Here is a 57,133-nt window from a genome sequence, read left to right as displayed (position 1 = left end):
CGGTCGAGGTCAACAGCCGAAGGGTGGAAAGATCATGCGTGTTGGCCGGTACGAAGCCGCCCTTGCGCACGGCGTCGATGTATTTCGCCGAGGTGCCGAACACCGCGAACGTCTCGGCTGCGGCATAGTCGAAGAGCACGTTGCCGTCGGGATAGAAGGGCGAGCCGTCGAACAGGCAGAGGGTCGCGCCGACGGCCAATCCGGAAACCAGCCAGTTCCACATCATCCAGCCGCAGGTGGTGAAATAGAAGAGCTTTTCGCCGCGGCGAAGGCCGCAGTGGAAACGATGCTCCTTCAGATGCTGCAGCAGGGTGCCACCGGCCGAATGCACGATGCATTTGGGAACGCCCGTCGTGCCCGAGGAAAACAGCACGTAGAGCGGATGGCTGAAGGGCAAGCGTTCGAAGGTCAGGGTTGTTGCCGCAAACGGCGCGATGAAATCGGCAAGGGTTGCGCCACCCTCGATCGAGGCCGCCAGCGCTGCGCTGTCGCCGGCATAGGGAACGATCAGCGCCGGCACGCCAAGGGCCTTGGAGACCGCGCGAACCTTCACATCGACGTCCTGGCCCTTGCCGTTGTACCAATAGCCGTCGCAGGCAATGAACAGCTTCGGCGTGATCTGGCCGAAACGATCGAGGACGCCCTGCTCGCCGAAATCGGGAGAACAGGACGACCAGATCGCGCCGATCGAGGCGGTCGCCAGCATCAAGGCGATGGTTTCAGGCATGTTCGGCATCATCGCCGCAACGCGATCGCCGGGGCCGATACCCTGAGCCTTCAGCGCCTGCTGCAGGCGCGACACGAGCGCGCGAAGCTCGTCCCACGACAGGCGATACTCGACCTTGTCTTCACCGCGAAAGACGAGCGCGTCGCCGTCGCCGGTTTCGCGAAGAAGGTTCTCGGCAAAGTTCAGCTTCGCGTCGGGGAAGAAGCGGGCGTCGAGCATGCGGTCGCCGTTGACGAGGGCTGTTGCGCCGCGTTCTCCGATGACGCCGCAGTGCTCCCAAACCGCGGTCCAGAAGTCGCCGCGCTCGGCCACCGACCAGGCGTGGAAGGCATCGTAATCCGCAAAGGTTCTGCCGAAGCGTTTGCTGCTCCAGGCGATGAATTCGGCCATGGGGCTATGCGCAAGGATTTCCGGACCTGGAACCCACAACGGCTGCTCTGCGTGCATACTTTCCTCCACTCCTGCTCCATGCCCTCTATACCATGCTGCATCGCAAAATAAACAGCACCGGAAAGCGCCTCGTCATCGCGTGGACGACATTTACCTGTCTGTTGCCTGTCCGTCGCATTTGATTTCTGAGGACCGAAGGCCTATCCAAGCTCACGTGACCCAAGCGACGGCGACCAGGCGGACATGAGACGTAAATTTCTGCATATGATGCGCGACGTACGCCTGTTGTCGCAGCTGCGGCGCCGCCATTTCCTGTGGCCGGCCGCGATCGGCGTCGGGCTTGCAGCCGGCTACAACGCCGTCCTGCCTCTGGTGATTTCGACGACGAACGTGCGTCCGACCGTGGAGCATATGCTGGACGCCTGGTCCGGCGGAAAGAGCCGAATATCGGGCAATCCCGAGATCAGCTTCTGGCCGGAACCGACTTTGACGCTCCGCTCGGCGACGATCGAAACTACGGATGGATCGTCCCGCAAGCTCGCGCATATCGGCAGCATTACCGCGACGTTCAGCCTGTTTTCAGCGATCGACGGCACACCGGCGCTGGACGATATCCGGCTGATCGAGCCCGTCGTCACGCTCGAGCGGCACACGGACGGCACACTCAACTGGCAGCGGCCGCACTGGCTGAGTACCCCGGACACACAGGCTACCGAGAAGGATACGCCGTTCGGCGATGTCACCGTCGAAAACGGCCGCCTGCAGATCATCGACCTCGTCACCAACCAGACCCGGGAATTTTCCGGCATATCCGGAACCGTCTCCTGGCCTTCGTTCACCAAGCAGCTCAGCGCCCGGCTTTCGGGAAGCCTTGGCGGACAGACGGTGGCCTGGACGCTCGAATGCAACGAACCGCTGATGCTGCTGACCGGCCACGATGCGGCGCTCAAGACGTCGCTATCCTCGGCGGCGCTCAGTCTCTCGTTCGAAGGCAACGGCAATCTCTCCCCTGCACCGACTGCCGCGGGACGGCTGCAGGTTTCGACGGCCTCGCTGCAGGCCCTTGCCGCCTGGTACAAAGGCAAGGCGGCGGGCGCATTGCCGGACAGCGGCTTCAGCCTCAGCGCCAATGTCACCAGCGGTAAGGCCTCGCTGAAGCTCGACGAGCTTCAGCTGACGCTCGGCGGCGCCAACGCGAGCGGCATCCTCGACATCTCCACGCCGATCGACGATACCCACCGCGTCGAAGGCACGCTCGCCTTCGACCGCATCGATCTCAATGGGCTGCAGCCGTTCATCGACCCGCTGGAGCCGGACGAACTCACACAACAACTCGGCGACGCGTTCGCGCGCAGCTGGCGTGCCGATGTGCGGCTGTCGGCGCAGGAGGCGCTGGCAGGCCCGCTACGGCTCGAAGATCTCGCCGCCGGCGTCATCATCGATCACGGGCGCGCCTCCATCGACGTCGCCGACAGCACCTATGCCAATGGCCGGCTCAGCGGGCGGCTCGCCGCTTCGGAAGAGGGGCTGGCCGGCGGTGGCCGGCTGGAACTGGTGCTGAAGAATGCCGACCTTGCCGCCGCCCTTGCTGACTTCGGTTTCACCGGCCCGGTTCCGACCGGCCGGGGCAATGTCAATCTGGACCTTACGACGGAACACCCGTTCTGGCGCGCGCAGGTGGCCGAGGCTTCCGGCCGCATCAGGCTTTCGCTCGCCAACGGCAACCTCACCGGCTTCGACGCAAATGCCTTTGCGAACCTTGTCCGGGCCGGCGAATTCTTTTCGCTGGCGCAGGCGAACGACGGCAACTTCGCCTTCCAGACGGCGGATATCGAAGCCAGCTTCGGGGAAGGGTCGGCGCGGCTGAACCGAGCGCTCTTTGCCGGCCAGACCGGCAATCTCTCGGTCAACGGCGTCATTCCCTACCGCAGCGGCAGCCTGGCGCTCGCAGGCACCTACACCGACACATTGAATGCCGGGCAAAGGCTGCGTTTCTTCGTCGGCGGTTCCTGGCCGAATGCAGTGATCTCACCCCTGTCGGTTCTTGGCGAACCCAACTGAAAACGGCCGGCGTCAGAGACACCAGCCGTCGGTTCGTGGCGGACAAGCCGCGTCACGCTAGTCTCGAATTCGCACCGTTCAGGACTGGGCGAAGGCCGCCCGCTCGTCCCGTTCGCGCTGCGCCTCGCGCTGCTTAGTGACGATCGAGGCAACGACCACCCCGATGGCGACGACACCGATGAGGATGGTGCAGATCGCGTTGATTTCCGGCGTCACGCCCAGCCGCACCTGGCTGTAGATCTTCATCGGCAGCGTGGTGGCGCCCGGTCCCGTGGTGAAACTCGAGATCACCAGATCGTCCAGCGACAGCGTGAAGGCGAGAACCCAGCCGGAAAACACCGCGGGCGCGATGACCGGAAGGGTGATCGAGAAGAAGGTCGTGACCGGCGTGGCGCCGAGATCGAGGGCTGCCTCTTCGATCGACCGGTCGAAGCTGAGCAACCGCGACTGCACCACCACGGCAACGAAGCACATGGTGAAGGTGATGTGCGCCAGCGTGATCGTCCAGAAGCCGCGGTCGAGACCGATGGCAACGAACAACAACAGCAGCGACAGGCCGGTGATCACCTCGGGCATGACGAGCGGTGCATAGACCATGCCGGAAAACAGCATGCGGCCACGAAAGCGCGTGTAGCGGACGAGCGCCAAAGCCGCGAGCGTACCGAGCACGGTGGCGAAGGTCGCCGAGATCAGCGCGACGCGGATCGTCACCCAGGCAGCATCGAGCAGCGCCTGGTTATGCCAGAGCTGCGTGTACCACTTGGTCGAAAACCCCGCCCAGACGGTGACGAGCTTCGATTCGTTGAAGGAGAAGATCACCAGAAGCACGATCGGCAGGTAGAGAAAGCCGAAGCCGAGCACGATCGAGGCGATGTTGAAGCGTGACCAGTTGCCCATGTCCTACCTCCCCTCGCTGTCGGCTTTGGCCTGGGCGTTCTGGAAGTAGACGATCGGCAACACCAGGATCAGAAGCAGGATCGTCGCCACGGCCGAAGAGACCGGCCAGTCGCGGTTGGCGTTGAACTCGTTCCAGAGCGTCTTGCCGATCATCAGCGTTTCCGAACCGCCCAGCAGGTCGGGGATAACGAATTCGCCGACGGCTGGGATGAAGACCAGCAGGCAGCCGGCGACGACGCCCGCCAGCGACAGCGGGAATGTCACGCGCCAGAAGGCGGTAAACGGCGTGCAGCCGAGGTCGAGCGCGGCCTCCGTCAGGGTGTGATCCATCTTCTCAAGCGACGAATAGATCGGCAGCACCATGAAGGGCAGATAGGAATAGACGATGCCGATATAGATCGCCCAATTGGTGTTGAGGATGATCAGCGGCTGGTCGATGACGTTGATGCTCATCAGGAACTGGTTGAGCAGCCCCTCGGGTTTGAGGATCGCGATCCAGGCGTAGACGCGGATCAGGAAGCTCGTCCAGAAGGGCAGGATCACCAGCATCAGCAGCGTCGGGCGAATGGTCTTCGGCGCTTTCGCCATACCGTAGGCAACGGGATAGGCGATCAGCAGCGTCAGCACGGTCGAGACGCCCGCGATGATGACGCTCGACACATAGGCGTTGAAGTAGAGGACGTCTTCCGTCAGCCAGACGTAGTTGTCGAAGGAGAATTCCCGCGCCTTTTCAAGGATGCCGGACAGGCCGCCGAACAGATCGAAGACCGGCGTATAGGGCGGCATGGCCACCGCCGTCTGCGACAGCGAGATGCGGAAGACGATGAAGAAGGGGATCAGGAAGAAGAACAGCAGCCAGGCATAGGGGATGATGATGACGAGGCGGCTGAAGAGGGCGGATGCGACACGGGTCATGGCCTCAATCCTTCAGAACGACGCCGGCGTCTTCGCCGAAGGAAACCCAAACCTCCTGGTCGTAGCCGAGCGGATCCTCGACCGCGCGCACCGCGTTGAGCGACGAGGCCTTGATCACGCGTCCGTCCTTCAGGCGCACGTGGAAGACGGTCATGTCGCCGAGATAACCGATGTCCCAGATTTCGCCCTGAACGGTGTTGACGGGCGCGTGCGCCGGCGGCTGGCGGCTGACGCGGATCTTTTCCGGGCGGACGGCGACGGCGGACTTGCCGCCGGCAGCCGGCGTCTCGGGCGATGCCATGCGGATCGGGAAACCGTTGGTGCCCTCAAGGCGCACATAGCCGCCCTCGGCGCCGGAAACAGCGCCCTCGAAAATGTTGACGTCGCCGATGAAGTCCGCGACGAAACGGGAGTTCGGCGCCTCGTAGATTTCGGCAGGCGTCGCCACCTGAATGACCTTGCCGTGGCTCATCACCGCGATGCGGTCGGCCATGGTCATTGCCTCTTCCTGGTCGTGGGTGACGACGACGAAGGTGAGACCGAGTTCCTGCTGCAGATCCATCAGTTCGAACTGGGTCTCCTCGCGCAGCTTCTTGTCGAGCGCGCCGAGCGGTTCGTCGAGGAGCAGCACCTTCGGCCGCTTGGCAAGTGAGCGGGCAAGCGCGACACGCTGGCGCTGACCGCCCGAAAGCTGGTGCGGCTTGCGCTGGGAGAACTTTTCGAGCTTCACCAGCTTCAACATCTGGGCGACGCGCTCGGCAATATCCGCCTTCGGCATGCCATCCTGCTTCAGGCCGAAGGCGATGTTCTTCTCCACGTTCATATGCGGGAAGAGCGCGTAGGACTGGAACATCATGTTGACCGGACGCCTGTAGGGCGGAATGCCGGCCAGGCTCTGTCCGTCGAGAATGATCTCGCCCGACGTCGGCTGTTCGAAGCCGGCGAGCATGCGCAGAAGCGTCGACTTTCCGCAGCCGGACGCACCGAGCAGCGCAAAGAACTCGCGCGTGTAGATATCCAGCGAAAGGTCGTCGACGGCGGTGAAATCGCCGAACCGCTTGGTCACGTTCTTGAAGGAAATGAATGGCTTGGAAGCGGGATCCGCCCAAGGGGCAAAGGACCGCCGGATACTGCCGAGAGACTTCATCATCTATCCCCGAATGATACAGCCGATGGGCACTCTCGTTTTCCCCGGTGCCCCCTTAAGAAAATTGCCCGGATTTTGAGGTCCGGGCAATTCGTTTTCCGCTCTTACTGGCCGGTTACGACCTTTGTCCAGAGTCGGGTCAATACCCTCTGTTCTTTCGCCTCGAAGGGCGTCACCGTGAACAGTTTCTGCATCACCTCTTCCGTCGGGTAGATGGCGGTATCTTCCATGACGGCCTTGTCGAGGAACTGCTGCGAGGCCTTGTTGCCGTTGGCGTAGAAGACATAGTTCGATGCCTTGGCGACGACCTCGGGCTTCATCATGTAATTGAGGAAGGCGTGCGCCTCCTCGACGTGCGGTGCATCAGCCGGGATCGCAAGCATGTCGAACCACATCTGCGCGCCCTGGGACGGGATCGCGTAGTCGACGGTCACACCAGCCTTGGCTTCGGCCGCACGGTCGCGGGCCTGGAAGACGTCGCCGGAAAAGCCGATTGCAAGGCAGATGTCGCCGTTGGCGAGCGCGTTGATGTATTCCGAGGAATGGAACTTGCGCACATTGGGGCGGATGCTCGCCAGCAGCTCAGCCGCCTTTTCGAGATCGGCCGCCTCGTGGCTATCCGGGTTGAGGCCGAGATAGGCGAGCGCCGAAGGCATCACGTCGGTCGGGGAATCGAGGATGTGGATGCCGCAATCCTTGAACTTCGCCGCCAGTTCCGGCTTGAAGATGACGTCCCAGTTGGGCTTCTCGTCCGTGCCAAGGATCGCCTTCATCTTGTCGACATTGTAGCCGATGCCGGTGGTGCCCCACATGTAGTCGATGGCATAGTCGTTGCCCGGATCGTACTTGGCCGTACGCTCCATGATCACGTCCCACATATTGGAAAGGTTCGGCAGCTTCGACTTGTCGAGCTTCTGGAACACGCCCGCGGCGATCTGCCGCTGCAGGAAGGTTGCCGTCGGCACCACCACGTCGTAGCCGGAGCCACCTGCAAGCAGCTTCGTCTCCAGGATCTCGTTGGAATCGAAGACGTCGTAGACGACCTTGATACCGGTCTCCTTGGTGAAATCTTCCAGAATGCTGCTGTCGATATAGTCCGACCAGTTGTAGACGTTGACCACGCGCTCCTGCGCCGAGGCCAGCATGGTCGAGCCGGCCAGAACGGCTGCCGCCAGGGTTGTGACGATGAGCTTGGACATACAACTCCCCTCTTGGTTTTTTCGTATCGGGCCCGGCACGCCGGGACACCGTCCAATCCGCTTCGTTCAGGCCGGAGGTTAGGCATCTTTCTCGATAACCTCAAGCGCTTTCGTGCCGATAAGAAGCGCCGCCCTGTGAGCTCATCAGTTTCACAAGTCGAAGAAAAACGGGCACTTATGGCGCCTTGCTTCCAGCCTGTCGCCTTCGACCCGGCCGCGGCGGCACCGTTAACCATAGCTTTGCCGCCTCTGTACGGACCGCCATTTACGATTGATTAACCATGATCGCCATGCGATTTTCCCGACAGTTGCGGTTCAGGATCTCAGGTGTCGTCATGGGTGAGCAGATCGTCGGCGGGAAAAGCCGCAGGATCGATCCGAAGCAGTTGAAGCGCCTGTCGGTGCTCGAGCCGCAAAAGGCCCTTGCGGCAATCGCATTCGACTGGACGATGATCGCAGCAGCCATCGCCGTCAGCGAGTATTTCGGCAATGTCTTCGTCTACCTGATTGCCGTGGTGCTGATCGCCGGACGCATGCATGCGCTCGGCTGCATGATCCACGAGGCGGCGCACTATCGCATCATCCGCAACCGGAAACTCAGCGACTGGATGAGCGACCTGCTGCTCGCCTGGCCGGTGCTGGCCACGGTCGATGGCTACCGCCAGAACCATCTCGCCCACCATCAGCACGCCAATAGCGACGAGGATCCGGACTGGACAGCGAAGCTCGGCATGCCGCAATTCACCTTTCCGCAAAAGGTTGCGCGCGGCGTCACGCAATTGCTCGGTTACCTCGTCGCGGTCAATTCGCTGCGCGACATGCTGCATATGGCCAAACGCATGGGCAAGAACGACCGTTCAACGCTGCAGTACAAGCTGCTGCGCGTCGGCTTCTACGCCGCCGCCGCCGCGATCTTCACGCTCTTCGGCATCTGGCGGGAAGTGGCGCTCTACTGGGTGGTGCCGTTCCTCACCTTCTTCTGCCTGTTCCTTTATATACGCAGCGTCGCCGAGCATTTCGGCAGCATGGACTATAGCGACGAACTGACGAGCTCACGCACCGTCTATCCGCACGTCTGGGAGAAGCTGTTCTTCGCGCCCCACAACATCAACTACCACCTGGAGCACCATCTGTATCCCGGTGTGCCGTTCTACAATCTACCGGAACTGCACGCGATCCTGATGCGCAACAAGGCCTATGCGGACACGGCCCATATCACCCGCGGCTATACTACCGGGCTACCGGCGGAATGCTTTGCCGCGAATGCGCCGCTTCTGCCCAACCAGCACCCCGTCAGCTACTGAAAATCGAAAACGCTGAGCCCGGTCGCCATCTCATCAAGTCCGAGCGGCCGGGTAACGGGCGGCTCGGCACGCGCCAGGCAGCCCTGGCGCTCGCAGAGCCGACAGCCGGCACCGATTTCGACCGCCGGCAGCAGCACCGAACCGTAGACGGTCTCGTCGGCAACCGAAACTTCGCAGCCTAGAAGCAGGGCTGTGCGCCGGACGCGCTCGTGGAACGCCGCCTGCGGACCCTCCAGCGTGCGTGCGATGGTCAAGAACGCAGCGCCGTCGGGCATCTCGACACGATCGACCAGAAGCTGGCCCGGCACTGAGAAGGCGGCATGGATATTGAGCTTGGGACAGCCACCGCCGAACTTTGCCTGAGGGAAGCCCGATGCGCCCGCCCTCCGCAAGCGGTGGCCGGCATTGTCGATCTCCATCAGGAAGAATGGCAGCCCTTGGGCGCCCGGCCGTTGCAGCATGGTCAGCCGGTTGGCCGCCTGTTCGAAGGAGACCTGGAAACGGGCGCGCAGGACATCGATGTCGTACTTCGCCCGTTGTGCGGCGGCTAGGAACGCAGCATAGGGCATCATCAGCGCATGCGCGCCATAGCGCGCCAGCTCGAAGCGAGCGATACGGCGTGCCTCCGCGGTCGAAAGCCGTAACGCCCCAAGCTCGGCCGTGATCGCCTCGTGGCAGGCAATCGACACGGCCTCCATCGCGATCTCGCGCAACTGGTCGTAGGGCGACAGCCGCTCGGAAACGAAGAGACGCATGGAGTGCCTGTCGAAGCGACGGCGCAGGTTCGGCATGGCATGGACCGGCAGGCTGCGCACGACGAGGCCATGCTCCTTCTTCAGCCAGGCCTTGAGCGCGCCGATGAGATCATCACCCGGCGAGAGCGCCTCGTGGAAGGCTTCCGCCGCCGCCTCGATGCCGGCAAAATAATTCGGCCGCCCCTCGAAGGTCTCGCGTACCTCGTCCATCGGCAACCGTGTGCCCGAAAGCGCCTCCATGTGCCCCTGCCCCGCCAGGAGGTCAGCCAAGTCCTTGAGGCGCGCTGCCTGCTCGCGATAGGCGCGATAGAGTTTGACGACGCCGCCGGCAGCATTGGGGGCCGCTTCTGCCACCTCGATCAGCTCCTGCTCTCCCGGCAGCTCGGCCGACAGCAGTGGATCGGCGAAAACCTCGCGCAATTGCGTGAGGCTGCCGCCGGTTTCGCCCTGCAACTCGTCGAGGTCGACCTTGTAGACCGAGGCAAGCTTCAAAAGCAGTTGCACCGTCAGCGGCCGCTGGTTGCGCTCGATCAGATTGAGATAGGAGGGCGAGATACCGAGGGCCTCGGCCATGGCCGTCTGCGTCAGCGACAGGCCGTTACGAATGCGCCTGACCCGCGGGCCGGCAAAGATCTTGTTCTCGGCCATTTGTAACTACCTTTACAATCCGCTCAACGTAGTGCGCTTTACATTTTTTACAAATTTACTTCGCCGCCCTGTCAAAGGCAAGACAAGATAACCCTTTTGATCTCTGCAAACCACCGTTTCCAATAGCCGAATACTGCAGCGCAATGTAAAAACTGTCACATGAACTCGAAACACAAGTCGCCATACGACAAAAGTCGAATGGGTGTTTGATTTTGACAGGAGGAAGTAATGACTGATTTTTACAAGCTCGTTCCCAGCGCACCGCAAGGCCGCTTCGATGGCGTCGATCGCCCCTATACCGCAGAGACCGTGAAGCGGCTGCGCGGGTCGGTCGAGATCCGCTATTCGCTGGCCGAAATGGGCGCGAACCGCTTGTGGAAACTCATTCACGAAGACGACTTCGTCAACGCACTCGGCGCACTTTCGGGCAACCAGGCAATGCAGATGGTGCGCGCCGGCCTGAAGGCGATCTACCTCTCCGGCTGGCAGGTCGCAGCCGATGCCAACACCGCTTCGGCCATGTATCCGGACCAGTCGCTCTATCCGGCCAATGCCGCGCCTGAGCTTGCCAAGCGCATCAATCGCACGCTGCAGCGCGCCGACCAGATCGAGACCTCAGAAGGCAAGGGCCTTTCGGTCGACACCTGGTTCGCACCGATCGTCGCTGACGCCGAAGCCGGTTTCGGCGGTCCGCTCAACGCCTTCGAGATCATGAAGGCCTTCATCGAGGCGGGCGCTGCCGGCGTCCACTACGAGGACCAGCTTGCTTCGGAGAAGAAGTGCGGCCATCTCGGCGGCAAGGTGCTGATCCCGACGGCAGCCCATATCCGCAACCTGAACGCGGCACGGCTTGCCGCCGACGTCATGGGCACGCCGACGCTGGTCATCGCCCGCACCGATGCGGAAGCGGCAAAGTTGCTCACCTCCGACATCGACGAGCGCGATCGCCCCTTCGTCGACTACGATGCCGGCCGCACGGTCGAAGGCTTCTACCAGGTGAAGAACGGGCTTGAGCCCTGCATTGCCCGCGCCATCGCCTATGCGCCGCATTGCGACCTGATCTGGTGTGAGACCTCCAAGCCGGACCTGGAACAGGCCCGCAAGTTCGCCGAGGGCGTGCACAAGGCGCATCCGGGCAAGCTGCTCGCCTACAATTGCTCGCCGTCGTTCAACTGGAAAAAGAACCTCGACGACGCGACGATCGCCAAGTTCCAGCGAGAGCTGGGCGCGATGGGCTACAAGTTCCAGTTCATCACGCTTGCCGGCTTCCACCAGCTGAACTTCGGCATGTTCGAACTGGCGCGCGGCTACAAGGCACGGCAGATGGCCGCCTATTCGGAGCTGCAGGAGGCGGAATTCGCCGCCGAGGTCAACGGCTACACCGCGACCAAGCACCAACGCGAAGTCGGCACCGGCTACTTCGACGCCGTCTCGATGGCGATCACCGGCGGCCAGTCCTCGACAACAGCCATGAAGGAATCGACCGAGCACGATCAATTCCGCCCGGCCGCAGAGTGAAAGCCCGGCGGGAGCGTGGCAATCCCTGCCCGCTGCGCTCCTGCCGACCCCTCGTAAGTGAAATGGATGCGGGCGGAAAACCGCAAGCACCTCCAGCCTCGAACCTCAAGGAGAAGTCCAATGACAGTCCAGACACGCGTCAAGGAACGGGCCGAGGAACAGTCTTCGGCGATGACCCCGGACCAGCAGGCGGCAATCCGCATGGTCGCCAACGACCTGCACCGCCTCAACCAGTCCGTCATGAAGGCCGTCGATGCCGGCGTTTCGGTCGAGCTCGTGCGCTCCGCCCGCCACCACGGCGGCGAAGGCAACTGGGGCGACCTGCTGATCCCGGTTATCGTCACCCAGGGCCGGCCATGATGCTCGCCACAACGCTGTTCGCGACGATCCTGCTGTCGCCGCTAGCGCTCCGCCACACAGCTGTGGCCGCGAGCGTGAGAGCAACCACAAGTTGATTTCACCGAAACCGGTTGAAAGTGGGAGAAATTGGAATAGCCGGCTCTTTGCCGGCTATTCTGCGTTGTCAGGATGGCAGCGCACGCAACGAATGCTTGTCTCCGCTATTTCAGGTTGATCGAACCCGTGATGCCTGACTATATTAGGCATACCTGTCTTAGACAAAGGCACGCATGTATCGTTCGACGAAACCTGCAGATACCGCCGAACTGACGGAGCTGATCTACGGCGCCGCCTTTGGCGATTGCGGCTGGCAGGATTTTCTCGACCGGCTGACGACGACCATGCCCGATGGATGCTCTGCGCTCCACTATCATGACCTCACAGCGCCAGCGTCGTGCGTGCCCTATGTCTCCGGCTTTACCTCTGATGCCATCGACCAGTTCAACGATCACTTCGCGGCGATCAATCCCTGGATACCGAAATCGGTTCTCGTGCCGGTGGGCCGCGGTCTCTCCGGCGAGCATATCGTCTCGCGCTCGGAGCTGATGAAATCGGAATTCTACAATGACTGGCTGAAGCGCCAGACCGGCAGCGAGACCACCGTCGGCGTGACCATCGTGCGCAGCCCGACGCGGACCCTGCTCGTGTCGACCTGCACCTCGTCGACCGACGAGGAACTCAACCAGCAGGCGGCGGACCAGTACACGCTTCTTGCGCCCCACCTGAAGCGCGCCTTCGACTTCCTGCGGCGGCGCGACCTGATGATGGCCGAGCAGCATGAGGGCCGGACCCTGCTCGATACGATCGGCGTCGGCGTGATTTATGTGGGCGGCAATCTGCGCATCCGCTCGATGAACCACAACGCCGAGCGAATGGCGGCGAACGGCTCACCGTTCCGGGTCGCGGTCAACGGCCGCCTGTTCATGGACGAACCGGAAACCAATGCGGCGCTCGAGCTTCTGGCCTCGCCGGTCGGCGCACCGGCACAGCCGCAACTGCGTGTCGTCAGGACCGCGGAGCACGGCGCCTTCCGCATTACCTTGGTGCGGCGAAGTGCCAGCATCTTTACCGAACTTCTCGACGGACCGACTGTGGCGGTTCTGGTCGAGCCTGCGACGTCGCTGCTCGGCGATCTCAGGCACGACCATCTGAAGGACAATTATGGTCTGACCCCCGCCGAAATCCGCATCGCCTGCGGTATCGCCGCCGGCCTGACGCTGAAGGAAATGTCGCAGGCCAACGGCGTCAGCTATGAGACGATCCGGACGCAGCTCAAAAGCATCTACGCCAAGACCCGGGTCAACTCGCAGGCGGCACTCGTCAAGCTGCTGATGCGCTGACCCATATACAAAAAAGACCACGGCGGTAGCGTTCCCAGCAGCAGGGTTCAGTCCTTGCTCCGCCTCAGCTGCGGCGCGGTCGCTTTCCGGCAAAGATGTCCACGTGACTACGCAACAGCCTGGTCATGCGGTCGACGACCGTTCGTATTTCCTTGCGGTGGCGATCCTCATTGTTCATGACGATCCATTGCCGGTGCCGGAGCGCCAGGATCTCCTCGCCGGCGCGCTCCAGCATCGGATCGAGATCGCCGACGAAACAAGGAAGCACCGCACAGCCGGCGCCGGCGCGGGCGAGATCGAGCAGCGAGCGCGGCCGCGTGACCGTGGCGACGATCCGCCCCTCCCAGCCCCCCTTCATCTGCTCGTGCGGCCAGCGCAGATAGGCGGAGATCGCCTCCTCCTCGCCGACGGCCACCCATCGCGCGCTCGCGCCCGACGGCGCGTTCTTTTGACGATAGGCGGCATAGGCGACGTCGCCGACCGGACTTGCCGCCAGATAGGCCTCCTCGGGCTCGAAGGCGCGGATGCCGATATCGGTCTCGCGATAGGCGAGGCTGGCGCGTGTTTCGCCGACCGTGATCGCGAGGCTGAAGCCGTCCCTTTCGGTGCAGAGCGCCGGAAAGTTCTCCGCCAGCAGCCAGGCGATCCAGGTACCGACGGTGATGCGGACCGTTACGCCCTCGCCTTCCTGCCGCCAGCTCTCGACCCGGCGCGCCGCCGATTCCATTTCCTGAAGCTGCTCGAACAGCAGTTCACCATCGCCGGTAAGCTGGTAGCCGGTCTGGCTGCGCAGAAACAGCGCGCGGCCCGTGCGCTCCTCGAGTTCCAGCATCCGCCGGCCAACGGTCGCCGGGCTGGAGCCGAGCGCCTGCGCCGCTCCGGTGAGCCCACCAGCGCGCGCCACGCTCATGAAACAGCGATAGATATCCCAATCCATGTCTTTCATCGGTGAAAAACATAGAGCGATATCCGATGTATGTAAAACTAGTTTTGCTGCATAAAAGAAGTGATGCCCATCAACTAAGGAGCATCACGATGGAAATGATGGCAATGGTCTACATCGCCGACATGGCCCTGAAAACGCGCCGCTGGGACGAGGATTTCGATCCGAAACCGCCCGCCCTTCTACGTCGAACCTTCACAACACTCGCGGCCGCGGTCACCAAGCGACGCAAGAGCAGCCTCTACGCCGATAAAAAAAGCACCGCGAAGCCCTGCGGCCACGCGGTGCAATGTTAGCCCCTGCCCTTGTTATATCGCACGGCACCGGTTGCCGTGCTTTCGGCTGGCGGCGTTGCCTGCCGCCAGCGAAACCGTCTACCGCACGCCTCAGGCCGCCCGGTAGTTGTCGTAGTCTTCCGCCGCCGGCTCCAGCCGGAACTGCTCGACCAGCATCATCAGCGTGTCGGCCTGGTTTGAGAGCGCGCGGCTCGTCGCCGTCGCCTCTTCCACCATCGAGGCGTTCTGCTGCGTCATCTGGTCCATCTGGTTGACTGAGCCGTTGACCTCGTTGAGCGCCACGGCCTGGTCGCGGCTGGCAGTCGCGATCATCTCGACGTGCTGGCTGACCGTGACGATCTGGGCGCTGATCGAAGCCAGCACTTCGCCGGTTTCCTTGACCAGGTGCGAGCCGGCATTGACCTCGTTGGTCGACTTGTTGATCAAGCCCTTGATCTCGCGCGCAGCTTCTGCCGAGCGCTGGGCCAGTTCACGCACTTCCTGGGCGACGACGGCAAAGCCCTTTCCGGCTTCACCCGCCCGTGCCGCCTCGATGCCGGCGTTCAGCGCCAGGAGGTTGGTCTGGAAGGCGATGTCGTCGATCACTTCGATGATTTGCTCGATCTGGCGCGAGGCCTCCTCGATGCGTCCCATGGCGGCGATCGCGTTGGTGACGACGGTCGCCGAGCTATCGGCGCTGCGTTTCGTCTGGATCACCGCATGGTTGGCTTCGCCGGCACGCTCGGCCGAGGAACGGACGGTGACGGTGATCTGGTCGACGGCGGCCGCCGTCTCTTCGAGGGAGGCGGCCTGGGCCTCCGTGCGCTTCGACAGCGAATCTGCCGCATGGTGCATGCTGGAGCCGCTCTCCTGGATCGCCTGCGCATTGGCGCGGATCTGGGCGAGCGTGTCCTGCAGGCGGATCAGCGAACCGTTGAAGTCCTGGCGAAGCTGTTCGAGGCGACCATGGAACGGCACGTCGATCTGGCGCGACAGGTCGCCCTGGGCCAGGCGGCCGAGGCCAGCGGCAAGCTCGCTGACGGCAAGATCGATCTGGCGATCGAGCTCGCGCTTTTCCTGGTCGTTACGGCTACGCTCGATTTCGGCGCGGCTGCGCTGCTCCTCGCTTTCCGCTTCGATGCGGACCTTGGAGAGCGCGTTCTCCTTGAACACGCCGAGCGCACGGGCCATGTCGCCGATTTCGTCGCGACGACCGTCGCCATCGATCGTCGTGTCGAGGCGGCCATCGGCGAGACGACGCATCGCCGCGGTGATCTGACCGATCGGCTTCTTCAGCGTCAGCGTCAGCGCGATGCCGGCCAGAAGCGCGATGACGACGCCGGCAACGGTGGCGGCAACCGAGATCTGGTTCGCCTCGTTGCGCTCGGTCCCGGCGGCAACCTTCTGCTGTTCGGCAAATTCGGTGAGATCGGTCCAGATCTGGTTGATCGATTGTCCGGCGGCGTCGAAGTCTGCGGTGCGCTTGACCGTGATTTCGACGAGCGCTGCGGCATCCTTCTTCATCGCGGTCAGGATCGGCATCAGCGTGTCGGCGATCTTGTCGAAGGATGCGCCGTCGCTTGCGACACCGCGAAGCGTCGCCATGTTCTGCTGAACGGCGAGTGACTTGTCGAGCAGCTTCTGGCGATTGCCCTCGTTCGTCTGCCCCATGAAGGTGGCGGCGGAAATCTGGATATCGGTGATCGACGACGACAGCCTGCGGGTAGCGGTCAGAACCGATTCCGTCGTGACGATCTGTTCGTCGAGTTCGGCGAAAATCCGCGTGGCGTCGCGCATCTTGCCGACGGAAGCCGCTTCCAGGCGGAAGCTCGCAGTGCGGAAGCGGTCGACATATTTGGAAATGCCGGCAAGCGTTTCTGGTCCGGCGGGCGCCTTCAGGATCGAGCCGATCTCGCTCGAAGCCGAGGTGATGGTCTCGGTGAGCGACTTTTCGTCCTTCGGCAGCAGGCGGAAGATGTCACGCTCGGTGCGGCCGATCATCGGGAAGCGTTCCTTGACCGCCTTCAGCTTCTCCTCGACGGTGATCGCCTTGCTCACTTCGGTGCCGAACTCGTTGAAGAAGCGGCTTGCGCGCATCAGCTTTTCGGCTTCGCGCAGCATGGTCTTGGCGGCGTTCTCGCTCTTGCGAACGGCGTATTGCAGGCGGTTCGACTCTTCATTGATCTTGGCGCGCTCGATCAGCAAGGCGTCGAGGTTCGAGCTCATTGCCGTGCGCAAGTCCTGCTCGCCAACGTGCAGCGTCCAAAGGCCGCCAATGCGGGCCTCGATGTCGCTGGTCGCCGCGATCGCCGCCTTCAATTCTTCCTGGCCGTTCTGGCCGGCGACCTGTGCAGCGGTATCGGCGAGCACGTCCTTCTGCGCCGAGATCGTCGATTGCACGGCATCACGGGTTTCTTCGGTTGTCGAATGCAGGAAGGCGTTCATGCCCGCATAGACATCCTTGAAGCCGCTCAAGGTCTGCAACACGCTGTTGGAAATCTCCATGCGTCCCTGAAGCAGGCCGGATGCATAGAGGCCGGTTATACCGACGGCACAGATGCTGACGACGAAGGGCAGGATGAAAAACAGCACCTTCGTCTGGATCTTGAAGCGGGCAAGAATTCTATCGATGAACATGGAAAACACCTTGGCTCGCAGCTCGCATTCGCCTCCCCCGACGGCTCACTACGTCTTCGCACTCCACGACAAGGCGTGAATGTGCGAACGATCGAGAGCCACCCGATGCGCAAACAGGCTGATGTTTTTCGAAAAATCATGCGGCGCACACCGCCAGTCCGTCGGCAATCATTGCGGATCCACGGCGCCACTCCTCGGCAACGTGAACCTGACGAAACTCACATCGTCACACTATCTGTTTTGAACGATTAAAATTTGTATAAGCGCGTTCCGCCCGCGACAGAAAATCCGTAGGCGTGCGCGGACGCGTCAAATGCGCCCGAGAGACGGCCGCTCAGGGCCGATCCCCTGAACTCAGAACCAAAGAGCCGGGAGGGCTGCGAGGGCAGCAACGGCAAAGAATGCAATCAAGGCGAGGCGCGTGAGCACGGCCTTCTGCTGACGGCTTTCATCGGTGCGGGCGATCGCGATGGCGCGGGGACGGCGGCGGATTTGGTTCATGGCATCCTGTCCTTGTCACATTGACCGGCAACGTTCGGTCCGGATGACCCCGCATTGCCTGTCACAGTTATATTGCAGCCATGCCGTGGCGGAAGAAAGTCAAAAAATTAGAAACAGTGTTATTTCCGTTTACGCGACAATCCGATCCACCAACTGCCGGCTGTGCCGACAAGGATAAAGGTTCGGCGAGATACATTAACAATCACTGAAGCTCGATCCGCCAAAAGCGGGGAGATCAGGCGTCCTGGCCGGCCGCAAAGCCCGATGCCCAGGCCCATTGGAAATTGTAGCCGCCGAGCCATCCGGTCACATCGACGCACTCACCGATAAAATAGAGCCCCGGCACCGCCTTGGCCTGCATCGTCTTGGAGTCGAGCCCGTTGGTATCGACGCCGCCAAGCGTAACTTCGGCCGTCCGGTAGCCTTCCGAACCGGCTGGCTTGATGGTCCAGGCCTGGATCGAGGTAGCAAGCTGATTGATGGCTTTATCCGAGAGGTCGGCAAGCTGGCGCCCGGTCAGCTTTGCGCCGTCGGCGAAAAACTGTGCGAGCCGCCGCGGCAGGATATCGCCGAGCGCCGTCTGCACCGCCTGTTTGCCGTGGGTGCGGCGGATTTCTTTCAGGATCGCGGCAATGTCGATGTCGGGCATCAGCCTGAGCACGATCTCCTGCCCTTCGCGCCAATAGGAGGATATCTGCAGGATCGCAGGGCCGCTCAGGCCGCGATGGGTGATCAGCACCGCCTCGCGGAACGCCGTCTTGCCGGACCGCGCTTCCGCATCTGCGGCAACGCCGGCCAGTTCCCCGATCGCTTCGAGCTGCGCCGGGTCGAGCGTCAGCGGCACGAGACCGGGCCGCGTTTCAATGAGCCCGAGACCGAACTGCTCGGCGATCCGGTAGGCAAGCCCGGTCGCCCCCATCTTCGGGATCGACTTGCCGCCGCTGGCAACGACCAGCGACTGCGCATCGATCGGCCCCTCGCCCGTCATCACGCGAAAACCGGCACCATGGCGCTCGACACTCTCGATCGTCGTTTCGAGGCGAAGATCGGCATGCACGTCACGCATTTCGGAAAGCAGCACCTTGATGATGTCTTTCGCCGAATGGTCGCAGAAGAGTTGACCGAGGGTCTTTTCGTGCCAGGCTATGCCATGCTTTTCGACAAGGGCCAGGAAATCGCGCGGGGTGTAGCGCGCCAGCGCCGACTTGCAAAAATGCGGGTTGGCCGACAGGAAGTTCTTCGGGCCCGCATGGATATTGGTGAAATTGCAGCGGCCGCCGCCGGAGATACGGATCTTTTCGCCCGGCGCCTTGGCATGGTCGAGCACGGCCACGCGGCGGCCGCGCTTGCCCGCCTCGATGGCGCACATCATGCCGGCGGCACCGGCGCCAATGATGATCACATCTGTCTTTTCAGCCACGAAACACTCCGCTCGTTTGTCCTTCCATTCCGGGGGCAAAGCACAAAGTCAATGATCAAGCCCATCTAGCCAATTGCCAATCTGTGGTTATGATGCGCTATCCGAAGCCAAAACCGGTGATTTATGCCCTCCAAGAGAAGTGCTGCCCAACAAACAACGAAAATCAGCAAAACTTCGAAAATACCTCCCGCCCTCCACTCCCTCCGAGGTGTAAAGACCTGGAAGGAAGCCACGGACTGGCTCAAGATCCGCGGCATCGAAGACGTCGAATGCATCACGCCCGATCTTGCCGGCGTTCCGCGCGGCAAGATGATGCCGACCTCGAAGTTCACCTCCAATACCTCGCTGGCGCTGCCGTCCGCCGTCTATCGCCACACGATCTCGGGCGAATATCCAGACGAAACCGGCCAGTTCCGCTACGATTCCCGCGACAGCGACATCAAGCTCGTGCCCGATCTCTCGACCCTTTCGGTCGTGCCCTGGGAGACCGACCCGACGGCGCAGGTGATCTGCGACATCGTCGGCTCGCAGGGCGAACAGATCAGTTACACGCCGCGCAACGTGCTGAAGCGCGTGGTCGATCTCTACAAGCAGAAAGGCTGGAAGCCGGTCGTAGCACCCGAGATCGAATTCTACCTCGTCGCCACCAATGACGATCCGGATTATCCCCTGCATCCACCGAAAGGCCGCTCCGGTCGCTCGATTCTCGGCGGCCAGGGCTATTCGATCGCCGGCATCAACGAATTCGACGAACTGATCGACGACATCTACCACTTCTCGGAGAAGCAGGGTCTCGAGATCGATACGCTGATCCACGAAGAAGGGCCGGCGCAGCTGGAGATCAACCTGCGCCATGGCGATCCGATCGAGCTGGCCGACCAGGTCTTCCTGTTCAAGCGCACCATCCGCGAGGCGGCGCTGAAACACGGTATCTACGCCACCTTCATGGCGAAGCCCATGCAGGGCCAGCCGGGCTCGGCGATGCACATTCACCAGTCGGTGGTCGAGATCAACACCGGCCGCAACCTGTTCTCCAACCCGGACGGTTCCGCATCGAAGGAATTCTTCCACTTCATTGGCGGCATGCAGCACTATGTGCCGCGCACGCTTGTGATGATGGCGCCCTATGTGAACTCCTTCCGCCGACTGACGCCCGACATGTCGGCGCCGGTCAACACCGCCTGGGGCTACGACAACCGCACCACCGCCTTCCGCATCCCGGTGTCGGAGCCGGTCGCCCGGCGTATCGAGAACCGGCTGCCGAGTTCAGATGCCAATCCCTATCTGGCGCTCGCGGCCTCGCTTGCCTGCGGTTATCTCGGCATCATCGAACAGCGCGAACCGACGGCGCCGACCGAGGACACGGCCAACGAGGGCGAGATCGACTTGCCCCGCGGCCTGCTCGAAGCCGTGGCCCTGCTGGAATCGGCACCGTCGCTGGCCCAGGTGCTGAGCCCGGAGTTCATCGCCATCTATGCCGGCGTCAAACGCGGCGAGTTCGAGACCTTCATGCAGGTCATCAGTCCCTGGGAACGCGAATTCCTGCTTCTCAACGTCTGACCTCAGAGGTTCTCCATGTCCTGGCAAAGCCCGATCTCGCCCGGTTATTCCTGGTATGAGGCGACGGTTCCGGACCGACCGGAGTATCCGGCCATGCCGGGATCGCGGAAAGCCAATGTCGCGATCGTGGGCGGCGGCTATACGGGATTGCAGGCGGCTTACAACCTTGCCAAGCAAGGCGTCGACGTCACCCTGATCGACGCCTGCCGCTTCGGCGACGGCGCCTCTGGCCGCAATGGCGGCCAGTTTGGCACAGGTCAGCGCGCCTGGGCGGATGAGACGGAGGAAAGCGTCGGCCATGAGCGGGCGCAGGCACTGTTCGACATGGCCGAGAACGCCAAGCGTTACGTGCTCGACTTCGCGAACGGGAACGGGATCGACATCGAATTCGTGCCAGGCCAGCTCTCGGTCGGGCACAAGCAAAGCCTCGAAAAAGACTATCGCGACCATGCCGAAGCGATGGCGGCGCGCTTCGGCTATCCGCATCTGACTTTCATGGAGCGCGAGGAAACAGCAAGCCGGCTCGGATCGAACCACTACCACTTCGGCATTCGCGATGCCGGCACCGGCCATATCCACCCCATGAAGCTGCTGGTCGGCCTTGCGAAACAGGCAGCGCTGGCCGGCGCCAACCTTTTCGAGCAGACCAAGGCCCTGAAAATCGACCGCCAGGGTGGCGCGATCGTCATTGCCACCGACCGCGGCACCATCACCGCCGACCGCGTTCTCGTCGCCTGCAATGCCTATATCGGCAACCTGGAGCCGGTGAGCGCCAGCCACGTCATGCCGATCCGTTCCTTCATCGGCGCGACGACGGTGCTTTCGGACCACCCTGATGTCATTCCCGGCGGCGAATCGGTCGACGATTCGCGCTTCGTCGTGCGCTACTTCCGCAAGTCGCGGGATGGGCGGCTGCTGTTCGGCGGCCGCGAAGCCTATACGGCCGACAATCCGCGCGACATCTCCACCCATATCCGCCGACAGATCAGCGAGATCTACCCGCAGCTCGCCAATGTCGAGATCACCCACGCCTGGGGCGGCTCCGTCGGTATCACCATGCCGCGCACCCCCTTTTGTCGCGAGGTCATGCCGGGCGTCACCTCGATCGGCGGCTATTCCGGCCACGGTGTGATGCTCTCCAACTATTGCGGCAAGCTCTATGCGGACCTGGCGCTCGGCCAGGGCACCGAGCTCGACCTCTTGAAGGCTCTGAAAATCCCGGCTTTTCCGGGCGGAACCCGGTTCCGCTCCGCCCTTCTCTTCTTCGCGCTTAGCTGGTACGCATTACGCGACAGGTTTTGAAAAACGCTTGCGGCGGCATTTTATTGCGCCGCACTCTAGCGCCTTTAAATCGATTAGATTATATGTGCCCCTGACCTGAACAGATCGAGATATCCCATGAGCAGCCAGATCATCCCCGTCGAACCATTTGACTATGTGGTGTTCGGGGGCACCGGCGATCTTGCGGAGCGCAAGCTGTTGCCGGCGCTCTATCACCGCCAGTTGGAAGGCCAGATCACCGAGCCGACGCGCATCATCGGCGCCTCGCGCGCGGCACTCAGCCATGAGGACTATCGCAAGTTTGCCGTCGATGCTCTGAAGGAACATCTGAAGGCGGAAGAGTACAAGGAAGAGGAAGTCGCGAAGTTCGCTGCACGCCTGTTCTACGTCTCCGTCGACGCCAAGTCCGACCAGGGTTGGGACTCGCTGAAGAAGATCCTCGAAGAGGGCAAGGAGCGCATCCGCGCCTTCTATCTCGCCGTCGGCCCTGCGATCTTCGGCGACATCTCCGAGCGCATCCGCGATCACAAGCTGATCACCAAGAACACCCGCATCGTCGTCGAAAAGCCGATCGGCCGCGACCTCGCCTCTGCGACCGAACTCAACGACACGATCGGCAAGGTTTTCCGCGAAGAGCAGATCTTCCGCATCGACCACTATCTCGGCAAGGAGACGGTGCAGAACCTGATGGCGCTGCGCTTTGCCAACGCGCTCTACGAGCCGCTGTGGAACTCGGCCCATATCGACCACGTGCAGATCACCGTGTCGGAAGCCGTCGGGCTTGAAAATCGTGCCGGCTACTACGACAAGGCCGGCGCGCTGCGCGACATGGTGCAGAACCACATCCTGCAGCTCGTCTGCTTCGTCGCCATGGAAGCGCCGACCTCGATGGACGCCGAAGCGGTGCGCGACGAGAAGCTGAAGGTTCTGCGCGCGCTGAAGCCGATCACCTCGTCGAATGTCGAGCAGGTGACGGTGCGCGGCCAGTACCGCGCCGGCGCTTCGGCCGGCGGCCCGGTCAAGGGCTACCTCGAAGAACTCGAAGGCGGCGTTTCGAACACCGAGACCTTTGTGGCGATCAAGGCGGAAGTCAGCAACTGGCGCTGGGCCGGCGTGCCTTTCTACATCCGCACCGGCAAGCGCCTTGCCGGCCGCATGTCGGAAATCGTCATCACCTTCAAGCAGATCCCGCATTCGATCTTCGACAGCAATGCCGGCCGCATCTCGGCCAACCAACTGGTCATCCGCCTGCAGCCGAACGAAGGCGTGAAGCAGTCGCTGATGATCAAGGACCCGGGCCCGGGCGGCATGCGCCTGCGCAGCGTCTCGCTGGACATGAGCTTTGCCGAAGCCTTCGCCGTGCGCAATGCGGATGCCTATGAGCGGCTGCTCTTCGACGTCATCCGCAACAACCAGACGCTGTTCGTGCGCCGCGACGAGGTCGAGGCCGCATGGAAGTGGGTCGATCCGATCCTGAAGGCCTGGGAAGAAACCGGGCAGCAGGTTCAGGGCTACACCGCCGGCACCTGGGGTCCGAGCCAGTCAATTGCGCTGATCGAGCGTGACGGCCGGACCTGGAACGACGCGATATAGGTGCGCCGATGACGTCTAAGCTTCATACATTCGAAAACGGCGCAGCACTGGCGCAAGGCCTTGCCGATGCGGTCAGCAGCGCTCTTGCTGCCGGTGTCGCCGCACGCGGCTCCGCAAGCATCGCCGTCTCCGGCGGCTCCACGCCCAAGGCATTCTTCCAGGCGCTTTCGAAGAAGGACATCGCCTGGGACAAGGTGACGGTGACGCTGGTCGACGAACGCTTCGTGCCGCCGGAAAGCGACCGCTCCAACCACGGCCTCGTGGCGGCCAACCTGCTTCAGGACAAGGCCGCTGCAGCAACTTTCCTGCCGCTCTACCAGGCGGCCCCGACAGCGGAGGCCGCGGCTGATCTCGCAAGCCGGGAAACGGCGAAGATCGGTGCACCGTTCGACGTGGCGATCCTCGGCATGGGAACGGACGGGCACACTGCATCGTTCTTCCCGGGCGGATCGCAGCTCGCGCGCGCCATCGATCCGGCAACGCCGCGCGGCGTGATCACGATGGAAGCCGAGGGTGCCGGCGAAACCCGGCTGACCTTTACTTTTGCCAGCCTCCAGGATGCGCGGCTTCTGGTGCTGCACATCGAAGGCGAAGGCAAGAAGACGGTTCTCGCCAAGGCCGAAGAAGCCGGCGACGAGAAGGACATGCCGATCCGCGCGATGCTGCGCCGCGCCGCGTCGCCGGTGCAGATTTACTGGGCGCCGTAGATCGGAATGATGTTGGGCCGAACCGGCCCGATAGGAACTTTGGAGACACGTTCAGCCGGTGGCGCGCTCCCGTCGGAATGGACAGGTGTTTCTGAGAAACGCCGGGACGCGGCTTGCGCTCTCCCAAGCTCGCCGCGCTCCGGACGATGACTGGATGAAGATGAGGAGTCTGAAGACTCCGGAACAGGATTTGTCATGTCCGCCGATTCCCGCATTGCCTCGATCACGGCTCGCATCGTCGAGCGCTCGAAACCCCACCGCGAGCCCTATCTCGATCGCGTCCGCCGGGCGGCATCGAGCGGTCCGCATCGCAGCGTGCTCGGCTGCGGCAACCTCGCGCATGGATTTGCGGTCTGTTCCCCCGCCGAGAAGGTAGCGCTTGCGGGCGACCGCGTGGCCAATCTCGGCATCATCACCTCCTACAATGACATGCTTTCGGCGCATCAGCCGTTCGAGACCTATCCGGCGCTGATCCGCCAGGCGGCAAGCGAGGCAGGGGGCGTCGCACAGGTTGCCGGCGGCGTGCCGGCCATGTGCGACGGCGTCACGCAGGGGCAGCCGGGCATGGAGCTCTCGCTGTTTTCCCGCGACCTGATCGCTATGGCCGCCGGCGTCGGCCTGTCGCACAACATGTTTGATTCCACCGTCTATCTCGGCGTCTGCGACAAGATCGTGCCGGGCCTCGTGATCGCAGCGCTCACCTTCGGCCACCTGCCGGCGATCTTCGTTCCCGCCGGACCAATGACCTCGGGCCTACCGAACGACGAGAAGGCGCGGGTCCGCCAGTTGTTCGCCGAAGGCAAGGTCGGCCGCGACGAACTGCTCGAGGCGGAATCCAAGTCCTACCACGGACCGGGAACCTGCACCTTCTACGGCACCGCCAACTCCAACCAGATGCTGATGGAGATCATGGGCTTCCACCTGCCCGGCGCTTCCTTCATCAATCCGGGCACGCCGCTGCGCGACGCGCTGACCAAGGAAGCCGCCAAGCGGGCGCTGGCGATCACCGCCATGGGCAACGAGTTCACCCCGGCGGGCGAAATGATCGACGAGCGCTCGATCGTCAACGGCGTCGTCGGCCTGCATGCGACCGGCGGGTCGACCAACCACACGATGCACCTCGTCGCGATGGCGCGGGCTGCCGGCATCTTGCTCACCTGGCAGGACATTTCAGAGCTCTCGGACATCGTTCCGCTGCTGGCCCGCGTCTATCCGAACGGGCTCGCCGACGTGAACCACTTCCACGCCGCCGGCGGCATGGGCTTCCTGATCAGCCAGCTGCTTCGCGCCGGCCTGCTGCACGACGACGTGCGCACCGTCGTCGGCCAGGGACTCGATGCCTACAAGATCGACGTCCGGCTTGGCGCCGACGGCAATGTCGAACGCGTGCCGACGCCGAAGGAAAGCGCTGACCCGAAGGTGCTTGCGACCATCGATCAGCCGTTCCAGCATTCGGGCGGCCTGAAGATGCTGACCGGCAATCTCGGCAAGGCCGTCATCAAGATCTCTGCCGTCAAGCCGGACCGTCACATCATCGAGGCGCCTGCCAAGATCTTCCACGACCAGGCCGAGCTCAATGCCGCCTTCAAGGCCGGCAAGCTCGAGGGCGACTTCGTCGCCGTCGTGCGCTTCCAGGGTCCGAAGGCGAACGGCATGCCGGAACTGCACAAGCTGACGACCGTGCTCGGCATTCTGCAGGACCGCGGCCAGCGCGTCGCCATCCTGACGGACGGCCGCATGTCCGGTGCGTCCGGCAAGGTGCCGGCGGCAATCCACGTGACGCCGGAGGCCAAGGACGGCGGTCCGATCGCTCGCATCCAGGAAGGCGATATCGTCCGCATCGACGCTGTTGCCGGAACGATCGAGGTGTTGGTCGAAGACATCGCACTCAAGACACGCGTGCCCGCCCATGCGGATCTGTCGGACAACGACTTCGGCATGGGCCGCGAGCTATTCGCGCCCTTCCGCGCGATCGCGGGTGCGGCTGATCAGGGCGCCAGCGTTCTCTTCCACTGAGATAGAAAAGCGCCGCTCCCATTGGGGCGGCGCTTGGTCTTCAAACGATCGTGAAAAGCTCAGGGCAGTGGCCCGGGGAACATGTCGTTGCGCCCGTCATAGCGCTCGATATCCAGCGTGAAGACATCGACCCCCTCGATGCAGCGCGCATTGATCGAGATCTTGTTATCCGGATAGCCGCTGCGCATGATCGGGGTCGAACAGGTCGGGCAGAAATGGTGCCCCTCGTTGAGGCCGCGCCAGATGTAGCTCGACAGGCGGCGCTTTTCGGTCAAGAGCTTTACCTTTGCGGCATCCACCTTCCAGTGCAGAAAGCCGGAGCGCCGGCAGGTCGAGCAGTTGCAGTCGACGAGACCACCAAGCTCTTCGTCGACTTCGACGGCGATATCGCCGCAATGGCACGAAAGCCGATAGGGTCGCTGCATGGTTCAGGTCCGAATCCGTTGATTGAGACCACAACCATCCATTGAGCGCGGTGGAGCCGTCAAGCCCAGCATGGCACTCAGCGGTAGATGTCGAGCGTCCGGTTGCGGTGGTTCGGATGGCTGCTGTAGACGAAGATACGATTGAGGTCGCGGTCAGTCAGCATGCGCAGGAAGCGCGCCTCGATGACGTTGTTGGCATGCACCCGCTTCAACAGGCAGCCGACCATCTGGATGCGTGCGCTCGGGATATCCAGGTAGAAATTCTGTGGCAGCTGGTACTGCGTGAGGATGCTGATCAGCGCGCCGCTTTTCGAAAGCTTGATGATTTCGCAGCGACGAGAGCTCAGTTGCGTCATGCCCTTCTCAGTGTATTCGATGCGCGCCTCGTTTCGCGTGTCCTCCATCGGGAAGCTGGTCTCCCGATCGTACATGAAGGACTCTTCCTTGTTCAGGAAGTGCTGCAAGACAGGTGCCGCGCCGTTCATCGAAATGCCTTTCCATATCCCCTTTTGATACAGACTAGCGGCAGAGATTTAACAGACGGTTGGTCCGACGACCGGATGAAAAACCGCCCGGCAAAAACCGGGCGGAGCAAGTTCGTGACCAGGAATCTTGGTTACGCAATCCTCAACGCAAAGCCGCTTCGCCCGCTTCCTTGGAAGTAGGCCGCAATTCCGGACGGAAAACCGCTTCGCACTTTTCCTGCAATTGCTTCAGACGCGGTAGCTGCGGCCCTCGTCGTTGAAGAGGTGTAGCTTGGCCTTGTCGGCCGTGAAGCGCACCTTGTCGCCGCGGTGAACCGGCAGGATGCCGGGGATCTTGGCGATGATCGGCTCCTTGTCGACGAGACCCTCGATATAGAGCAGGGTCACTTCGCCGAGCGCCTCGACGATCGAGATCGTGCCTTCGAACAGGAAGTCGTCGCCTGTCGAGACCTGCAGGTCTTCCGGGCGAACGCCGAAACTCGCAATCTTGCCGTTCTGCGAGGAGTCGGTCGGGATATCGAGCGTCACGCTCTTGCCGCCGGTCAGCTTCACCGTCGTCTGCGCGCCGGTCGCCGTGATCGTCGAAGGGATGATGTTCATCGCCGGCGAGCCGATGAAGCGCGCGACGAACAGATTGGCCGGACGCTCATAGAGTTCGAGCGGCGGGCCTACCTGCTCGATGTGCCCCTGCGACAGCACGACGATGCGGTCGGCGAGCGTCATTGCCTCCACCTGGTCGTGGGTGACGTAGATCATCGTCGTGCCCGCCATCTGTTCGCTGAGCTTGGCGATCTCGATGCGGGTGGCGACACGAAGGGCCGCGTCGAGGTTCGAGAGCGGCTCGTCGAACAGGAAGACCTTGGGGTCACGGCAGATGGCGCGGCCGATGGCGACGCGCTGTCTCTGCCCGCCGGAGAGCGCCTTCGGCAGACGGTCGAGATACTTGGTCAGCTGCAGGATATCGGCGGCGTTGCGCACGCGACGGTCGATCTCTTCCTTGCTTTCCTTGGCGATCCGCATGCCGAAAGCCATGTTGTCGTAGACGGTCATGTGCGGATAGAGCGCATAGGACTGGAACACCATGGCGATGCCGCGCTTCGACGGGGGCACGGTGTTGACGCGCTCGCCGTCGATGAACATGTCGCCGCCAGTGATCTCCTCGAGACCGGCGATCATGCGCAGAAGCGTCGACTTTCCACAGCCGGACGGGCCGACGAAAACGATGAACTCGCCCTGCTTGATGTCGAGATTGATGCCGTGAATGACATCGACCGCGCCGTAGGACTTGCGGATATCTTTAAGCAGCAGACCCGTCATTGCACCCTCCTCTTCGGTTCTTCCCGTCTATCTCTGTTGTCATCTGCCTTCACACCAGCCGCGCGAAGTAGGCGCCCCAGGCCGGCAGATGCACCGTTCCGTTCTTGACCTCGGACACGAAGCCGTGCCCTTCCAATGCAGCCACCGGCTCGTTCGGCAGCGTGGCCGCAGCCGGCACGCCGCTCATGTTGAACAGGCAGAAAAGCTTCTCGTTGCCGTGGCTGCGCACGAAAGCAAGCACCGAGCCGTCCGTGCTCAGGAACTCGATCTCGCCCTTGGCAAACGCCGGATACGCCTTGCGGAAATGCAGGAAGCGACGGTAGTGCTCGAGCACCGAGGCCGGATCGCCCTGCTGCGCCGACACGGCGCGCTTGAGGTGTTCCGCCGGCACCGGCAGCCAGGGTTTTGCGCTGCCGAAGCCGCCATTGACCGTGGCACCGTCCCAGACCATCGGTGTGCGGCAACCGTCGCGACCCTTGAAATCCGGCCAGAACTGGATGCCATAGGGATCCTTCAGGTCTTCATAGGCAAGCTCGGCTTCCGACAGCGCCAGTTCCTCGCCCTGATAGATGCAGACCGAGCCGCGCAGCGACATCAGAAGGCTCGCAAGCAGTTTCGCATGAGCGTCGCGATCGGCAACGCCCGCTCCCCAGCGGCTGACATGGCGCACGACGTCATGGTTCGAGAAGGCCCAGCAGGCCCAACCTTCTGGCGCCGCCTTCTGGAAGTTTCGGAGAACCTCGGCGACCGTCGCCGGTGTCAGCGGATCCGGCGCCAAGAATTCGAAGGCGTAGCACATCTGCATCTTGTCGCCGCCGGAGGTATATTGGCCGGCGATCTCCAGACCGCGCTGGCTGTCGCCGACTTCGCCGACCGCAGCGATTGCCGGGAACTCGTCCATAACGGCGCGGAAGCGCTTCAGGAACTCGAGGTTCTCCGGCCGATTCTTGTCGTAGAGATGTTCCTGATAGTTGTAGGGGTTGACCGCCGGTGCGGTCTGGGCGTTGCGGCGCTCCGGCGCCAGCGCCGGATTGTCGCGCAGCTGCTTGTCGTGGAAATAGAAGTTGATGGTGTCGAGGCGGAAGCCGTCGACGCCGCGCTCCAGCCAGAAACGCTCGACGGCCAGCAGCGCATCCTGCACTTCCGGATTGTGCAGGTTGAGGTCCGGCTGCGAGGTCAAGAAGTTGTGCATGTAATACTGCAGGCGCGTCGGATCCCAGGCCCAGGCCGAGCCGCCGAAGATCGACAGCCAGTTGTTGGGCGGGGTGCCGTCCGGCCTGGAACCAGCCCAGACGTACCAATCAGCCTTCGCGTTCGTCCGGCTCGACCGACTTTCGACGAACCAGGGATGCTGGTCCGACGTGTGCGAGAGAACGAGGTCGATCATCACCCGGATACCGAGGCGGTGCGCCTCGGCTATGACCGCGTCGAAATCGGCGAGGCTGCCGAAGATCGGGTCGACATCGCTATAGTTGGAGACGTCATAACCGAAGTCCTTCATCGGCGAGGTGAAGAACGGCGAAATCCAGATTGCGTCGGCACCGAGGGCGGCGATATGCGGCAAGCGGGCAACGATGCCCTTGAGGTCACCGATGCCGTCGCCGTTGGAGTCCTGGTAGGAGCGCGGATAGATCTGGTAGATCACCGCGCCGCGCCACCAATCCCGATCGGCCTGCAAAGTGGAAGTGCTCATTTCGGTCATGCTCATTGTCGTCGAAAGTCCTTAGATGTCAGCCGCCCTTGACCGAGCCCGCCAGCAGGCCGCGCACGAGATAGCGCTGCAGGCTGAAGAAGACGATCAGCGGAACGATGATGGTAATGAAGGCGGAGGCCGTCAGGATCTCCCAGTTGCCGCCGCGTGAACCGAGCAAGTTGACGAGCCGGCCGGTCAGAACCAGTTCGTCGGGCCCCGCGCCCAGGAACACGATGGCGACCAGCAGGTCGTTCCAGGTCCACAGGAACTGGAAGATCGCGAAGGAAGCGAGCGCCGGGAAGGACAGCGGCAGGATGATCTTGACGAAGATATCGAAATCGCTGGCGCCATCGACGCGGGCGGATTCCATGATTTCGCGCGGCAGGCCGGCCATGTAGTTGCGAAGCAGATAGATCGCCAGCGGCAGGCCGAAACCGGTATGGGCGAGCCAAATGCCGACATAGGTCTTGGCCGGCACGCCAAAGAAGGCGCCGACGCCGTTATAAAGCTTCAAGAGCGGGATCAGCGACATCTGCAGCGGCACGACGAGGAGGCCAACGACCACGGCGATCAGGATCGCACGGCCCGGAAACGGCATCCAGGCGAGCGCATAGGCCGCGAAGGCGGCGATCATGATCGGGATGATGGTCGCTGGCACGGCGACCGTCAGCGAATTGATGAAGGAGCGGCCGATTCCTTCGGCGCTCAGGACTTCGACATAGTTGTCGAAGGTGAAGCGCGGCGGCGACGATGCGGTGACGAAGACGCGCTGGCCGCGCGATCCTTCCATCTTCTTGTCGGAAACGATCTCGAAGTTGCCGTCGGCCTGAACGGTCAGTTTCTCGCCGTCGTTGAGCTCGGCGGTTTCGCCGGCCTTGAACGCAGTCGGCTCACGGCTGTTGAAGCCGAAGGCGGAGATCTGGCCCGGCTGACCTTCGAGCAAATTGCCGGAGATCACGAACTTGCCGTCGCGCTCCACCTGGCTTTCGGGGCCGGGCGCTCTCACGACGGTGTTCTGCGACGAAGTCGAAAGGGAAGTCCACCAGCCGGAAACGGCGAGCTGGTCCTTGTCGCGCAGCGACGAGATCAGAAGGCCTGCGGTCGGCAGCGTCCACAGTGCGACGATCAGAAAGACCGAGAGGTGGACGACCCACATGAGGGGAGAGCGTGTCGCTGGATTCATCTCAGTGCCCCTTCATTTCCTTGGCCGCATTGCGGATGTTCCAGACCATGATCGGAATGACGAGGATCATGATGACGACGGCGATCGCAGCCCCTCGGCCGAAGTCGCCGCCACCGCGGAACATCCAGTCGAACATGAGGTTGGCGAGCACCTGGCTCTGCCACTGGCCATTGGTCATGGCGAGCACGATATCGAAGACCTTCAGCACCAGGATGGTGATGGTCGTCCAGACGACGGCGATCGTGCCCCAGATCTGCGGCACCATGATCTTGAAGAAGATCTGCCAGCCATTGGCGCCGTCGATGACGGCGGCCTCGATCGTTTCCTCCGGAATGCCGCGAAGGGCTGCCGACAGGATGACCATGGCAAAACCCGTCTGGATCCAGACGAGGATCGCCATCAGGAAGAAGTTGTTCCAGAAGGGCAGCGTGATCCAGGCCTGCGGGGCGGCGCCGAAGGCAACGACGATGGCGTTCAGAAGGCCGATCTGCTCTGCCCCTTCCGGGCGAAAATCGTAGATGAACTTCCAGATGACCGCGGCACCGACAAACGAGATCGCCATCGGCATGAAGATCAGGGTCTTGGCGATATTGCCCCACCAGATCCGGTCGGTGAGCGCCGCGATGACGAGACCGAAGAAGGTCGAGAGCGCCGGGACGACGAGCAGCCAGAGGAAGTTGTTGTAAATCGACTGGCGGAATTCGCCGTCGTTGACCATCCAGGCATAGTTGCTGACGCCGAGGAAATTCTGACCCGCGCGGTCGTGGAAACTGTACCAGAGCGACATGATCACCGGGTAGATGAGGTAGGTCGCCAGAGCAAAGAGCGCGGGTGCGAGGAACAGCCACGGGCGGATGGCATTGGTGATGCGCAGGTTTCGCGAGGCGACCACACCCGATTTTCCCTTGGACGGGAAGATCAGGTCGAGAACAAGGCTGGTTCCCCAGAAATAGGCAGCGCAGCCGAGCACCCCGGCCAGCATGAACCCCGCAGCAGCGGCTAGCTGATAAAACATGACATGTCCCTCCCCTTGGGTGCACGTCCCCGTGCAGGGCTGGCGATTGTCGCCGTTCTCATTGGGGCGCGCGGCCTCTCAAGGGTTGGGGGCGGAAACGCACGGAGACCGCAACGCTTTTCCTCGTCCCGCCCTGGCAGCGAACCCGGGTCGGCAACGGGCGGCATTGCTGCCGCCCGTCATCTGTTGTTACTTGATGGCGTCCCAGGCCTTCTGCACGCCGTCGGCGACGTCGGCCGACGACTTGCCGCCGACGAAATCGACCATGCCGGTCCAGAACGCACCGGCGCCAATCTTGCCAGGCATCAGGTCCGAACCGTCGAAGCGGAAGGTGGTGGCGTTCAGAAGAATCTCGCCCTGCTTCTTCAGCGGCGGGTTGCCGTAGGTGTCGACATTGACGCTCTTGTAGGGCGTCAGGAAGCTCGTCTGCGCCATCCAGACTTCATGGGCGATCGGGGTCTTCAGGAACTCGATGAAGGCGCGTGCAGCCGGCGTGTCCTTGGTGATCATCGCCAGCGTGCCGGCGCCAAGCACCGGATTGCCGAGCTCCTTCTTGCTCTCGTAAGGCGGCATGTAGAAGAAGTCGGCGTCCTCGCCGATCTTCGTGCCCTCGGGGAAGAAGGACGGGATGAACGACGCCTGGTGGTGCAGGTAGCACTTCGGCGGCGAGGCAAAGAGGCCCTTCGGGCTGTCGCGGAAGTCGGTCGAGGCAACCGCTGCTGCACCGCCATCGACGAACTTGTCGTTCTTGGCGAACCAACCGAACTCGTCGATCGCACCGACGACGGCCGGATCGGTGAACGGGATCTCGTTCTTCACCCACTTGTCGTAGACGTCGGCCGGCTGCGTACGCAGCATCATGTCTTCCACCCAGTCGGTGGCCGGCCAGCCGGTGGCACCACCGGAGCCAAGGCCGATGCACCAGGGCTTGCCGCCATCGGCGGCGATCTTCTCTGTCAGCGCCTTCAGCTCTTCCATGGTCTTCGGCACTTCGTAGCCGGCGTCCTCGAAGTTCTCCGGCGAGTACCAGACGAGCGACTTCACGTCGATCTTGTAGGGGAACGCGAAGAGCGCAGCATTGCCGTCCTTGCCCTTGTAGGTCGACAGATCGACCCAGGACTGACCGGCGGCATAGTTGTCGAGCAGCCACTTCTGGGTTTCGTCGCCGAGCGGCGTCAGGTAGCCCTTGGAGGCGAGATCGGCGATCAGACCCGGCTGCGGGAGGATCGAGATTTCGGAGGGGCTGCCGGCCTGGGTGTCGATGACGATCTGCTGCTCGTAGTTTTCAGACGAGGAGTACTTGATCTCGGCGCCCGTCGCTTCGGTGAAGTAGGCATAGACGCTCTTGAACAGCGCCTCGTCTTCGCCGCGCCAGGGGCCGAAGATCGTCAGCGTCTGGCCCTTGAGGTCGTGGCCCTTCTTGAACTCCTCGAAGCTCGCCCAGTTGAACTTCGTATCTTCGCCCGGCTTGAACTTGAGGTCGGCGGCGCCGGCTGCACCTGCAATCAGGGCAAAGGCGGCCACGCCCAACAGCAATGATCTCTTCACGTTCTTCTCCTCCCAAAGATGAACCCGGATCCCGCCGGGCAGACGACAATGCGCGAAAAATTCAAAGCGCTTTGAGTTCGCTAACAAACCATTGCGACACGCGCGGAGTCAAGAGCTTTCCCATCGCTGTTCTCCTTGCGACGTATTTGTGCCCTGCGGTAACGTTTTGCACCGCGCAATAGTTGAATTCCGCTTTGTTGCTCGAAAAACGGATGCTACACAAACCGGAGGGCGCTGGGGCCAAACACCAAAAATCATATGGGTATCCAAAGCGCTTTGAGAGGAATCCCGACCATGGCGGTCAATCTCAAGCAATTGGCGGAGCTGCTCGGGCTGTCACAGACGACGGTCAGCCGGGCGCTGAACGGCTATCCGGAAGTCAACGCCGAAACCCGTCAGCGCGTGCTGCAGGCCGTGCGTGAGACCGGCTACAGGCCGAACCGCGCAGCGCAGCGATTGGCCACCGGCAAGGCCTATTCGATCGGCATGGTCATGCCGATCGCGCCCGGCATCGATTCCGACGTACATTTCGGCGAGTTTCTGGCAGGGCTGGCGGAAGAGGCGGTCAAGCACGACTTCCACTTCGTGCTCAATCCGAGCGCGCCGGAGGACGAGGAGGTGACCTTCCGGCGCCTGGCGGCCAGCGGCAATGTCGATGCGCTTTTCCTCGCCTATATGCGCGCCAACGACCCGCGCATCGCCATGTTGAAATCGCTCTCGATCCCCTTCGTCGTGCACGGCCGGTCGATTGGCGAAAGCCGCGACTATCCGTTCCTCGACATCGACAATACGAGTGCCTTCTACGACGCGACACGGCTGCTTATACAGCTCGGACACCAGCGGATTGCGCTGATCAACGGGCCGGAATATCTGGCTTTTTCCATTCGCCGGAAAAAAGGCATGCTGCGGGCGCTCGCCGAACACGGCCTTTCGCTCGACGAGGCGCTTGTCCAGCATTCGCTGATGACCGACGAGCACGGCTACCGCAGCATGCAGCCCTTCCTGCAGCACGCGCGGCCGCCGACGGCGGTGCTCTGTTCAAGTACGGTGCTGGCGCTTGGCGCTGTCAGGGCGATCAACCAGGCGGGCTTGAAAATCGGCGAAGACATTTCGCTGATCGCCCATGACGACGTCTTGCCGATGCTGAAGCCCGAAAATTTCAGCATCCCGCTGACAACGACACGCTCGTCGCTGCGGGCCGCCGGGGCGCGTATCGCCACACGGCTGATCGGCGGCATCCTGAAGCGCGGCGACTATCCGGAGCAGGAACTCTGGCGCGCCGAACTCATCGTGCGCGCCTCGACCGGACCTGCCCCGCAAAAATGAAAACGCGCCGCAATCGCGACGCGTCTCATCATCCCATATGAGCCAGGATCAGAAGCGCGGCGGCTTGCGGCCGGCCTTGCGATAGGCGGCAATCACGGTGTTGGCCATCAGCATGGCGATGGTCATCGGTCCGACGCCACCCGGCACCGGCGTGATCACGCCTGCAACCTCGGCGGCTTCCGCAAAGGCGACGTCGCCGACGAGTTTGGACTTGCCCTCCCCCTTCTCCGGCGCTGGTACGCGGTTGATACCGACGTCGATGACCGTCGCGCCCGGCTTCACCCAGTCGGCCTTCACCATTTCGGGGCGTCCGACGGCGGCAACGAGGATATCGGCGTTGCGGCAGACGGCGGCCAGATCCTTGGTGCGCGAATGGGCGGTCGTCACCGTCGCGTTGGCGGCAAGCAGCAGCGCTGACATCGGCTTGCCGAACAGGTTCGAGCGACCGATGACGACAGCGTTCAGACCGGAGAGATCGTCGCCATGGGTCTGGCGCACGAAGACCATGGCGCCGGCCGGCGTGCAGGAGACGAGACCGCCTTCGAGATCGCCGGTCGCAAGCTTGCCGGCATTGACGACGTGCAGGCCGTCGACGTCTTTTTCGGGCAGGATCGACTGAATGATCGGCTCGGAATTCAGATGTTTCGGCAGCGGAAGCTGCACGAGGATGCCGTGGATAGAGGGATCGGCGTTGAGTTTAGCCACGAGTGCAGCGAGCTCTTCCTGGGTCGTTGCCTCGGCCAAGGTGTGCTGGACCGACAGGAAACCGCACTCCTTGGCCATCTTGCTCTTGGAAGAAACATAAGCGTGGCTTGCCGGATCGTCGCCGACGATCACGACGGCGAGACCTGCGCGAACACCCGCATCCGTTTCGAGCGCACGGGTCGCGGCCTTCACGCTTTCGATCACCGAAGCGGCGACCTTCTTGCCATCAATCACAGTCGTCACGGCATGTTCCTCCTGGCTTCCTGTTCACGCGGCATACTCTAGTTCGCCTCAGAGAAGGCGATGGCCTCAACGCGCCCTATGCTGTCCCAAACGCATAAATGCAAGAGGCGACAACGAGGTTGGCTGCCGTTTCGAGTGCCCCGATGATATTTCCTCTCAAGACTGAGAGGTGCACGTGGTTTCGCCGAAAGCCGTGAGGTCTCAGCCTCACAAGACGTTCGCGAATGAAGCGTGCCTCTCCGCCCGTCGTATCAACGGCGCGCGAGCTTCTGGCGGGAATAGTGCTCGACGCGAGACCTCAGCGCGCGAAGGCCTTCCTGGACCTTGGCGATGTCGGCGTCATCCTCGTCTACGGTCTGCGGCACAGGCTGAGCCGTGACAGGACCCGCCGTTGCGCTCCGGCGAGCAACGGCATAGGCAGCGTTCAGCGATTGCGCATGGTGCGCAGCCGGGCTGAACTGCGGCGGCAGCTCGAGCTTGGCCGAAGCCGGATCAGGCTGCGGCTGCTGGCGCCGTGTGGGCTCGGGGCCGCCATCGGGTTCCGGCGGCTCGGGCGCCTCATCGTCCTCGACCTTCCGGGTTGCGGGAAACAATCCGTTCAAGCTGCGATAGATGCCGAGCAGCACGCCGAGGCCGAGGCCGGCAAAGAAGCCCGCCATGGTGGCGGCGATCACGATGATCTTGCGGGAGGGCCCTTTTGCCTGCAGCGCCGGCTCGGCCTTGGAGATCACCCGGATGTTCTTCGCGGTCAGCTTTTCCTCTTCGCGCGTCTCGCCGGCGCGCTTCAGGAAGGATTCGTAGATCTCGCGGGTCGCCGCCGCTTTTCGCTGCAGCTCGCGCAACTCGACGAATTCGGCGGAGGAATCGATCTGGCGCGCCTTCTGGACGGCAAGCTGCTGCACGAGGTCCTGTTCCGTTCGCTGGGCGCGGTCAAGCTCGGTCCCCGCCGCAGCCGCGATGCGGCGCAACTCGTTGGCGATCTCCGAGCGCGACGACTCGAGTGCCTGCTGAACGGCGATGCGTTGCGGATGGCGGGGCCCGAGGCTCGCATCAAGGGCGCTCAGTTGCGCCCTGGTCGCCGCGTATTGCTTGCGCAGTTCGGAGAGCGCCAGCGAACTGATTTCCTCGGGGTAGGCGCCCGTCAGAACATCGGTGAGCTGCACCTTGCCGGACGCCTCGGCCTTGGCTTTCGCCTCGGCGATGCGATTGCGGGCCGCAGCGACCTGATCACTGAGGCTGAGGAGCTGCTTGTCGGCGATCAATTCGCCGCCGGCGCCGACAATGTCGTTACTCGCCTTGTAATCCTCGACGGCCTTTTCGGCCGCGTCCAGTTCAGCCTTCAGTTCCTTGATACGCGCGTCGAGCGCAACCGTCGTCTTCTGGAAGAAGCCGGATTGCGCGGCGGTCTCCTCGCCGAGGAACGTGTCCACCAATCGGTTGGCAATCAGTGCCGACTTCTCGGGATCCCTGGTCTTCGCCTCAATGGTGACGATGAAGGTTTTCGGATCGCGCCAGACCTGAATTGCCTCGCCCAAGGTCTTCAGGACGCGCGCGGACGCGTCGCCACCGGCTCCCTTGCCGGCGAATTCCGGGTCCTTTTCCAGATCGAGACTGGCCGCGACCTTTTCCATAACCGTTCGCGAGCGCAACACTTCGAGCTGGCTGTCGACAATGGCGAGAATGCCTTCGGTTGCGAGCGATTGTTTCGACAGGTCGGAATCCGTCAGCCGCACTTCGCGCGGATCGACGTAGAGCTTGCTTTCGGAAACGAAGACGCTGGGCGTCGACAACGCCAGCAGGACGCCACCGACGGCGCCGAGCGCCGTGGTCGCGAGAATGATCTTGCGGAGCTGCCAGACCGCGCGCACCACGGTCTTGATATCCACGAGCGGGCGGTCACCTGCGGCTCGCCCGTCGGCTGTCACTCCCGGCGCAGCCCCCTCAGGCGGACTATCGGCAAGCCAGCGCGCAAACTTGCCACGCATGCCGCCGAGGCCGGGTTGGTTACGGGCGGCGGGTGCCTTGGCTGTCGGCCGCACCGTTTCGCCGCGCGGGGGCTGACCTTTCGAACGGTTTTCGCGCCGGGCCGCTGATTGATTGGCTGATCCACCGGAACCGGACAGACGACCGAGCAAGGACGAGCCTGCACCCTGCGGGTCGGCGGTGCGCCTGTCTCGCGCACGCGCGGGATCGCGCGCGTCCTCTGCTGCAAAATCGAGCAACGATGCACGCGGAACCGGGCGTTTCTCGTCGTCGATGTTGAACATGACTGATCCCGCGGCTGCCGAAACGGCGAATTCCGAATAGTGAAGCCAACCTAAGGAAACATGGAAAACAAATCGTTAATTTCGGCGGGAAGTGACGGCGCGAACGGCGTGATCTCACGCCTTATTAAGCTTTCCCGCCTATGACGGAGAGACGAGCGCAATTCCAGGCGAACGCTTTGCGCGCCCTGCCCTTGGAACTGTGAGATATCAAGGAGATAGAGCGTTTCCATCGGCATCGAGCGGGAAACGCGCTACTGGAAATGTCGGCCGTGCCCCATCGCATCAAAGCGCTTTATCTCCGCCACCGGGCGCTCATCCACGCTTACCTCTCGATGACCGGAGGTTCGGCGGGCCGGCTCGTGCTGTCACTCGTCTATTTCATCGCCGTTGCCAACACGCTCGCCATCGCCGACTTCGGGTTGTTCGCGACCGCGTCTGCCGCCGGCATCATGATATCGCGTGTGCTTGCCTTCGGCTTCATGTCGCCGCTCTATCGGGTCGCGACCGTAAAGCCGCTGCTTGTCGGCACCTATAGCGCCGGCTTCCTGGTCGGCGCCGTGCTGTCGCTGCCGTTGATCGCAATCATCTGCGCGATCACCTTCCTCGCCCTCTTTTCCCGCGACATGGCGGCCGGCACTTTTGCTGCCTTCATGCTGGCCGAGATCCTCTGCTGGCGCGGACTGGAGACCGCCGTCATCGTGCTGAACGGTCTGGGTCGCTTCGGGCGCGGCGCCCTCCTCGTGGTGATCGGAACGGCGATCCGCACCGCCGCTGCCCTGCTCCTTGCGTTGCTCCCCTGGAAAACGCTCGAAGCCTGGTCCTACCTCTATCTGCTTGCAAATGCGCTCGGCCTTCTGGTGGCCCTTCTCTGGTTCTACCCGCGTGTCCGGCTGCGCTGGCAGCCACGGCTTTACTTCCGGCGCTGGGCGGATTCGGTGTCGGTCGCCGGCGCCGAGGTGCTGTTCTACATCCAATCGGAGTTCGACAAGATTGCGGTACTCGCCATTGGCGGGCCGGCGGTGTCCGGCCTCTATGCCATCCTGATGCGGCTGGCGGACCTGACGGCGCTGCCGGTGCGGTCGTTCAACACCTTGCTCGTCCAGCGCATCATGCGAACGCCCGAGGCGATTGCCCTCTGGCGTGTCCGGCTCTCGATCGAACTCCTGGTGGCGCTTGCGTCCTTTGCCGCCATCGCGGCCATGGCATTCTATCTGTGGGTCTTCCCCGATGGCCTCGGGCGTAACGTGTCGGCAGCCGCGCCGATTGTCGCGATGATCGTGCTCGTGCCCTCGTTCCGCAACCTGATCGAGTACCACTCCGAACTGCTCTACGCGACCGGCCGCACTGTGCGGCGCATGCTGAACCTGTTGATTGCCGGCGTCGTCAAGGTGGGGCTGCTGGTTCTGTTGCTGCAGACGACGACCGATGTCGCGACCTGGGCGCCGGCGCTCAACGGGATCTTCCTGGTCCTCTACGCGCTCTCGTTCGGACTGACCTATTCGGCGCTCAGAAAGCCGACTGATCGGGTCATCTGAAGCAAGACAGATGCCTCAGGCCGCGAGTTCGAACACCGCCCGGCGAATATCGTCGAGATCGTGGCCGACGAAGGACTGCACACCGATGCCGACCTGATGCGGCGCCATGTCCTTCAAGAACGCCCTGAGACCGGAGAGATCCTGCCGGTAGCTGTCTTCGAACCAGAGCACATGACAGAGCGCGGCATCAGAGGGAACATGACCTTCCCCGCCCAGCACCTCGTCGACGAAGCGCCCGTAGATCGTGCATTCGGAGAAGGCGCGGGTGCGGGTCATCGCCCTCACCCAGTTCCGACCGTGCAGCGTCTCGATGTGCTCGAGCAGCTTGCGGCTGGTATCGGTGCGCCACGCGATCAGCGTGTTGATATAGTCGTTGGCCGGCAACGTGTAGGGGCCGATCCCGAGAAGCCTGTCGGAATGGGCGAGCCATTCGAGATGGTTGGAGCGCATTTGCGCATTAATCGCCCCGTCCTTGCGGTAGAGCGTCAACCGCTCTCCCTGCCAGAGGCTGGCGGGATCGAAGGCGCGCAGGAAGACGACATCGGAATCGACGGCAAACATCGCCGCCTCGTCGATGTGGCGCGCGAGCACCAGGCGGCGAAGCTGTTGGGCATGCCAGCCACGCAGCGGCAGGCCAAAGGGACTGAGCCACAGCTTCCGGCGGCCGCCCGAAAGCGGGTCGGTGACGGGATGCAGCCACCAGGGCAGGAGATCGCGTTCGCTGATAACCTGGCGTCTGGAGCCCTCCAGTTGCCGGAAGAGCTTAACGTCGAAATCGGCAACCAGCAGATAGTGCTTCCAATCGCCCTGAAGCTTGCGGTCCATGCTTTCGCACATCAGCCGGCAGCGCTCGAAGTCATTGGCGTAGGACGCTGTGACAATGGCTGTGCGCATGGTCTGACCGTTCACGATGTTCCCGTCCGAAGGCTGGTGTCGGCGACGTTTTCCCGCGCCCGTCCCGACAGCTTGTGCCAGAGGACGTAAAACAGGAAAAGCGGGTTTCCGAGGACATAGCGACGCCACATGCGCCGCGGCTCGACCGCCAGGCGAAAGAACCATTCCAGCCGCATCCGGCGCAGGAACTTCGGCGCCCGCGGAAACGCCTCGGCGACGAAATCGAAGAGCGCGCCGACGGTAATGACCAGCCGGGCATCCTGCGGCCCCACATGGGCATCGACCCATTTCTCCTGACCGGGGCTTCCCATCGCCACCAGCAGGATATCAGCATTCAGCGCCCGGACATCGGCAAGCACTTGCTCGGAGTGGTCACGATCGAAGAACCCGTCGGAAACGGGGAGGAACTCGTGCCATGGCACGTGCCTGCGAAAATTCTCGGCCGCGCGCGCAAGCACCTTCGCACGGGCGCCGATCATCGCAACGCGCAGCGGTCGGTCGACGAAGGTCAGCAGCGCCGGCACGAAGTCCGTGCCGTTGAGATTGGCCGGGAACATGCTGCCGTAAAAGAGATAGGAAGCGATATCGACGCCGTGACCGTCGGGAAAGACGACCTGGCGACCGAGAACCTCGCGGTACTCGCCGTCGCGCATCATCAGGTTGGCATTGTTGGCGTTGAGGAAGGCGAGCGTTGTTTGCCCGCCCGGGCGCGACAGCGCGTCGGCTGCAAAGGCAAAGGCACTCCCCCAATCGAAATCGACCACCGGCATGCCCAGGATGAGCCGCCCGGACAGGGCGGCGTTCGCGCCGGTGGTCGTCTTGGTCACGACCGCCCCCCGTCATGGACCTTCAGCTCGGGCGGAACCGAGGGTGTCTCGGCCGAGGCACTCGGAGCGAGGCCGGCCAGCACATTGCGCATGACCCGCATCAGCTTCGCCTTCTGGGCGCGATGGAAGACCGAACCGTCAAGGCGTTGGCGGTCGCCGCCGCGCGCGCGGGTGACCTTGTCGACCAACAGGCGCGCGAACTCGGCCGGATCTTCGGCCGCGGCGCAATTCTCAGGAAGCGCCTCGATGCCGCGCAACGACGCCTGCGTCGCCACGGATGGCATGCCAAGCTCGAAGGTCTCGATGCTCTTCAGCTGGACGCCCGTACCGCCCCGGCTGACGAGCGGTATGACCGCACTTTCCGTGACGAAGGCGCGTGCATCAGGAACCCGTCCGACGAAGCGAACACCGGGATGGGAAACCGCCGGTATGCCGTCCATCTGGCCGGCAATCGCGATCGAAAGATCCTGCGGCAGATGCGGTACGACCTCGGCGAGAAACCAGTCGAGCCCCAATCGGTTCGGCCGCCAGCTCCAGGTCCCGATCAAGCCGAGGTCCTGCTGGAGGTCGGCTGCTTCTGTCGGCACTACTGCCGCATCCCAACCGGTGACCAGCGGCAGCACGAAGGCCCGGTCGCTCACGGCGCGGCCGAAGCCGAAGCGATCGGCCTCCGCAAACGTCCAGACGGCCACCGCATTCTGCGCCAGTTGCTGCTCGTAGCGTTCGAGATACTGCGCCTCGCGCCGGAAAAGAAAGCGTTCGACCGTACCCTTGGCCCGCTCGGCATTCTCAAAGGCAGAATCCGCCTCGACATTGTGCGCGACATAGATCGACGGATGGGGGCGGAAAACCTGCTGGAAAGCGGCCGGCAGTTGCACCGAGTTGAGCACGAGACCGTCGAACGGAGCGAGGCTCTCAAGGATCGACTGAATCCGGCTCGACGACACCACCAGCATCTTGCCGGATGAGACGGTCGTGCGGTTGAGGAAGGCCGTCGCGAGCCAGCTCAACTTCTGCCACGTGCCAACCTTGGCATTGGTGACTTCCAGCTCGCCGAGAAGATGCATATCGCAATCGGGCGCGGGCACGCGTCCCGGCTGGAGAAAACCGATGACGCTGACGCGGTGACCGAGCGCGCGCAGACCGTCGAGCACAGCCCGGTTGGCAATGTCGAAACCGGACGCCGGATTGGCGACGGGAACGAGCGAAGAGACCAGGACCAGATGCATTTTGCCACGCGTCATGAATGGAACTGCGGCCTTCATTAGCAGCATGGGGTGAAGGAGCGCTTAAAGACCCCTTTCAAAATATGCCGCCAGGGTTCAGCATCTGTTTAGGAAGATTTGCTGTATTGCGACACAATTTTGCTTTTACAGGTTTCGCCATGACGACGACCGGCCAGGACATTTCCGTCTACTTCCGGACAGAGCTGGAAGACGCCGGCGACATCGAACTCGTCGTCGTGCTGCCGACGTTCCGTCGGCCGGACCATGTCGTCAAGACGCTGAAAACCATTGTTTCCCAAAGGCCTGACATCTCCTACGCCACGGTCGTCGTCGAAAACGATGCCGACGGGCTGGCCGGGGCTGCGGCGGCCAAAGACTTCTTCCTGGGACATCCTTCGGATTCTGTCGTGATCGTCGCGCATCAGCGCGGAAACTGCCACGCCTACAATGCCGGCTGGGCGACGGCGCTCCAAACCTACCCGAACCTCAAGGCGATCGCGATAATCGACGACGACGAAGTGGCGGCGCCCGAATGGCTCGATTGCCTCATCGCGGCACAGGAAACGACCGGTGCCGATATGGTCGGCGGCCCGCAGCTTCCGGTTTTCGAAGGCGATGGCGGGCAGAAGTGGAAACGCCATCCGGTCTTCACGCCCCACTATGACGCGACCGGGCCGGTGCCCATCCTTTATTCCTCCGGCAACGTGCTCGTTACGCGTGGAGTGCTGGACGCGATGCCGCAACCCTTCCTGGATCCCGCCTTCAACTTCATCGGCGGCGGCGATGCGGATTTCTACAGCCGCTGCAAGGCGAAAGGGTTTTCCTTTGCCTGGGCAACCGACGCCTGGGTTGCCGAGACCGTGCCCGCCCGCCGCACCAGCGCATCCTGGATCAGGGCGCGCAGCCTCAGGAACGGCGCGATCTCGACGATGCTCGAACATCGGCGTGACCCGAGCTTCAAAGGCCGGCTCAGGACCTTCGGCAAATCGCTGGCGCTGCTTGGCGCATCGGTGCCGCGCGGGCTGGAACTGTGGAACAAGAGCGGGCTGGCAGCGGCCGGACTATACCACTTCTATGTGGCGATCGGCCGGCTGATGGCGGAACTTGGCCTCGTCAACGAGCAGTACCGCACCCCGGAAAAGAACTGACGGATACCGCCTCGTCGAGGGCACGCGGCCGAGCGGAAACCCACCCGGGCGTCCCTTCCAACAATCATCAGTGCGCGCTGCTTGCCTTGACGGCGCCTTCAGGCAACTTGTCGCCGGCGACGTTGCCGTTCTTGTCGGTGATCGGGACCGGCTTTTGCCGCGGCACATTCTGGCTGTTGGCGACGCGCTTGACGTCTTCCTTGGTCAGATACTCGAGCTGCTCGACGAGCACCTCGGTAATCACCTCGTCGCCGAGCTTCTTGTTCAGGCCGTCCTTTACCGTCGTCTTGAAGGTGGGCAGGTCGAACGTACCGGTGTCGGCGATGTCGATGAATTTCGAACCGACGAGCAAATCGTAGAGCTCATCGGTAACCATCTGGCGCAGTGGCGCGCGAAGATTGTTGATCCCCTCCTTGGTGGCGGAGAAGGAAAGCTTGGTCAGGAAATAGCCCTGAACGGAACCATCCCGGATGACCGGAATGGTGATCATCTCACCGGGAACATATTGCTCCGATGCGCGCCGGGCAGCCTCGCCGTCCGGGACGGCGGGCGCGGAGGCACTTTGCATCGAGAAGTAGACGGATCCGAGCGTGACCGCGCAGACCCAGACCCCGGTGAAAACGAGCTTCAGCATCAGAAATCGCTATAGCGGAACTGCGCTTCGGAATAGATGCCGTCCGCATCGGCATCCTGGGCGGCGGTCTTCAGGAGGTCGACGACGGCGCGAACGGCTTCGAGATGGGCCTCGACCTTCTGCGAATTGACCGACAGCTTCTCGCGCAGGTGCAGAGCATGCGAGGAGAAAGCCGAAGAGTTTTCGCCCGGCAGCATGTCACGGTGCAGCATCGTCAGTTCGTAGAGGCAACGGCTCTTGTGCGCGTTCGATGTCTTGATATCGAATTCCGGGTCGATGCCGATCCGGCTGTTCTCGTTGTCGAGGATCATTTCCAGGCGGCCGAGCACGTTCTGGATCCGGACGTCATTGGATGCCATGGCTTCCATGAATCAACTCCCAATTGGATCACGATGATTTCTGGTCGGATCGACCGGATTCTCAAGCGCGATCTATTCCTATGAATTAGAGCGAAATGCGGATGGAAAACTGCAAGCAGTTCCCCCACCCCGCCCTAGGCTTGCTTGTTCTTGTCGTTGTCGGTCGTAAAGCCGGTCAGCGTCTTGCGCTCGTATTCCTGCACGAGGCTTGCGGCGAGGTTTCGGCTGTTACCGTCCAGCGATGCCTGAACCCGATCGGTGCCTTCGGCGCCCGCGAGCTGTTCGGCAATGCCGATGCCACCGCTCTTGGAGATCACGTCGCCGATCTGCTCGGCCATCATGCTCTTCCAGATATCACCCGCATTGCCCTTGCCGAAAACGTTCTCGCTTTCGGTCGGCAGCATCGACTTCACGAAGTTCTGCAGCACCATGGCCTCGAACTTGCGATAGGTCTCCGGAATCTTCTTCTGTTCGACGCGGTTGTTGAGGTCGCCGAGCCCGCTCGAACCTTCCGGCGACAGATTGAGAACGTTGACGGCAGCCGCAAAGCCGTTGCCGTTTTCCGCCAGACTCGTCGCCTTGAACGCGGCACGGTTGGCCTTCAACCGCGCCTGCGCTTCCTGCACTTCGGTGGGGTCGGCGGCGCGCACGACATCCATCACCAGATCGCTGGGCGGAGAGATGGCCATGACGAATCCTCTCAAAATCGAGCCTGGGCATTGGTCGGCCCGGATCCGCTCCGCCATCGGAGCAACCCGGGAATGACGTACTATCGCCCGTCAAGCTTACGGGAAGCTGGCGCGTTGCCCGTAACGTGTTGATCGATCAGGTCGTAGATGGAATTGTCGGCCTCTTCGCGGTCCTCGGACTGGCGGGCCTCCTTCATGTTTTCCTCGAGCCGGTCGGCTTTCGCGCGCTCTCTCAGCATGCGCGCCTCGTGCGTTTGCTGGATGCCGTGCAGCATCTGGTCCTTCTGCACAAGCCGTCCGATCTGCGAGGAATAGTGGCCGGAGAACATGCGGTGCATCGGATGAGCCGAGCCCATGGCATCGACGACGACATCGATCGTCTCAGCCAGGACCTCGCGCTGCCGCACCATCTCGACGAAATCCGCCTCCGCCATCTGCTCCAGATGGCGTTGGACGGCGACCAGGCGCTTGAGCTTCTGCGAGCGGGTCTTCATGCGGCTATCCTCCCTGCATGACGAGCGCGAAACCGTCGCCGAACAGGCGCAGCATCGCAGCGATACCGAGATAGAGCAGGAACAAGCCGCCCATGATCAGATAGGGCTGCGAGATGAAGTAGATCGGGATCTGTGGCGCCAGCTTGTTCACCATGCCGATCGCCACGTTGAAAAGCAGGCCATAGATGATGAAGGGGCTCGCGAGCCTCAACATGATCATGAAGATCTGCGCCAGCGAATCCGTGAGCGTGATCAGCACACCCTGCGGATCGAAGGGAGTGCCGATCGGCATGGCCCGATAGGATTGAACGATCGCCTCGATCATCACATGATGGAAATCCAGCATGAACAGCACCATCAGGCCGGCGAAGCTGATCAAGCTGGTCACCTGGTTTTCGGGCGTATCTTCGATCACATCCGACGATGGCGGCGAGGCAAAGCCCATCAACATGGTGATCGCCGTTCCGGTGAACTGCAGTCCAAGGACATAGTAGCGGGCGACAAGGCCCATGACCGCGCCGACCGCCGTCTCGGCGGCGATCAAATAGATGTAGCTGTGCCCCTTGCCGGTTACCTGCGGATAGATGTCCGTCCACATGACCGGCAGGACCGCCATGGAAACCGCGACTGCAATGAACAGCCGCACCTGGATCGGAACGCGCGCGCTGGAGAACCCGGGCATGATCATGATGCAGCCGCCGATCCGGCAGAAGGCCGCAAACAGCGCCAGCACCGTGCCCTCCGGGTCGGTGATCATGAAATGGAGCCGATGATCTTGATCTCAAGGCCCTTGGCAAGCTCGACATGCGAGAGCACGGGCAAGGTGGCAAAGAGGCGCTCGATGATCATGCGCACATAAGAACGGGATTCGGGCGAACTTACCAGCACGAAGGGCATGCCGCGATCGAGATGTTCACGGATAACTTTCGTCGCCTGCTCGCTGAACTCTTCGAGGTGACGCGGATCGATGTCGAACTCGACGACCTCGCCCTTGGCGTCGCGCTTCAGCGCCTGGTGGAAGACCATGTCCCACTTGTTGCCGAGCCTGAGCACGCGCAGGACGCCGTTGTCGGCGAGGTCGCCGCAAAGCTGCTGCGACATGCGCACGCGCACATGCTCGACGATCTGCTCAGTCTTGCGTACATGCGGCGCGAGTTCGGCGACCGCTTCAAGGATCAGATGCAGGTTGCGGATCGAGACACGCTCGGCAAGCAGCAATTTCAACACCGCCTGCAGGCCCGAATAGGACATGTGCGAGGTGCAGATTTCGTCGGCGAGCTTGCGGTACTCCGGATCGAGCCGCTCGATCAGCACCTTGACGTCCTTATAGGAAAGCAGGTGCGGCAGGTTGTTGCGGATCACTTCGCTCAAATGCGTCAACACCACCGAGACGTTATCGATCGGATGGAAGCCTTCGCGCTTGAGGTCCTCGGTAAAGGTTTCGAGGATCGAGACCGCCGGCATGCCGAAGGCGGGTTCGCGGATCTCGTCGCCCGGAACACTCGGCCGGCGACCGCCGCCGGTGACCACCAGGACTTCGCCGACGCGCACCGTGTTGGACGCGATCGTCGTGCCGTGGATGCGGATGTGGTAGGCCTTGTCCGGAATGCTGATGTCGTCCGAAACCTTGATCTCCGGAATGACGAGGCCGTACTGGCCAGCAAACTTGCGGCGCATCTTGCCCACGCGGAAGGCGAGTTCCTGGTGTGCGCCAAGCAGGCGGGTCGAGACCTGCTTGCCGAGAAGCAGCTCGATCTCAGCGGTCTTCAGCACCGACTTGACCGAATCCTGCTCGCCTTCCTTGGTCTGCTGGACCTTGGCCGCCTCTTCGGCGCGACGCGCGGCATTGGCAGCCTCGATCTGGCGCGGCACGAGCCAGCTCAGGAACGCCATGCCGCCGCCGAGCACGGCGAAGGGCAGGAACGGCAGGCCGGGAACGACCGCTAGGAGAATGATAAGACCGGAGGCGACCATGAGCGCCTTCGGATAGCCGCCGAGCTGCCCGACGACCGCCTGGTCGGTGGAGCCGGCCGTGCCGCCGCGCGACACCAGAAGGCCGGCGGCGAGCGAGACGATGAGCGCCGGGATCTGCGAGACGAGACCGTCGCCGACCGATAGCTTGACGAAAACGTCGGCCGCTTCGCCGATCGGCATGCCATGACGCAGGTAACCGATGATGATGCCGCCGAAGATGTTGATCGCGGTGATGATCAGGCCGGCGATCGCATCGCCGCGCACGAATTTGGACGCACCGTCCATGGCGCCGTAGAAGGAGCTTTCTTCCTCGAGTTCACGCCGGCGGCGCTGTGCTTCCTTCTCGTCGATCAGGCCCGCCGACAGGTCGGCGTCGATCGACATCTGCTTGCCGGGGATCGCATCGAGGGTGAAGCGCGCGCCGACTTCGGCGATACGCGTCGCACCCTTGGTGATGACGATGAAGTTCACGGTGATGAGGATCAGGAAGACGATCAGACCGATGACAAAATCGCCGGACATGACGAGGCTGGCAAAGCCGGAAATGACGCCGCCGGCAGCGCCGTGGCCCTCGTGGCCGTGCGAAAGGATGACTCGGGTGGTGGCGATGTTCAAGGCCAGGCGCACCATGGTCGAGATCAGCAGGATGGTCGGGAACGAGGAGAACTCGAGCGGACGCTGGATCCACAGCGAGACCATCAGGATCAGCACGGAAAAGGCGATCGAGAACGCGAGCCCCATGTCGATCAGGAAGGGCGGGATGGGCAGGAAGAGGATCGACAGGATCGCGACGATCCCGAGCGCGAAGCCGACGTCCCGGCCCTTCGGTGCTACTTTCGGGATGATCAGCGCTGCTTGCTGTGCCATGTCTCTTCCGTCTCATCATGAGATCAAGGCAGCATTCACACGCGCTGCCCCACTATAGAGACGGAGATAGCGACCCAAGCTTGCGCGAGGGTTTCATGCCGCTGCATGCGAACAAGCTTTAAAGCTGCGGCTTCAGAAACCGGATTGGATGCGCGAGAAGATGATGTCGGTGAAGATCGAAATCTGGGCGCCGATAAAGGGCGCGGACACGGCAACCGTGATCATGACGGCAAGGATCTTCGGGACGAAGGTCAGCGTCATTTCCTGGACCTGGGTCAGCGCCTGAATGAAGGCGATGACGACGCCGACAACCATGGCGGCGAGAACGGCGGGCCCTGAGGCCACGATCACGGTCCAGATCGCGGCCTGTACAATATCGAGGGCATCCGCCTCATTCATGGAGTTATCACTTCACCTTGACGCCCGGGCCGATAACAAGCTCCTTGCCGTTATCCAGCACCGCAATGATTCCGTCAGAGTATAGTTTCACTTCCTTAACCACGCCAGTGGTCTTGCCGTCTTCGCTGGTGACGGTGCGCCCGATGACGGCGTCCGCCTCGCTCAGCGACGTGCGCTGCAGCAGGCTTTCAAGGTTCTTGTTGGTCTTGATGGTCTGCTCCACCTGCGAGAAGGTCGCAAGCTGAGCAATCTGCTGCGTCGCATCCATCGGCTGCGTCGGATCCTGATTCTTCATCTGGGCGACGAGCAGCTTCAGGAAGCTCTCGTAGTTGAGCGATGCCTTTGCGGCGTCGCCGCCCGAATCCTGGGCCGAAACATTCGGGGTGTAGCCGTTGTTGCTGACGCCGCTTACCGCCATGGTGCGATCTCCTTGCGAATCTGCTCGACCGTTGCCGGCGTGATTTCCTGCGTGTTGAGAATGCGGTCTTCGATGGCATAGAGGCCGCGGATCGCCTTGAGCGCTTCGAAGGCGCGGCCGTTGGTCACCAGCCCGTCGACGCGCTTCAGCTCGGCGAGGATCTCTTCGTTCTTGAAGCAGTTGAGCAGCATGACGATCGACTTGCGGAACATCGCGGTCGATTGCTCGGCGCCTTCCGGATTGATGAGGATCATCTGCGCTATGAAATAGAGCTGCTTCAGCGGCGTCGTTGCGTCTTCTGGCTGCAGCACGTGGTTTTCGAGCAGGAACGTCACATCGTTCAGGAACTCGACCGCGACCTTCCGGTCCACGCGCAGCACCGCGCCGTTTACAAAAATCCGTTCGCCCGACTTCAGCGAGATACGCAGTGTGCTCTTCATTTCAGTCCATCCCTGATGATGGTGGTAATGTCAATTATGCCCTGGAAGTTGGAGGATTCGCGTTTGCGGATCTTTTCCGTCTCGTTGAGTATCCAGATGGCGATCGAAATCAGATTGGCGCGCAGCTCTTCGTTCAGCTGGTTCTCCGGTGCACGCAGATCCTCGATGAAACGGATCCACAGGCGCCGGGTGAAGTAGATGGCCTCGATGGCCTCTCTCGAATACCCTTTCTGCTGTTTCGCTGCTTCCATGAGCGCGATCGAGCGATCGAGTACCTGCCGTTCTCGATTCTTGGAGTCGGCGACGCCGTCCTCCATGATCTCGGCATAGGAAAATTGGTACATTCAGACATCCTTCATGTTTGTCCGGCTCCTCACACTAGAGGAAATTGAGCAAGCTCATCTGCTGTAGTCGCGACGTTAGTGTATAGGACGTTTCCAACTGCACCTTGAGCGTGTTGATCCGGGTCGATGTCTCGATCGGATCGATGCCTTCGAGGTCGGCGACATGCGTGTTGACCAGCTTGAGCTGCGCGTCGATCGAGGTGTTCGCCTTCTTCACCCGCGATTCCGAAATACCGAGCTGGCTGCGCTCCGCATTGAGGCCGGCGATGCCCTGCTCTGCATACTGCAACGCCTCGACACCGATCGCCGCCCGCACCTCGGGGGTCACGTTCTTGTCCATCAGCTCGGCCGTGATTACGCTTGCCAGGGCAAACATGCGGAAGCCGTTGGTATTGGCGTTGGTCGAGCTTTCGATGACTTCGCTGGCGCTGATCCGGCTCGTCATGTTCTGGCTGGATGCGTCCGACCAATTCGCATCCCAGCCCGTACCGGTGAACATCGGCTCGACCGTATTCTTGATGAAGTCCTGCATCTGGGTGACGGTGATCTGGTCGTCGGACGTGATGCTGTTGGCGGTCTTGAACGCCGTAAACGCAGCGTCGAAGGCAGTCTTTGCCGCCGACGTAGCGGTGTAGTCGGCGAGAGGCTTGGCGTCGGTATTGATGCCCGAAAACAGGAACTCGCCGTTGAAGGACGTGTTTGCGGCGGCAGTGAAGGTCTGCAGCGCGCCCAAGATCTCGGTCTTCTGGATCTTAAGCTGGCTCGCGGCATCGTTGCCCTTGTAGGTAACGAGCGTGTCGCGCACCTTTTCGGCCGCTTTCGCCATCGTTTCCAGCGCACCCTGCGAGCCGGAGAGGCGCTGGGTTACGACCGAGTTGGTGCTCTTCATCGAGTTCAGCCGGTCGATCTCGCGCTGAAGGTTGAGCGAGCGCGACGCCGTCGCACCAAGCGTCAAGCCGACGTCGTAGTGCCGACCCGTCGTCTGCTCCTGGGTCGCCTTCAGCAGATCCATCTGGTTCTGCTGAATCGTCATGCGCATGGCGGTCTGGATCGCCAGATTAGAAACGTAGGACGTCTTCATGATTACCTCACAGCTTCCATCAAGGCCGCCATCATGGCGTCCACGGTACTCACCAGCTTGGCCGATGCTTTGTAGGATTGTTCGAGATCGAGCAGCAGCGACAGTTCCTCGTCGATGCTGACCCCGGTCTGCTTGCTGAGCGCTTCCTGGGTGCGCGACAGCATAGCGCGCTTGTTGTCGTCGGCGGTCGATGCCGTCTTTCGGGTCTGCTCCAGCCAGCCGACCGACCCGGTCGCGAAGTTCAGCAGGCTGCTGGTTCCGTCGAGACCGGTCGACGGGTCGAACGTCATGTTCTCGCCCATCTTGTTGATGAAGCCGTCGAGAAGGCCCGTGTAGCCGGGGCTCGGATTTGCCGCACCGCCAGGGTTCGACACAACGCCGTTGAAGCCGCCGTCACGCAAAAGAAGCGGGTTGGCCTTGGCCAGAGCGTTGACAGTGATCTTCGATGCCAGTCCGGGAACGACGGTGCCGGCAGCCGGCACACCCGCGCTTCCCCAGGTAAAGAGGCCCGGCTGGTAGGGAACCGGCGGCACCCCGCTGGGGTTGCCTTCCTTGAAAAGCTCGACGAGACCACGGGCGATCTCGTCCAGCTGCGACTGGAACTTCGGCCCAATGTCGTCGCGCAACTGCACGAGGCTCGCAAGCTTGCCCTTGGCGGTCGTATCTGCGCCACTTCCGGGGGCGATCGGTACGCCGTCGACGAAGATCTTGTTGCCGGTGACGGTGGCGTCATAGGTCGTTGTCGGCGCGAACGTCACCTGGCGCGGAATGTTCTCGAAAAGCACCGTGCCGTCGGTGGTGAAGATCACCGTATCGTTGTTGCCGCGCGTAACGGTGGAGATGCCGACGATCTCCGAAATCTGCTTCAGGATCTTGTCGCGCTGGTCAAGCGCATCGTTCGCATCGCCACCGGATGCAGTCGCCGACTTGACCTCGTTGTTCACCCGCTCGAAGTCCGCAAGCAGGCTGTTCAGCTTGTCGACCTCAAGAGCGATTTCCTTGTCGGCATCTTCGCGCATGTTTTGCACGGTGGCAGAGGTCTTGTTCAGGGAATCGGCAAGGTCCTGGGCGCTGGTGACCGCAGCCGCCGCAATCGTCTTGTTGCCCGGGGTCGAGGCCAGCGTCTGCAGGCTGTTGCGAAACTCCGACAGCAGCTTAGACGGCGCAGTCTCGTAGTTGTTACCGCCGAGAGCCGATTTCAGGAGTTCCAGGCCATCGCGAAGCCGCGCCTGGCCGGAGGCTTCGCCGATGCTGGCGATGCTCTGCTTGAGCAGCGCCTCGTTCTGTGCCCGGTAGATGGATACGACCTGCGCGCCGTTGCCGGTGCTGCCCAAGAGGGCAAGGCGACGCGAATAATCCGCATTGCCCGCATTCGCGATGTTCTTCGACACGATCGCGGTCTGTTGCGCCGTGTTGCTGAAGGCCTGCTGTGCGATGGATATTGCGGAGGACAGCGACATGACGCGGACCGTATCTCTTTCAATTACCGTTTCAAGTTGACAAGCACGTCAAGCAGGTCCGAGGCGGTCTGGAACACCTTGGAGTTTGCCGTGTAGTTGCGCTGCGCCTCGATCATCGAGGTCAGCTCGTTGGCGATATCGACGTTGGAGTTTTCGAGTGCCTTGGACTGGATGTTGCCGAAAGCGCCAGAGCCCGCAAAACCGGTGACGATAACGCCTGAATCCGCCCCTTGCGAGTAGACGTTGCCGGACTGCGGCTGCAGCTTGTCCGGGCTCTGGACGGTCGCAAGGGCGATCCGGAACTTGGGGATGAGGTTGCCGTCGCCATACTTGACGTAAACGATGCCTTCCTTGTCGATCTCGAAGCCCGACATCTTGCTCGGCTTGCTGCCGTCGATGCCACCGCCGGTGCTGCTGAAGTCTCCACCGAGCTGCGTAGTCTTGGAGGTGTCGATCGTGATCGCACCAAGGTTGGCGCCGGTACCGGGCAGGTTGTTGATGGCCGTCGTCGTCAGCGTCGCGGGGACGGCGCCGATGCGCTTGCCGGCCGCGTCGAACGTCATGGTCTGGGTACCGACTGTAGTGCCCGATGTGCGATCGACGACGCTCAGGCCCCAGGCGTTCGGACCTGTCTTGGTGTAGGTGAAATCGAGGATGCGGGTGTTGCCCTGGCTGTCGTAAACAACCATCGAGGTCTTCGATTGATCGTTGACGGCCGCGCCCGACGGCAGGTTTGCTTCCATCGTACCCTTGGTCGAGCCAGCGGCGACCAGGCCCTCGTCCTTGAGCTGGACCGGTACCAGGCCGTCAAAACCGTTGACGACGACGGTCGGATCGACGCCGGCCTTGTACTCGTAGCCCATCAGCGTGAAGCCGGCGGTGTTGACGAGGTTGCCGTTCTTGTCCGGAACGAAGGAGCCGGCACGCGTCAGGAAGTTCTCACCGCCATTGCCCGAAACGATGAAGAAGCCGCCGCCGTTGATGGCAAGGTCGCTCGCCGACGTCGTATAGCTGGTGCCGCCTTGCTGGGAGATGCTGTAGCGCACCTGCGTTTCGACACCGCCGGAATTGTAGTTGCCGCCGCCCGAAGGCAGGATCATCGACGAGAACTCAGTGGAGGCGCGCTTGTAGCCGGTCGTGTTGGCGTTCGCGATGTTTTCGGCGACCGTGCCCAGACGGTTCGACTGGGCGTTCATACCGGACACACCCGTTCTCATGCTGCCATAGAGACTCATATCGGATCCTCATTTCCTTGTTACGGCGACACTAGGAAGCGGGCCTTGCGTGAACCTGTCTTGGTTCAGTGCCCGCCCATCGGCGTGGCGCTCAGTTCCAGTCGATGCAGTAGCCAAGGAAACGCTTCGAATCGATCGGGTCGAAACCGAGCTTCTTGCGCAGTTTCTTGCGCAGTTTGCTGATGTGGCTTTCGACGACGTTTTCCTCGACGTCCTCGTCGAAGATCCCGTAGATCGCGTTGAAGATCTGCGACTTGGAGACGCGACGGCCGCGGTTTGCGACCAAATACTCGAGAATGCGGCGCTCGCGGCGCGGCAGGGCGAAGACATCGCCGTTGATTTCCGGATCACGGCCGTCGGCAAAAACGCGGATCGGACCAATGTCGGTAAAGTTGGCGATCGCCTTCAAGCGCCGGCGGATCGCAGCGACGCGGGCAAGGATTTCGCGGGGGTGGATAGGCTTGCGCACAACGTCGTCGACGCCGCAATCAAAGAGTGCAAGCGTGTTTTCGAGGGACGGCGTGTCGCTCATCGCGATGACCGGTGCCATCGAGCGATCGCGGATGGCCCGCGGCAGCGTGAAGGTGGTGTCGCCCTGCCCGATCAGGAAGGCTTCCACGGCATCGATATCCGAATCGGCAGCCGCGTTTACCCACTCTCCAAACTCCCTGGGATCGAAACCCGTCGAGGGAATACCTTCACGTCCGAAGAGGGACGTATACCCGTCCTTCACCAGCTCTCTTTCATCAACCACTACGATCATTCGCCCGCCTCCGAATCAGTATGGCTCCGCACTGATTGAGAGGTACGAATCGAGGGATTCATGAACAACTAGAGGAAGTTACTGGGTGGAATTAATAATTGATTAACCATGTTTCGCCGATTTGATCTATATCTAGTAGCACCCGCCTCAAGGCGGCACTAAAATAATGTGGAAAAGTTAACGGACTACGACAAATCGCTTGCGGTCACATTGTCCGCGCATTGTCGCCACAATGCGGCAAATGGGATACTAATACAATTGATGGTTGCTTATTGGCAAAACTGCGTGGCGTTCGGCGTCCACTTGCCGTAGCCGGTCGCGACGAGATTCGCGATCACCCGGCAGACATATTTCTTCTGCGCCGGGTCGTTGTTCGGGCCTGCGTGATAGCGCGCAACGGCCATAGTCCAGGTCTCGTGCCTCGCATGGAGATTGGCCAGGAAGCGCGCGGCATATTCGACATTCTTGCGCGGGTCAAGCATCTCCTGCGGCGAGCTGAAATGCTCGCCATGGAAGTAATAGTTGATCTGCATGCAGCCGAGATCGATGAGCTTGGCACCCTGTGCCCGCGCGTTGCCGAACTGGGTCAGAACGTCCTGCTCGCTGCTACCGAAATAGGCCTTGCCTTCGATGTTCATCGCGTAGGGTTGAAGCGATCCCTTGCGGCCGGTTTCGGTCAGCCCGACCGAATAGAGGATCCCGGCCGGGATATCGTACTTCGCCGCTGCGCTGATGATCTCGCGCTCGCAGACGCCTGCGTCCGCGCTGGCAAAAGCGCTACATGTAGACGTGACCAGTACGAGAGCGCTCAGTGCCGGCAGCCGCATCGTCCGTCCCGCCATTGCCAACCCACCTTTCCGCCGCCGAAGACTGGCTGTCGTCCTGTCGCTGCTGTCGTCCCTGGCCGTTGCCATCGGCGCGTTCTCGGCCCTGCTGCCCGGCCTGGGCTTGGGCCTGCGCCTGCGACCCGCCGCCGGACGACGTGTCGCCGCCGGAGTTGAATACGATGTTCACCTGATCGACCGCAAAGCCCTGAGCGCGCAGCGCCTTGACCAAGTCGTTCTGGTCGTCGCGCAACTGCCGGAAGGCGTCGCCGTTCTCGACCTTCAGCTCGACCTGCAGTTCGTCATCCTTCAGGCGCAGCGTGGCCGTGACAAGGCCAAGCTCGATCGGGTGAAGCTGGATCTTCAGGGTGTTGAGCGTTTTGCCGGCCTGCGTCCACGCGCCCGGCTGACCGAGTGCAGCACTTGGCTGCAGGGAAGTGGTGGCCTCACCGGCGATGGCGTCTGCCACGGCGCTGGTGTTCGGGCTCATCGAGATGCCGAGATAACGCCGGGCCTCGAGCACGGTGACATTCTCGACCTTGGCGGAGCCTTGCGAGCGGGCAGCGTCGAACGCCGCATCACCGTCCTTCGAGAGACTCATGGAAACGGCCTGTCCCTTGCCGTCAGCCCGGGCGAAGCGGAAGAGCCGGTCGGGGTCGTTCTCGCCCGCCTGTGCCTCGGCTTTCGCGCCATGCTCGCTGCCACCGGCAACGGGCGCCGCGCCTTCAATCTGGCCATCCGCTGCCTGGCGCGCGGCCGCCGTCTGTCCCTGAGGCTGCGTCGCCTGGGCACCGCCCAGCAGCGTCAGCAGATCGTCCATCGCTGTAGCTGTCTGCTTGGCTTCAGCGCCCTCGCCGCCGGCGTTGACGTCGCCATCGACCGAGGCGCCATCTGCCGGCGCTTTGCCAATGCCTTTCGTCAAGGCGGCAATGCGCTTGGCGAGTTCTTCATCGACCTCCACTTGAGCCAGATCATCGGACACGGCAGCCGATTTGGCCGGATCGGTCTTGTCGACGGCACGTTTGCCGCCAACGCCGCGCTCGGCCGCCTGGAAATGGTCGCGCAGCGCGTGTTCGTCGAAC

At 62.3% G+C, this 57,133-nt stretch carries 52 protein-coding genes (2 of these 52 only partly in view); 14 read left to right on the top strand and 38 right to left on the bottom strand.

All coding sequences use genetic code 11. The annotated features are described in order from the left end of the window. Window positions 1-1,174, bottom strand: the 5' portion of a protein-coding gene (locus IB279_RS03640; protein WP_060584007.1) for an acetoacetate--CoA ligase. It extends 779 nt beyond the left edge of the window; the window shows 1,174 of its 1,953 coding nt (coding positions 1-1,174); the start codon lies at window positions 1,172-1,174; its stop codon lies beyond the left edge, outside the window. 186 nt (window positions 1,175-1,360) lie between these two features. Between IB279_RS03640 and IB279_RS03635 the strand changes: the two genes are divergently transcribed. Then, window positions 1,361-3,178 carry an AsmA-like C-terminal region-containing protein gene (locus IB279_RS03635; protein WP_113189580.1) on the top strand — a complete coding sequence of 606 codons (1,818 nt, stop codon included), beginning with the start codon at window positions 1,361-1,363 and terminating at the stop codon, window positions 3,176-3,178. A 78-nt stretch (window positions 3,179-3,256) separates the two neighbouring features. Here IB279_RS03635 and IB279_RS03630 read toward each other — a convergent pair whose 3' ends face one another. From IB279_RS03630 to IB279_RS03615, 4 genes are all read right to left on the bottom strand, one after another. Further along, window positions 3,257-4,075: an ABC transporter permease subunit gene (locus tag IB279_RS03630; protein ID WP_034800828.1), complete on the bottom strand. Its 819-nt coding sequence runs from the start codon at window positions 4,073-4,075 to the stop codon at window positions 3,257-3,259. Window positions 4,076-4,078: 3 nt separating this feature from the next. Beyond that, entirely contained in the window at window positions 4,079-4,990 is a 912-nt protein-coding gene (locus IB279_RS03625; protein ID WP_034800826.1) for an ABC transporter permease subunit, read from the bottom strand. 4 nt (window positions 4,991-4,994) lie between these two features. Beyond that, window positions 4,995-6,137, bottom strand: a complete 1,143-nt coding sequence (locus tag IB279_RS03620) for an ABC transporter ATP-binding protein (protein WP_034801375.1) — start codon at window positions 6,135-6,137, stop codon at window positions 4,995-4,997. 104 nt (window positions 6,138-6,241) lie between these two features. Then, entirely contained in the window at window positions 6,242-7,336 is a 1,095-nt protein-coding gene (locus tag IB279_RS03615; RefSeq protein WP_034800823.1) for a polyamine ABC transporter substrate-binding protein, read from the bottom strand. A 335-nt stretch (window positions 7,337-7,671) separates the two neighbouring features. Between IB279_RS03615 and IB279_RS03610 the strand changes: the two genes are divergently transcribed. Beyond that, a complete protein-coding gene (locus IB279_RS03610; RefSeq protein ID WP_162741429.1) occupies window positions 7,672-8,640 on the top strand; it encodes a fatty acid desaturase family protein in 969 nt (322 codons plus the stop codon). On the opposite strand, the gene IB279_RS03605 is transcribed toward IB279_RS03610, so the two are convergent. After that, window positions 8,634-10,043, bottom strand: coding sequence for a short-chain fatty acyl-CoA regulator family protein (locus IB279_RS03605; protein ID WP_113189582.1), 1,410 nt, complete (start codon window positions 10,041-10,043; stop codon window positions 8,634-8,636). The genes IB279_RS03610 and IB279_RS03605 overlap by 7 nt on opposite strands. Before the next feature lie 228 nt (window positions 10,044-10,271). On the opposite strand from IB279_RS03605, the gene aceA reads away from it, so the two are divergent. From aceA to IB279_RS03590, 3 genes are all read left to right on the top strand, one after another. Then, a complete protein-coding gene (gene aceA, locus IB279_RS03600; RefSeq protein WP_034800818.1) occupies window positions 10,272-11,561 on the top strand; it encodes an isocitrate lyase in 1,290 nt (429 codons plus the stop codon). Between the two features lie 120 nt (window positions 11,562-11,681). Further along, window positions 11,682-11,921, top strand: coding sequence for a hypothetical protein (locus IB279_RS03595; RefSeq protein ID WP_034800815.1), 240 nt, complete (start codon window positions 11,682-11,684; stop codon window positions 11,919-11,921). 269 nt (window positions 11,922-12,190) lie between these two features. Then, window positions 12,191-13,300: a helix-turn-helix transcriptional regulator gene (locus IB279_RS03590; RefSeq protein WP_034800812.1), complete on the top strand. Its 1,110-nt coding sequence runs from the start codon at window positions 12,191-12,193 to the stop codon at window positions 13,298-13,300. Between the two features lie 64 nt (window positions 13,301-13,364). On the opposite strand, the gene IB279_RS03585 is transcribed toward IB279_RS03590, so the two are convergent. Next, entirely contained in the window at window positions 13,365-14,246 is an 882-nt protein-coding gene (locus tag IB279_RS03585; protein ID WP_113189583.1) for a LysR family transcriptional regulator, read from the bottom strand. 89 nt (window positions 14,247-14,335) lie between these two features. Here IB279_RS03585 and IB279_RS03580 point away from each other — a divergent pair, with 89 nt between their 5' ends. Then, the gene (locus IB279_RS03580; protein WP_034800807.1) at window positions 14,336-14,539 is read left to right on the top strand and encodes a hypothetical protein; all 204 of its coding nucleotides are present in this window, start codon (window positions 14,336-14,338) and stop codon (window positions 14,537-14,539) included. Between the two features lie 90 nt (window positions 14,540-14,629). On the opposite strand, the gene IB279_RS03575 is transcribed toward IB279_RS03580, so the two are convergent. The 3 genes from IB279_RS03575 to IB279_RS03565 all read right to left on the bottom strand — a co-directional run bounded on the left by IB279_RS03575 (window position 14,630) and on the right by IB279_RS03565 (window position 19,076). Next, a complete protein-coding gene (locus tag IB279_RS03575) occupies window positions 14,630-17,155 on the bottom strand; it encodes a methyl-accepting chemotaxis protein (protein ID WP_113189585.1) in 2,526 nt (841 codons plus the stop codon). A 354-nt stretch (window positions 17,156-17,509) separates the two neighbouring features. After that, on the bottom strand, window positions 17,510-17,656 hold the full coding sequence (locus IB279_RS03570; RefSeq protein ID WP_089044690.1) for a hypothetical protein: 147 nt from the start codon (window positions 17,654-17,656) through the stop codon (window positions 17,510-17,512). 235 nt (window positions 17,657-17,891) lie between these two features. Further along, window positions 17,892-19,076: an NAD(P)/FAD-dependent oxidoreductase gene (locus IB279_RS03565; RefSeq protein ID WP_113189586.1), complete on the bottom strand. Its 1,185-nt coding sequence runs from the start codon at window positions 19,074-19,076 to the stop codon at window positions 17,892-17,894. A gap of 123 nt (window positions 19,077-19,199) precedes the next feature. Between IB279_RS03565 and IB279_RS03560 the strand changes: the two genes are divergently transcribed. The 5 genes from IB279_RS03560 to edd all read left to right on the top strand — a co-directional run bounded on the left by IB279_RS03560 (window position 19,200) and on the right by edd (window position 26,233). Continuing rightward, window positions 19,200-20,636, top strand: coding sequence for a glutamine synthetase family protein (locus IB279_RS03560; protein WP_113189587.1), 1,437 nt, complete (start codon window positions 19,200-19,202; stop codon window positions 20,634-20,636). Between the two features lie 15 nt (window positions 20,637-20,651). After that, on the top strand, window positions 20,652-21,938 hold the full coding sequence (locus IB279_RS03555; RefSeq protein ID WP_113189588.1) for an FAD-binding oxidoreductase: 1,287 nt from the start codon (window positions 20,652-20,654) through the stop codon (window positions 21,936-21,938). 96 nt (window positions 21,939-22,034) lie between these two features. Continuing rightward, complete coding sequence (gene zwf, locus IB279_RS03550) at window positions 22,035-23,510, top strand: glucose-6-phosphate dehydrogenase (protein ID WP_034800796.1); 1,476 nt, start codon at window positions 22,035-22,037, stop codon at window positions 23,508-23,510. Window positions 23,511-23,518: 8 nt separating this feature from the next. Further along, complete coding sequence (pgl, locus tag IB279_RS03545; RefSeq protein ID WP_034800794.1) at window positions 23,519-24,217, top strand: 6-phosphogluconolactonase; 699 nt, start codon at window positions 23,519-23,521, stop codon at window positions 24,215-24,217. 195 nt (window positions 24,218-24,412) lie between these two features. Then, on the top strand, window positions 24,413-26,233 hold the full coding sequence (gene edd, locus IB279_RS03540) for a phosphogluconate dehydratase (protein WP_060601911.1): 1,821 nt from the start codon (window positions 24,413-24,415) through the stop codon (window positions 26,231-26,233). A gap of 59 nt (window positions 26,234-26,292) precedes the next feature. Here the strand turns inward: edd and IB279_RS03535 are convergent, their stop codons facing one another. The 7 genes from IB279_RS03535 to IB279_RS03505 all read right to left on the bottom strand — a co-directional run bounded on the left by IB279_RS03535 (window position 26,293) and on the right by IB279_RS03505 (window position 33,899). After that, window positions 26,293-26,658 carry a GFA family protein gene (locus IB279_RS03535; protein ID WP_112975984.1) on the bottom strand — a complete coding sequence of 122 codons (366 nt, stop codon included), beginning with the start codon at window positions 26,656-26,658 and terminating at the stop codon, window positions 26,293-26,295. Between the two features lie 77 nt (window positions 26,659-26,735). Continuing rightward, a complete protein-coding gene (locus IB279_RS03530; protein WP_034800789.1) occupies window positions 26,736-27,143 on the bottom strand; it encodes a hypothetical protein in 408 nt (135 codons plus the stop codon). A 228-nt stretch (window positions 27,144-27,371) separates the two neighbouring features. Then, the gene (locus IB279_RS03525; RefSeq protein WP_060516511.1) at window positions 27,372-28,460 is read right to left on the bottom strand and encodes an ABC transporter ATP-binding protein; all 1,089 of its coding nucleotides are present in this window, start codon (window positions 28,458-28,460) and stop codon (window positions 27,372-27,374) included. A 49-nt stretch (window positions 28,461-28,509) separates the two neighbouring features. After that, window positions 28,510-30,162, bottom strand: coding sequence for an alpha-glucosidase family protein (locus IB279_RS03520; protein ID WP_375292941.1), 1,653 nt, complete (start codon window positions 30,160-30,162; stop codon window positions 28,510-28,512). Between the two features lie 28 nt (window positions 30,163-30,190). Then, complete coding sequence (locus IB279_RS03515; RefSeq protein WP_089044685.1) at window positions 30,191-31,336, bottom strand: carbohydrate ABC transporter permease; 1,146 nt, start codon at window positions 31,334-31,336, stop codon at window positions 30,191-30,193. Window position 31,337: 1 nt separating this feature from the next. Then, window positions 31,338-32,351: a carbohydrate ABC transporter permease gene (locus IB279_RS03510; protein WP_113189590.1), complete on the bottom strand. Its 1,014-nt coding sequence runs from the start codon at window positions 32,349-32,351 to the stop codon at window positions 31,338-31,340. Between the two features lie 189 nt (window positions 32,352-32,540). Beyond that, entirely contained in the window at window positions 32,541-33,899 is a 1,359-nt protein-coding gene (locus IB279_RS03505) for an ABC transporter substrate-binding protein (protein ID WP_034800777.1), read from the bottom strand. A 294-nt stretch (window positions 33,900-34,193) separates the two neighbouring features. Here IB279_RS03505 and IB279_RS03500 point away from each other — a divergent pair, with 294 nt between their 5' ends. Further along, window positions 34,194-35,225, top strand: coding sequence for a substrate-binding domain-containing protein (locus IB279_RS03500; RefSeq protein ID WP_113189591.1), 1,032 nt, complete (start codon window positions 34,194-34,196; stop codon window positions 35,223-35,225). 48 nt (window positions 35,226-35,273) lie between these two features. Here the strand turns inward: IB279_RS03500 and folD are convergent, their stop codons facing one another. Next, window positions 35,274-36,173, bottom strand: a complete 900-nt coding sequence (gene folD, locus IB279_RS03495; protein ID WP_034800773.1) for a bifunctional methylenetetrahydrofolate dehydrogenase/methenyltetrahydrofolate cyclohydrolase FolD — start codon at window positions 36,171-36,173, stop codon at window positions 35,274-35,276. Between the two features lie 251 nt (window positions 36,174-36,424). Continuing rightward, window positions 36,425-38,440: a GumC family protein gene (locus IB279_RS03490; protein WP_113189592.1), complete on the bottom strand. Its 2,016-nt coding sequence runs from the start codon at window positions 38,438-38,440 to the stop codon at window positions 36,425-36,427. A gap of 260 nt (window positions 38,441-38,700) precedes the next feature. On the opposite strand from IB279_RS03490, the gene IB279_RS03485 reads away from it, so the two are divergent. Beyond that, window positions 38,701-39,975 (top strand): lipopolysaccharide biosynthesis protein, encoded by a 1,275-nt coding sequence (locus tag IB279_RS03485; protein WP_113189594.1) that lies wholly within the window; start codon window positions 38,701-38,703, stop codon window positions 39,973-39,975. Between the two features lie 15 nt (window positions 39,976-39,990). Here IB279_RS03485 and IB279_RS03480 read toward each other — a convergent pair whose 3' ends face one another. Genes IB279_RS03480 through IB279_RS03470 form a run of 3 tightly spaced genes read right to left on the bottom strand, consistent with a single transcriptional unit; the run spans window position 39,991 to window position 42,940 of the window. Next, window positions 39,991-40,869 carry a DUF6492 family protein gene (locus IB279_RS03480; RefSeq protein WP_060584341.1) on the bottom strand — a complete coding sequence of 293 codons (879 nt, stop codon included), beginning with the start codon at window positions 40,867-40,869 and terminating at the stop codon, window positions 39,991-39,993. Window positions 40,870-40,880: 11 nt separating this feature from the next. Then, entirely contained in the window at window positions 40,881-41,696 is an 816-nt protein-coding gene (locus IB279_RS03475; RefSeq protein WP_309142269.1) for a WecB/TagA/CpsF family glycosyltransferase, read from the bottom strand. After that, window positions 41,693-42,940, bottom strand: coding sequence for a glycosyltransferase family 4 protein (locus tag IB279_RS03470; RefSeq protein WP_246801850.1), 1,248 nt, complete (start codon window positions 42,938-42,940; stop codon window positions 41,693-41,695). Before IB279_RS03470 ends, IB279_RS03475 begins: the two co-directional genes overlap by 4 nt. Window positions 42,941-43,080: 140 nt before the next feature. On the opposite strand from IB279_RS03470, the gene IB279_RS03465 reads away from it, so the two are divergent. After that, window positions 43,081-44,070, top strand: coding sequence for a glycosyltransferase family 2 protein (locus IB279_RS03465; protein ID WP_060602191.1), 990 nt, complete (start codon window positions 43,081-43,083; stop codon window positions 44,068-44,070). Between the two features lie 67 nt (window positions 44,071-44,137). Here the strand turns inward: IB279_RS03465 and IB279_RS03460 are convergent, their stop codons facing one another. The 16 genes from IB279_RS03460 to IB279_RS03385 all read right to left on the bottom strand — a co-directional run. Further along, on the bottom strand, window positions 44,138-44,704 hold the full coding sequence (locus IB279_RS03460) for a hypothetical protein (RefSeq protein ID WP_034800764.1): 567 nt from the start codon (window positions 44,702-44,704) through the stop codon (window positions 44,138-44,140). Further along, entirely contained in the window at window positions 44,704-45,072 is a 369-nt protein-coding gene (locus tag IB279_RS03455) for a hypothetical protein (protein ID WP_034800762.1), read from the bottom strand. Before IB279_RS03455 ends, IB279_RS03460 begins: the two co-directional genes overlap by 1 nt. A 125-nt stretch (window positions 45,073-45,197) precedes the next feature. Next, window positions 45,198-45,752, bottom strand: coding sequence for a rod-binding protein (locus IB279_RS03450; protein WP_034800760.1), 555 nt, complete (start codon window positions 45,750-45,752; stop codon window positions 45,198-45,200). An 80-nt stretch (window positions 45,753-45,832) separates the two neighbouring features. Beyond that, a complete protein-coding gene (locus IB279_RS03445) occupies window positions 45,833-46,246 on the bottom strand; it encodes a hypothetical protein (RefSeq protein WP_060516519.1) in 414 nt (137 codons plus the stop codon). 4 nt (window positions 46,247-46,250) lie between these two features. After that, a complete protein-coding gene (fliR, locus tag IB279_RS03440) occupies window positions 46,251-47,003 on the bottom strand; it encodes a flagellar biosynthetic protein FliR (RefSeq protein ID WP_113189596.1) in 753 nt (250 codons plus the stop codon). Then, on the bottom strand, window positions 47,000-49,087 hold the full coding sequence (gene flhA, locus IB279_RS03435; protein ID WP_034800753.1) for a flagellar biosynthesis protein FlhA: 2,088 nt from the start codon (window positions 49,085-49,087) through the stop codon (window positions 47,000-47,002). The genes fliR and flhA overlap by 4 nt, the downstream gene beginning before the upstream one ends. 132 nt (window positions 49,088-49,219) lie before the next feature. After that, window positions 49,220-49,486: a flagellar biosynthesis protein FliQ gene (gene fliQ, locus IB279_RS03430; protein ID WP_034800750.1), complete on the bottom strand. Its 267-nt coding sequence runs from the start codon at window positions 49,484-49,486 to the stop codon at window positions 49,220-49,222. Between the two features lie 7 nt (window positions 49,487-49,493). Further along, window positions 49,494-49,904: a flagellar hook assembly protein FlgD gene (gene flgD / locus IB279_RS03425; protein ID WP_034800748.1), complete on the bottom strand. Its 411-nt coding sequence runs from the start codon at window positions 49,902-49,904 to the stop codon at window positions 49,494-49,496. Beyond that, the gene (gene flbT, locus IB279_RS03420) at window positions 49,895-50,344 is read right to left on the bottom strand and encodes a flagellar biosynthesis repressor FlbT (protein ID WP_034800746.1); all 450 of its coding nucleotides are present in this window, start codon (window positions 50,342-50,344) and stop codon (window positions 49,895-49,897) included. The genes flgD and flbT overlap by 10 nt, the downstream gene beginning before the upstream one ends. Next, window positions 50,341-50,688: a flagellar biosynthesis regulator FlaF gene (gene flaF, locus IB279_RS03415; protein WP_034800744.1), complete on the bottom strand. Its 348-nt coding sequence runs from the start codon at window positions 50,686-50,688 to the stop codon at window positions 50,341-50,343. Before flaF ends, flbT begins: the two co-directional genes overlap by 4 nt. 34 nt (window positions 50,689-50,722) lie before the next feature. Continuing rightward, entirely contained in the window at window positions 50,723-51,769 is a 1,047-nt protein-coding gene (locus IB279_RS03410) for a flagellar hook-associated family protein (protein ID WP_090294962.1), read from the bottom strand. 2 nt (window positions 51,770-51,771) lie between these two features. Then, a complete protein-coding gene (gene flgK / locus IB279_RS03405; protein ID WP_060516524.1) occupies window positions 51,772-53,229 on the bottom strand; it encodes a flagellar hook-associated protein FlgK in 1,458 nt (485 codons plus the stop codon). Window positions 53,230-53,252: 23 nt separating this feature from the next. Further along, window positions 53,253-54,464, bottom strand: a complete 1,212-nt coding sequence (locus IB279_RS03400; protein ID WP_034800738.1) for a flagellar hook protein FlgE — start codon at window positions 54,462-54,464, stop codon at window positions 53,253-53,255. A 91-nt stretch (window positions 54,465-54,555) separates the two neighbouring features. Then, the gene (gene rem / locus IB279_RS03395) at window positions 54,556-55,227 is read right to left on the bottom strand and encodes a transcriptional activator Rem (protein WP_034800735.1); all 672 of its coding nucleotides are present in this window, start codon (window positions 55,225-55,227) and stop codon (window positions 54,556-54,558) included. A 269-nt stretch (window positions 55,228-55,496) separates the two neighbouring features. Beyond that, entirely contained in the window at window positions 55,497-56,054 is a 558-nt protein-coding gene (locus tag IB279_RS03390; protein ID WP_034800733.1) for a transglycosylase SLT domain-containing protein, read from the bottom strand. Continuing rightward, window positions 56,005-57,133, bottom strand: partial view of a flagellar hook-length control protein FliK gene (locus IB279_RS03385; protein WP_113189597.1) — the 3' portion only. 287 nt of this gene lie beyond the right edge of the window; only the last 1,129 of its 1,416 coding nucleotides appear in the window; its start codon lies off the right edge, out of view; it ends in the stop codon at window positions 56,005-56,007. The genes IB279_RS03390 and IB279_RS03385 overlap by 50 nt, the downstream gene beginning before the upstream one ends.

It is taken from the genome of Ensifer sp. ENS06 (assembly GCF_014852205.1).
In the GTDB taxonomy this organism is placed as follows: domain Bacteria; phylum Pseudomonadota; class Alphaproteobacteria; order Rhizobiales; family Rhizobiaceae; genus Ensifer; species Ensifer adhaerens.
The sequence above is the reverse complement of the archived record's forward strand: the minus strand, read 5'-3'. Positions and strand labels throughout refer to the sequence as shown.

What these genes read in the sequence shown, in the direction of transcription:
- pgl (WP_034800794.1), top strand. Translation starts at nt 23,519, where the DNA reads ATGACGTCTAAGCTTCATACATTCGAAAACGGCGCAGCACTGGCGCAA.
- flhA (WP_034800753.1), bottom strand. Translation starts at nt 49,087, where the DNA reads ATGGCACAGCAAGCAGCGCTGATCATCCCGAAAGTAGCACCGAAGGGC.
- IB279_RS03525 (WP_060516511.1), bottom strand. Translation starts at nt 28,460, where the DNA reads ATGACGGGTCTGCTGCTTAAAGATATCCGCAAGTCCTACGGCGCGGTC.
- IB279_RS03595 (WP_034800815.1), top strand. Translation starts at nt 11,682, where the DNA reads ATGACAGTCCAGACACGCGTCAAGGAACGGGCCGAGGAACAGTCTTCG.
- IB279_RS03575 (WP_113189585.1), bottom strand. Translation starts at nt 17,155, where the DNA reads ATGTTCATCGATAGAATTCTTGCCCGCTTCAAGATCCAGACGAAGGTG.
- IB279_RS03490 (WP_113189592.1), bottom strand. Translation starts at nt 38,440, where the DNA reads ATGTTCAACATCGACGACGAGAAACGCCCGGTTCCGCGTGCATCGTTG.
- rem (WP_034800735.1), bottom strand. Translation starts at nt 55,227, where the DNA reads ATGATCGTAGTGGTTGATGAAAGAGAGCTGGTGAAGGACGGGTATACG.
- IB279_RS03590 (WP_034800812.1), top strand. Translation starts at nt 12,191, where the DNA reads ATGTATCGTTCGACGAAACCTGCAGATACCGCCGAACTGACGGAGCTG.
- flgD (WP_034800748.1), bottom strand. Translation starts at nt 49,904, where the DNA reads ATGGCGGTAAGCGGCGTCAGCAACAACGGCTACACCCCGAATGTTTCG.
- IB279_RS03460 (WP_034800764.1), bottom strand. Translation starts at nt 44,704, where the DNA reads ATGCTGAAGCTCGTTTTCACCGGGGTCTGGGTCTGCGCGGTCACGCTC.
- IB279_RS03605 (WP_113189582.1), bottom strand. Translation starts at nt 10,043, where the DNA reads ATGGCCGAGAACAAGATCTTTGCCGGCCCGCGGGTCAGGCGCATTCGT.
- flaF (WP_034800744.1), bottom strand. Translation starts at nt 50,688, where the DNA reads ATGTACCAATTTTCCTATGCCGAGATCATGGAGGACGGCGTCGCCGAC.
- IB279_RS03455 (WP_034800762.1), bottom strand. Translation starts at nt 45,072, where the DNA reads ATGGAAGCCATGGCATCCAATGACGTCCGGATCCAGAACGTGCTCGGC.
- flbT (WP_034800746.1), bottom strand. Translation starts at nt 50,344, where the DNA reads ATGAAGAGCACACTGCGTATCTCGCTGAAGTCGGGCGAACGGATTTTT.
- IB279_RS03570 (WP_089044690.1), bottom strand. Translation starts at nt 17,656, where the DNA reads ATGAACCAAATCCGCCGCCGTCCCCGCGCCATCGCGATCGCCCGCACC.
- IB279_RS03485 (WP_113189594.1), top strand. Translation starts at nt 38,701, where the DNA reads ATGTCGGCCGTGCCCCATCGCATCAAAGCGCTTTATCTCCGCCACCGG.
- zwf (WP_034800796.1), top strand. Translation starts at nt 22,035, where the DNA reads ATGAGCAGCCAGATCATCCCCGTCGAACCATTTGACTATGTGGTGTTC.
- IB279_RS03530 (WP_034800789.1), bottom strand. Translation starts at nt 27,143, where the DNA reads ATGAACGGCGCGGCACCTGTCTTGCAGCACTTCCTGAACAAGGAAGAG.
- IB279_RS03480 (WP_060584341.1), bottom strand. Translation starts at nt 40,869, where the DNA reads ATGCGCACAGCCATTGTCACAGCGTCCTACGCCAATGACTTCGAGCGC.
- IB279_RS03465 (WP_060602191.1), top strand. Translation starts at nt 43,081, where the DNA reads ATGACGACGACCGGCCAGGACATTTCCGTCTACTTCCGGACAGAGCTG.
- IB279_RS03580 (WP_034800807.1), top strand. Translation starts at nt 14,336, where the DNA reads ATGGAAATGATGGCAATGGTCTACATCGCCGACATGGCCCTGAAAACG.
- IB279_RS03390 (WP_034800733.1), bottom strand. Translation starts at nt 56,054, where the DNA reads ATGCGGCTGCCGGCACTGAGCGCTCTCGTACTGGTCACGTCTACATGT.
- fliR (WP_113189596.1), bottom strand. Translation starts at nt 47,003, where the DNA reads ATGATCACCGACCCGGAGGGCACGGTGCTGGCGCTGTTTGCGGCCTTC.
- IB279_RS03450 (WP_034800760.1), bottom strand. Translation starts at nt 45,752, where the DNA reads ATGGCCATCTCTCCGCCCAGCGATCTGGTGATGGATGTCGTGCGCGCC.
- IB279_RS03620 (WP_034801375.1), bottom strand. Translation starts at nt 6,137, where the DNA reads ATGAAGTCTCTCGGCAGTATCCGGCGGTCCTTTGCCCCTTGGGCGGAT.
- IB279_RS03625 (WP_034800826.1), bottom strand. Translation starts at nt 4,990, where the DNA reads ATGACCCGTGTCGCATCCGCCCTCTTCAGCCGCCTCGTCATCATCATC.
- IB279_RS03500 (WP_113189591.1), top strand. Translation starts at nt 34,194, where the DNA reads ATGGCGGTCAATCTCAAGCAATTGGCGGAGCTGCTCGGGCTGTCACAG.
- IB279_RS03515 (WP_089044685.1), bottom strand. Translation starts at nt 31,336, where the DNA reads ATGAATCCAGCGACACGCTCTCCCCTCATGTGGGTCGTCCACCTCTCG.
- IB279_RS03445 (WP_060516519.1), bottom strand. Translation starts at nt 46,246, where the DNA reads ATGAAGACCCGCTCGCAGAAGCTCAAGCGCCTGGTCGCCGTCCAACGC.
- IB279_RS03410 (WP_090294962.1), bottom strand. Translation starts at nt 51,769, where the DNA reads ATGAAGACGTCCTACGTTTCTAATCTGGCGATCCAGACCGCCATGCGC.
- IB279_RS03555 (WP_113189588.1), top strand. Translation starts at nt 20,652, where the DNA reads ATGTCCTGGCAAAGCCCGATCTCGCCCGGTTATTCCTGGTATGAGGCG.
- IB279_RS03560 (WP_113189587.1), top strand. Translation starts at nt 19,200, where the DNA reads ATGCCCTCCAAGAGAAGTGCTGCCCAACAAACAACGAAAATCAGCAAA.
- IB279_RS03400 (WP_034800738.1), bottom strand. Translation starts at nt 54,464, where the DNA reads ATGAGTCTCTATGGCAGCATGAGAACGGGTGTGTCCGGTATGAACGCC.
- IB279_RS03535 (WP_112975984.1), bottom strand. Translation starts at nt 26,658, where the DNA reads ATGCAGCGACCCTATCGGCTTTCGTGCCATTGCGGCGATATCGCCGTC.
- IB279_RS03585 (WP_113189583.1), bottom strand. Translation starts at nt 14,246, where the DNA reads ATGAAAGACATGGATTGGGATATCTATCGCTGTTTCATGAGCGTGGCG.
- fliQ (WP_034800750.1), bottom strand. Translation starts at nt 49,486, where the DNA reads ATGAATGAGGCGGATGCCCTCGATATTGTACAGGCCGCGATCTGGACC.
- IB279_RS03635 (WP_113189580.1), top strand. Translation starts at nt 1,361, where the DNA reads ATGAGACGTAAATTTCTGCATATGATGCGCGACGTACGCCTGTTGTCG.
- aceA (WP_034800818.1), top strand. Translation starts at nt 10,272, where the DNA reads ATGACTGATTTTTACAAGCTCGTTCCCAGCGCACCGCAAGGCCGCTTC.
- flgK (WP_060516524.1), bottom strand. Translation starts at nt 53,229, where the DNA reads ATGTCGCTGTCCTCCGCAATATCCATCGCACAGCAGGCCTTCAGCAAC.
- edd (WP_060601911.1), top strand. Translation starts at nt 24,413, where the DNA reads ATGTCCGCCGATTCCCGCATTGCCTCGATCACGGCTCGCATCGTCGAG.
- IB279_RS03610 (WP_162741429.1), top strand. Translation starts at nt 7,672, where the DNA reads ATGGGTGAGCAGATCGTCGGCGGGAAAAGCCGCAGGATCGATCCGAAG.
- IB279_RS03615 (WP_034800823.1), bottom strand. Translation starts at nt 7,336, where the DNA reads ATGTCCAAGCTCATCGTCACAACCCTGGCGGCAGCCGTTCTGGCCGGC.
- IB279_RS03510 (WP_113189590.1), bottom strand. Translation starts at nt 32,351, where the DNA reads ATGTTTTATCAGCTAGCCGCTGCTGCGGGGTTCATGCTGGCCGGGGTG.
- IB279_RS03520 (WP_375292941.1), bottom strand. Translation starts at nt 30,162, where the DNA reads ATGACCGAAATGAGCACTTCCACTTTGCAGGCCGATCGGGATTGGTGG.
- IB279_RS03470 (WP_246801850.1), bottom strand. Translation starts at nt 42,940, where the DNA reads ATGACGCGTGGCAAAATGCATCTGGTCCTGGTCTCTTCGCTCGTTCCC.
- IB279_RS03630 (WP_034800828.1), bottom strand. Translation starts at nt 4,075, where the DNA reads ATGGGCAACTGGTCACGCTTCAACATCGCCTCGATCGTGCTCGGCTTC.